At 67.2% G+C, this 57,299-nt stretch carries 50 protein-coding genes (2 of these 50 cut by a window edge); 15 read left to right on the top strand and 35 right to left on the bottom strand.

Features of this window, described 5'->3' with window-relative positions; genetic code table 11:
* Together folC and LA521A_RS05120 are read right to left on the bottom strand one after the other, a co-directional pair.
* Positions 1–1,053, bottom strand: partial view of a bifunctional tetrahydrofolate synthase/dihydrofolate synthase gene (gene folC / locus LA521A_RS05125; protein ID WP_281781253.1) — the 5' portion only. The gene continues 252 nt to the left of window position 1, outside the view; 1,053 of the gene's 1,305 nt are visible here — the first part of the coding sequence; it begins with the start codon at positions 1,051–1,053; the stop codon falls past the left edge of the window.
* Positions 1,054–1,198: 145 nt separating this feature from the next.
* Positions 1,199–1,840 carry a histidine phosphatase family protein gene (locus tag LA521A_RS05120; RefSeq protein ID WP_281781252.1) on the bottom strand — a complete coding sequence of 214 codons (642 nt, stop codon included), beginning with the start codon at positions 1,838–1,840 and terminating at the stop codon, positions 1,199–1,201.
* Between the two features lie 154 nt (positions 1,841–1,994).
* Between LA521A_RS05120 and LA521A_RS05115 the strand changes: the two genes are divergently transcribed.
* Positions 1,995–2,393, top strand: coding sequence for a DUF3224 domain-containing protein (locus tag LA521A_RS05115; protein WP_281781251.1), 399 nt, complete (start codon positions 1,995–1,997; stop codon positions 2,391–2,393).
* A 241-nt stretch (positions 2,394–2,634) separates the two neighbouring features.
* On the opposite strand, the gene LA521A_RS05110 is transcribed toward LA521A_RS05115, so the two are convergent.
* Positions 2,635–4,731, bottom strand: coding sequence for a S46 family peptidase (locus tag LA521A_RS05110; protein WP_281782021.1), 2,097 nt, complete (start codon positions 4,729–4,731; stop codon positions 2,635–2,637).
* Between the two features lie 233 nt (positions 4,732–4,964).
* Positions 4,965–7,130 carry a S46 family peptidase gene (locus LA521A_RS05105; RefSeq protein ID WP_425494569.1) on the bottom strand — a complete coding sequence of 722 codons (2,166 nt, stop codon included), beginning with the start codon at positions 7,128–7,130 and terminating at the stop codon, positions 4,965–4,967.
* Between the two features lie 144 nt (positions 7,131–7,274).
* Here LA521A_RS05105 and tdh point away from each other — a divergent pair, with 144 nt between their 5' ends.
* Together tdh and kbl are read left to right on the top strand one after the other, a co-directional pair.
* Positions 7,275–8,309 carry an L-threonine 3-dehydrogenase gene (tdh, locus tag LA521A_RS05100; RefSeq protein ID WP_281781250.1) on the top strand — a complete coding sequence of 345 codons (1,035 nt, stop codon included), beginning with the start codon at positions 7,275–7,277 and terminating at the stop codon, positions 8,307–8,309.
* 11 nt (positions 8,310–8,320) lie between these two features.
* Positions 8,321–9,514, top strand: coding sequence for a glycine C-acetyltransferase (kbl, locus tag LA521A_RS05095; protein ID WP_281781249.1), 1,194 nt, complete (start codon positions 8,321–8,323; stop codon positions 9,512–9,514).
* Between the two features lie 92 nt (positions 9,515–9,606).
* Here kbl and LA521A_RS05090 read toward each other — a convergent pair whose 3' ends face one another.
* The 7 genes from LA521A_RS05090 to LA521A_RS05060 all read right to left on the bottom strand — a co-directional run bounded on the left by LA521A_RS05090 (position 9,607) and on the right by LA521A_RS05060 (position 17,058).
* Positions 9,607–10,047, bottom strand: a complete 441-nt coding sequence (locus LA521A_RS05090) for a hypothetical protein (RefSeq protein ID WP_281781248.1) — start codon at positions 10,045–10,047, stop codon at positions 9,607–9,609.
* A gap of 124 nt (positions 10,048–10,171) precedes the next feature.
* Positions 10,172–10,972, bottom strand: a complete 801-nt coding sequence (locus LA521A_RS05085) for a pseudouridine synthase (RefSeq protein WP_425494568.1) — start codon at positions 10,970–10,972, stop codon at positions 10,172–10,174.
* Positions 10,969–11,472 carry a hypothetical protein gene (locus LA521A_RS05080; RefSeq protein WP_425494582.1) on the bottom strand — a complete coding sequence of 168 codons (504 nt, stop codon included), beginning with the start codon at positions 11,470–11,472 and terminating at the stop codon, positions 10,969–10,971. Before LA521A_RS05080 ends, LA521A_RS05085 begins: the two co-directional genes overlap by 4 nt.
* A 164-nt stretch (positions 11,473–11,636) precedes the next feature.
* Positions 11,637–12,722 (bottom strand): OmpA family protein, encoded by a 1,086-nt coding sequence (locus LA521A_RS05075; RefSeq protein ID WP_281781247.1) that lies wholly within the window; start codon positions 12,720–12,722, stop codon positions 11,637–11,639.
* Positions 12,723–12,965: 243 nt separating this feature from the next.
* Positions 12,966–14,048 carry an OmpA family protein gene (locus LA521A_RS05070; RefSeq protein WP_281781246.1) on the bottom strand — a complete coding sequence of 361 codons (1,083 nt, stop codon included), beginning with the start codon at positions 14,046–14,048 and terminating at the stop codon, positions 12,966–12,968.
* Positions 14,049–14,312: 264 nt separating this feature from the next.
* On the bottom strand, positions 14,313–15,410 hold the full coding sequence (locus tag LA521A_RS05065; protein WP_281781245.1) for an OmpA family protein: 1,098 nt from the start codon (positions 15,408–15,410) through the stop codon (positions 14,313–14,315).
* 184 nt (positions 15,411–15,594) lie between these two features.
* Positions 15,595–17,058: a bifunctional 2-methylcitrate dehydratase/aconitate hydratase gene (locus LA521A_RS05060; protein WP_281781244.1), complete on the bottom strand. Its 1,464-nt coding sequence runs from the start codon at positions 17,056–17,058 to the stop codon at positions 15,595–15,597.
* A 145-nt stretch (positions 17,059–17,203) separates the two neighbouring features.
* Here LA521A_RS05060 and LA521A_RS05055 point away from each other — a divergent pair, with 145 nt between their 5' ends.
* Positions 17,204–17,995: a DODA-type extradiol aromatic ring-opening family dioxygenase gene (locus LA521A_RS05055; RefSeq protein ID WP_281781243.1), complete on the top strand. Its 792-nt coding sequence runs from the start codon at positions 17,204–17,206 to the stop codon at positions 17,993–17,995.
* A 78-nt stretch (positions 17,996–18,073) separates the two neighbouring features.
* Here LA521A_RS05055 and LA521A_RS05050 read toward each other — a convergent pair whose 3' ends face one another.
* Positions 18,074–18,976: a LysR family transcriptional regulator gene (locus LA521A_RS05050; protein ID WP_281781242.1), complete on the bottom strand. Its 903-nt coding sequence runs from the start codon at positions 18,974–18,976 to the stop codon at positions 18,074–18,076.
* Positions 18,977–19,091: 115 nt separating this feature from the next.
* Here LA521A_RS05050 and LA521A_RS05045 point away from each other — a divergent pair, with 115 nt between their 5' ends.
* From LA521A_RS05045 to LA521A_RS05035, 3 genes are all read left to right on the top strand, one after another.
* Positions 19,092–20,336 carry an MFS transporter gene (locus tag LA521A_RS05045; protein WP_281781241.1) on the top strand — a complete coding sequence of 415 codons (1,245 nt, stop codon included), beginning with the start codon at positions 19,092–19,094 and terminating at the stop codon, positions 20,334–20,336.
* A 119-nt stretch (positions 20,337–20,455) separates the two neighbouring features.
* Positions 20,456–21,481 (top strand): aldo/keto reductase, encoded by a 1,026-nt coding sequence (locus LA521A_RS05040; RefSeq protein WP_281781240.1) that lies wholly within the window; start codon positions 20,456–20,458, stop codon positions 21,479–21,481.
* A gap of 29 nt (positions 21,482–21,510) precedes the next feature.
* The gene (locus tag LA521A_RS05035) at positions 21,511–22,530 is read left to right on the top strand and encodes a zinc-binding alcohol dehydrogenase family protein (protein WP_281781239.1); all 1,020 of its coding nucleotides are present in this window, start codon (positions 21,511–21,513) and stop codon (positions 22,528–22,530) included.
* Positions 22,531–22,709: 179 nt separating this feature from the next.
* Here LA521A_RS05035 and LA521A_RS05030 read toward each other — a convergent pair whose 3' ends face one another.
* From LA521A_RS05030 to LA521A_RS05015, 4 genes are read right to left on the bottom strand one after another with little or no spacing between them, the layout of a single operon-like run.
* Positions 22,710–23,489, bottom strand: coding sequence for a fructosamine kinase family protein (locus LA521A_RS05030; RefSeq protein ID WP_281781238.1), 780 nt, complete (start codon positions 23,487–23,489; stop codon positions 22,710–22,712).
* A 10-nt stretch (positions 23,490–23,499) separates the two neighbouring features.
* Positions 23,500–26,307, bottom strand: coding sequence for an AAA family ATPase (locus LA521A_RS05025; RefSeq protein WP_281781237.1), 2,808 nt, complete (start codon positions 26,305–26,307; stop codon positions 23,500–23,502).
* Entirely contained in the window at positions 26,300–27,034 is a 735-nt protein-coding gene (locus LA521A_RS05020; RefSeq protein WP_281781236.1) for a hypothetical protein, read from the bottom strand. The genes LA521A_RS05025 and LA521A_RS05020 overlap by 8 nt, the downstream gene beginning before the upstream one ends.
* On the bottom strand, positions 27,031–28,563 hold the full coding sequence (locus LA521A_RS05015) for a hypothetical protein (protein ID WP_281781235.1): 1,533 nt from the start codon (positions 28,561–28,563) through the stop codon (positions 27,031–27,033). Before LA521A_RS05015 ends, LA521A_RS05020 begins: the two co-directional genes overlap by 4 nt.
* A gap of 191 nt (positions 28,564–28,754) precedes the next feature.
* Between LA521A_RS05015 and LA521A_RS05010 the strand changes: the two genes are divergently transcribed.
* The 4 genes from LA521A_RS05010 to LA521A_RS04995 all read left to right on the top strand — a co-directional run bounded on the left by LA521A_RS05010 (position 28,755) and on the right by LA521A_RS04995 (position 33,165).
* Positions 28,755–29,105: a hypothetical protein gene (locus LA521A_RS05010; RefSeq protein WP_281781234.1), complete on the top strand. Its 351-nt coding sequence runs from the start codon at positions 28,755–28,757 to the stop codon at positions 29,103–29,105.
* A gap of 319 nt (positions 29,106–29,424) precedes the next feature.
* Positions 29,425–31,500 carry an NADPH-dependent 2,4-dienoyl-CoA reductase gene (locus LA521A_RS05005; protein ID WP_281781233.1) on the top strand — a complete coding sequence of 692 codons (2,076 nt, stop codon included), beginning with the start codon at positions 29,425–29,427 and terminating at the stop codon, positions 31,498–31,500.
* A gap of 460 nt (positions 31,501–31,960) precedes the next feature.
* Positions 31,961–32,419, top strand: coding sequence for a cell wall hydrolase (locus tag LA521A_RS05000; RefSeq protein WP_115843805.1), 459 nt, complete (start codon positions 31,961–31,963; stop codon positions 32,417–32,419).
* Positions 32,420–32,553: 134 nt separating this feature from the next.
* Positions 32,554–33,165, top strand: coding sequence for a glutathione S-transferase N-terminal domain-containing protein (locus LA521A_RS04995; RefSeq protein ID WP_281781232.1), 612 nt, complete (start codon positions 32,554–32,556; stop codon positions 33,163–33,165).
* 69 nt (positions 33,166–33,234) lie between these two features.
* Here the strand turns inward: LA521A_RS04995 and LA521A_RS04990 are convergent, their stop codons facing one another.
* Positions 33,235–33,786: a hypothetical protein gene (locus tag LA521A_RS04990; RefSeq protein ID WP_281781231.1), complete on the bottom strand. Its 552-nt coding sequence runs from the start codon at positions 33,784–33,786 to the stop codon at positions 33,235–33,237.
* 377 nt (positions 33,787–34,163) lie between these two features.
* On the opposite strand from LA521A_RS04990, the gene LA521A_RS04985 reads away from it, so the two are divergent.
* Positions 34,164–36,767 carry a TonB-dependent receptor plug domain-containing protein gene (locus LA521A_RS04985; RefSeq protein WP_281781230.1) on the top strand — a complete coding sequence of 868 codons (2,604 nt, stop codon included), beginning with the start codon at positions 34,164–34,166 and terminating at the stop codon, positions 36,765–36,767.
* A gap of 69 nt (positions 36,768–36,836) precedes the next feature.
* Here LA521A_RS04985 and LA521A_RS04980 read toward each other — a convergent pair whose 3' ends face one another.
* The 7 genes from LA521A_RS04980 to LA521A_RS04950 form a co-directional block, all read right to left on the bottom strand.
* The gene (locus tag LA521A_RS04980) at positions 36,837–37,364 is read right to left on the bottom strand and encodes a gluconokinase (protein ID WP_281781229.1); all 528 of its coding nucleotides are present in this window, start codon (positions 37,362–37,364) and stop codon (positions 36,837–36,839) included.
* A 92-nt stretch (positions 37,365–37,456) separates the two neighbouring features.
* Positions 37,457–38,608 (bottom strand): bifunctional 2-methylcitrate synthase/citrate synthase, encoded by a 1,152-nt coding sequence (prpC, locus tag LA521A_RS04975; RefSeq protein WP_281781228.1) that lies wholly within the window; start codon positions 38,606–38,608, stop codon positions 37,457–37,459.
* Between the two features lie 247 nt (positions 38,609–38,855).
* Positions 38,856–39,743: a methylisocitrate lyase gene (prpB, locus tag LA521A_RS04970; RefSeq protein ID WP_281781227.1), complete on the bottom strand. Its 888-nt coding sequence runs from the start codon at positions 39,741–39,743 to the stop codon at positions 38,856–38,858.
* A gap of 515 nt (positions 39,744–40,258) precedes the next feature.
* The gene (gene prpE, locus LA521A_RS04965) at positions 40,259–42,151 is read right to left on the bottom strand and encodes a propionate--CoA ligase (protein WP_281781226.1); all 1,893 of its coding nucleotides are present in this window, start codon (positions 42,149–42,151) and stop codon (positions 40,259–40,261) included.
* 142 nt (positions 42,152–42,293) lie between these two features.
* Entirely contained in the window at positions 42,294–43,277 is a 984-nt protein-coding gene (locus LA521A_RS04960; protein WP_281781225.1) for a malate dehydrogenase, read from the bottom strand.
* A 109-nt stretch (positions 43,278–43,386) separates the two neighbouring features.
* Positions 43,387–44,592 (bottom strand): pyridoxal phosphate-dependent aminotransferase, encoded by a 1,206-nt coding sequence (locus LA521A_RS04955; RefSeq protein WP_281781224.1) that lies wholly within the window; start codon positions 44,590–44,592, stop codon positions 43,387–43,389.
* 311 nt (positions 44,593–44,903) lie between these two features.
* Positions 44,904–45,401: a peptidylprolyl isomerase gene (locus LA521A_RS04950; protein WP_281781223.1), complete on the bottom strand. Its 498-nt coding sequence runs from the start codon at positions 45,399–45,401 to the stop codon at positions 44,904–44,906.
* 204 nt (positions 45,402–45,605) lie between these two features.
* On the opposite strand from LA521A_RS04950, the gene typA reads away from it, so the two are divergent.
* From typA to LA521A_RS04935, 3 genes are all read left to right on the top strand, one after another.
* The gene (typA, locus tag LA521A_RS04945; protein WP_281781222.1) at positions 45,606–47,435 is read left to right on the top strand and encodes a translational GTPase TypA; all 1,830 of its coding nucleotides are present in this window, start codon (positions 45,606–45,608) and stop codon (positions 47,433–47,435) included.
* A 32-nt stretch (positions 47,436–47,467) separates the two neighbouring features.
* Positions 47,468–47,935 (top strand): DUF2127 domain-containing protein, encoded by a 468-nt coding sequence (locus LA521A_RS04940; RefSeq protein WP_281781221.1) that lies wholly within the window; start codon positions 47,468–47,470, stop codon positions 47,933–47,935.
* 62 nt (positions 47,936–47,997) lie between these two features.
* Positions 47,998–49,653, top strand: a complete 1,656-nt coding sequence (locus LA521A_RS04935) for an amidase (protein ID WP_281781220.1) — start codon at positions 47,998–48,000, stop codon at positions 49,651–49,653.
* A gap of 64 nt (positions 49,654–49,717) precedes the next feature.
* Here the strand turns inward: LA521A_RS04935 and LA521A_RS04930 are convergent, their stop codons facing one another.
* The 11 genes from LA521A_RS04930 to rpsE form a co-directional block, all read right to left on the bottom strand.
* Positions 49,718–51,106, bottom strand: a complete 1,389-nt coding sequence (locus LA521A_RS04930) for a class II 3-deoxy-7-phosphoheptulonate synthase (RefSeq protein WP_281781219.1) — start codon at positions 51,104–51,106, stop codon at positions 49,718–49,720.
* Positions 51,107–51,223: 117 nt separating this feature from the next.
* A complete protein-coding gene (locus tag LA521A_RS04925; protein WP_281781218.1) occupies positions 51,224–51,727 on the bottom strand; it encodes a disulfide bond formation protein B in 504 nt (167 codons plus the stop codon).
* Between the two features lie 205 nt (positions 51,728–51,932).
* Complete coding sequence (gene rplQ, locus LA521A_RS04920) at positions 51,933–52,307, bottom strand: 50S ribosomal protein L17 (protein WP_115843833.1); 375 nt, start codon at positions 52,305–52,307, stop codon at positions 51,933–51,935.
* Positions 52,308–52,588: 281 nt separating this feature from the next.
* Positions 52,589–53,587 (bottom strand): DNA-directed RNA polymerase subunit alpha, encoded by a 999-nt coding sequence (locus LA521A_RS04915; protein ID WP_206859811.1) that lies wholly within the window; start codon positions 53,585–53,587, stop codon positions 52,589–52,591.
* Between the two features lie 19 nt (positions 53,588–53,606).
* Complete coding sequence (gene rpsD / locus LA521A_RS04910) at positions 53,607–54,236, bottom strand: 30S ribosomal protein S4 (protein WP_115843837.1); 630 nt, start codon at positions 54,234–54,236, stop codon at positions 53,607–53,609.
* A gap of 14 nt (positions 54,237–54,250) precedes the next feature.
* The gene (rpsK, locus tag LA521A_RS04905) at positions 54,251–54,643 is read right to left on the bottom strand and encodes a 30S ribosomal protein S11 (RefSeq protein WP_115843839.1); all 393 of its coding nucleotides are present in this window, start codon (positions 54,641–54,643) and stop codon (positions 54,251–54,253) included.
* 11 nt (positions 54,644–54,654) lie between these two features.
* Positions 54,655–55,011 carry a 30S ribosomal protein S13 gene (rpsM, locus tag LA521A_RS04900; RefSeq protein ID WP_281781217.1) on the bottom strand — a complete coding sequence of 119 codons (357 nt, stop codon included), beginning with the start codon at positions 55,009–55,011 and terminating at the stop codon, positions 54,655–54,657.
* Between the two features lie 232 nt (positions 55,012–55,243).
* Positions 55,244–56,608, bottom strand: coding sequence for a preprotein translocase subunit SecY (gene secY / locus LA521A_RS04895; protein ID WP_281781216.1), 1,365 nt, complete (start codon positions 56,606–56,608; stop codon positions 55,244–55,246).
* Between the two features lie 7 nt (positions 56,609–56,615).
* Complete coding sequence (gene rplO / locus LA521A_RS04890; protein WP_281782018.1) at positions 56,616–57,059, bottom strand: 50S ribosomal protein L15; 444 nt, start codon at positions 57,057–57,059, stop codon at positions 56,616–56,618.
* Positions 57,059–57,259 carry a 50S ribosomal protein L30 gene (gene rpmD / locus LA521A_RS04885; RefSeq protein WP_216959647.1) on the bottom strand — a complete coding sequence of 67 codons (201 nt, stop codon included), beginning with the start codon at positions 57,257–57,259 and terminating at the stop codon, positions 57,059–57,061. Before rpmD ends, rplO begins: the two co-directional genes overlap by 1 nt.
* Positions 57,252–57,299, bottom strand: the final stretch of a protein-coding gene (rpsE, locus tag LA521A_RS04880; protein WP_281782017.1) for a 30S ribosomal protein S5. Its footprint extends 495 nt past the window's final position; 48 of the gene's 543 nt are visible here — the last part of the coding sequence; its start codon lies beyond the right edge, outside the window; the stop codon is at positions 57,252–57,254. The genes rpmD and rpsE overlap by 8 nt, the downstream gene beginning before the upstream one ends.

The raw sequence follows: 57,299 nt of genomic DNA, 5'->3' as shown, positions 1-57,299 counted from the left end.
CACGCCGGCGACGTCCTTGTCCGACAGCGCGGCGTAGACGGCGATCACGCGGCCCGGCGTGGGGGCGGCACGCAGCCAGTCGGCCAGCGCGCGCGCGGCCTGCGGGTTGTGGCCGACGTCGACGACGACCTCCACGCCGTCGCGCTCGAACCGCTGCAGCCGCCCGCCGACGTGCGCGTTCGCGATGCCGTCCGCATACGCGTGCTGCGGCAGCGGCTTCGGCCGCGTCTTCAGCGACCGCAGCGCGGCGATGGCGACCGCCGCATTGCGCAGCTGCACGGGCGCGGCGAGCTGCGGCACCGGAAGCTCGAGGCGTTTGCCGATCTCGCGCCATTGCCAGCGCGACGGCTGCGCGTTGCCGCCGGCATCGAGCGACGGCGGCAGCGGCTTGAAAAAGAAGTCGTTCGCGATGCGCCACGTCGGCGCGCCGATGCGATACGCGTGCCCGAGCACGCTCGACGGCGGATCGTCGTCGCCCAGCACCAGCGGCTTCCACGCGCGCGCGATGCCGACCTTCTCGGCGCCGATCTGCTCGCGGTCGTCGCCGAGGTAATCCTGGTGGTCCAGGTCCACCGTGGTGATCACCGCGACGTCGGCATCGACGAGGTTGGTCGCATCCAGCCGCCCGCCGAGGCCCACCTCGAGGATCGCCAGGTCGAGCCCGGCGCGTTCGAACCGCCACAGCGCGGCGAGCGTGCCGTACTCGAAGTACGTCAGCGGCGTGTCGCCGCGCGCGGCTTCGATCGCTTCGAACGCTTCGATCAGCGCGTCGTCGGGCGCGTCGGCGCCGTCGATGCGCACGCGCTCGTTGTAGGCCAGCAGGTGCGGCGAGGTGTACGCGCCCACCTTCCAGCCCGCCGCGCGCGCGATGGATTCGATGAAGGCGACCGTGGAGCCCTTGCCGTTCGTCCCGCCGACGGTGATCACCGCCTTGCCGGGCGGGCCGAGTTTCAGCGCCTGCGCGACGACGCGGATGCGGTCGAGCCCCATGTCGATGGACCGGGGATGGATGCGTTCGATGGTTTGGAGCCAGTCGGCGAGCGTGCGGGTCATTTGCGCATTATCGCCGGGGACCCGCCGTTGTAGCTTCTGTGGCCCGGGTAAGGCCGAAGGCCGCACCCGGGTTGCGCACGTCCGTAGCCCCGCCCCGGCTGCGCTTCGCTTACCCGGGCTACAAGGGCCGCGCTACCGCCGCCCTTTACAGCGCCCGATGCACCGCTTCGCCGAAGAACGCCGTGTGGTGGCTGCAGTCGTTCAGGCGCACCACGTCGAGGTGGTCGACGTCGGGGCCTTCAAGCAGGTTGATCGTCGTCGGCGCCTGGCGGAACGTCCACAGTTTCGCGAACGGAATGCCGAGCACGTGGCACAGCAGCACGCGGTTCACCGCATCGTGCGCCACGACCAGCAGCGTGTCGCCCGGACCGAGCCCATCGGCGGCGCGCGCGAACGCGGGCCACGCGCGATCGAACACGTGCTGCAGCGATTCGCCTTCCGGCATCAGCACTTCGTGCGGAGTGTCCCGCCAGGCCTGCAGGCGATCGGGGTCGCGCTCGCGGATTTCGCTGGCGAGCAGGCCTTCCCACGTACCGTGCGCGATTTCCATCAGGCCCGGATCGAGCGTCAGCGGCAGGTCGCGATCGCCGAGCGCGAACTCGGCCGTCTGGCGCGCACGGCCGAGCGGCGATGCCACGGCGCGGGTGATGTCCACCTCGCGCAGGCGCTCGCCCAGCGCGCGCGCCTGCCCGATGCCGACCTCGGACAACGGAATGTCTTCCTGGCCCTGGTAACGGCCTTCGGCGTTCCAGGGCGTTTCGCCGTGACGAGCGAGCAGAATGCGCATGTGTCGGATCCGTGGGGCGGCCGACGAATACGTCGCGCCGCGGGTGACGAAGTGGAGGCCAGCCTAGCAAAAGCGCCGGCCCGCACAACGGTTGCACTGGCAACCGCCGCGCGCCTGCGGGACCATGCGCGCTTCACCCAAGGAAGCGACAGCGATGGCACAGGTCAAGGGCGAGTTCGATGTGAAGCGCACGCCGGAAGGCGGATTCGATCTGGGCGGCGGCGCCGTCGCGGGGCATTTCCGTTTCGACAAGCAGTTCCACGGCGCGCTGGATGCGACCGGCATCGTGCACATGCTTGCGGTCGGAACGCAGGTCGACGGCTCGGCGGCCTACGTCGCGGTCGAACGCATCGACGGCACGCTCGACGGACTGCGCGGCGCGTTCCTCACCCAGCACAGCGGCACGCTGGATCGCGGCGCGCCGACGCTGTCGCTCAACGTCGTGCCGGACTCGGGCACCGGCGAACTGGAAGGCCTGCGCGGACGGATGCAGATCGACATCGTCGAGGGCAAGCACTACTACACGTTCGATTACGAGATCGCGGAAGGTTGAGCGGGTCGGTGCTGCGCGCTCCACGGCGCAGCAGAGCGCCACACCGTCATCCCGGCGAAGGCCGGGATCCAGGCCCATTACGCATCAGCCACTCCGCCATCACCGGCGCACGCCGACGACTGTTGATCCACCCGTCTTTACGGACGCCGTGACAGCCTGGATCCCGGCCTTCGCCGGGATGACGTAGTGGCCGGGAAGCCGGGGGCTCCAGCGCCGGGTTCCGGTGCCGTTCTGCGCGCCCTTACTTCCCCGCCTTCTCCGGCACGCCCATTTCCGCCAGCAGCTGCGGCGCCGGGAAGACCTCCTGCATGATCCAGCGCATGTAGCGCTGGTCGACCGCAATCATGCGCGTCATGGCCGGATCGAACACCCAGTTGCTGCTCACCGATTCCCAGTTGCCGTCGAACGCGAGGCCGACGAGCTTGCCGCGTGCGTCGAGCACGGGCGAGCCGGAATTGCCGCCGGTGATGTCGAGGTCCGACAGGAAGTTCACCGGCACGGTCTTGAGCTTGCGATCGGCCAGGCCGCCGTAGTTCTTCGCGGCGATCGCATCGAGCAGCGGCTGCGGCGCGTTGAAGGGTTCCTTGCCGGTGGCCTTCGCCGCGACTTCCTCCAGCCGCGTGAACGGCACCTGCTTGGTGCCATCGGTCTTCGTGCAGCCCATGACGTTGCCGAAGGTGATGCGCAGCGACGAGTTGGCGTCGGGATACACCGACTGCCCCTTGCTCTTCTTGTAGTCGGCTACGGCCTGCAGGTACACGGGACGCGCAACCAGCGCATCGCCGGCGCGCGCCTTGCCTTCCTCTTCCAGCTGCAGCACGGTCGGCATGATTGCCACGGCGAACTGCACCGCGGGATCCTTGCTCTTCTCGAACGCGGCCTTGTCGGCGTTCATGAGCGAAACGCGTTGATCGGTGCTGCCGAGCTTCGTCTTCGCCAACTTGTCGAGCGCCGTCTGGATTGCCTTCTCGTCGCTGCCGCCGAGCCACTTGTCCAGCGCCGGCACGCGCTGCGACGCGGGCAACTTGAGGTACTCGCGCAGCCAGTACGCCTGCAGTTCGCGATCCATCGCCGGCACGTAGCGGCGTTCCATCTGGCGCATCGCGCCTTCGATCGTCGGGCGGTCGCGTTCCTGGTAACCCTGCTCGCGATCGGTGTCGGGTTTGGCGCGTTCGAGCGCGAAACGGTACAGCTGCGTCGCCGCGCCCAGCGTGCCGGTGCTGCGCAGCTGGCCGAAGACAAGATCGCGTTCGCGATGCGTGCGCGCGGCTTCGTCCAGCGACACGAGCCTGGTGTGCGCGGCGATGGCGGCTTCGCCCTCCGGGCCCTGCCCGCGCAGCCATTCCAGCACCGCCGCTTCCTCGGCCTGCTTCTTCTGGGCGGCGCCAATGCGCTTGAAGCCTTCGAGCTGGCCATCGTAGTTCTTCATCACGTTCTGCCAGCCGCGGATCGTGCTGGCGTAACGCACCGCGATGTCGGGATTCTTGCTGCCTTCGCGCTGCACGAGGGCGACCAGACGCTTGTAATGCTCGCCGATGGTCGGGTACGTCCAGTTCGCGGTCTCGTCGAATTCCTCGGCGAGCGCGTAACGCGCGGTGCGGCCGGGGTATCCGGCGACCATCACGAAATCGCGCTCGCCCAGCGGCTTGTCCGCCAGCTGAAGATGATGCCTGGGCTGGTACGGCACGTTGTCGGTGGAGTACGCGGCGGGCTTTCCGTCCTTGCCGACGTAGGCGCGATAGAACGAGAAGTCGCCGGTATGGCGCGGCCACATCCAGTTGTCCACTTCGCCGCCGTAGTTGCCGATGCTGCCGGGCGGTGCATAGACCAGGCGCACGTCGCGGATTTCGAGGTTGCGGAACAGGCGGTATTCGTTGCCGCCGGAAAAGCTGTAAAGACGGCAGCGGAAACCGGCCTCGCGTTCGCACGAGGCGACCAGCTGCTTCTCGATCTTCTCCAGCGCATGCGTACGGCCGAGCGCGTCGGGCGCAGCGGCGATCGCGTCCTTCACCTGTTTCGTGACGTCCTGGATCGTGTCCAGCGCATAGATGCGCGCGTTGGGACCGGCGGACACTTCCTGCGCCTGCGTGGCGGCGTTGAAGCCGTCCTGCATGAGGTTCTTTTCGGGCGTGGAGTTGAGCTGGATCGCGCCGTACGCGCAGTGATGGTTCGTCACCACCAGGCCCTGCGGCGAGACGAAGCTCGCCGTGCAGCCGCCGAGCGAGACGACCGCGGCCATCGGATCGCCGGTGAGGTTGGCCAACTGCGACGGATTGAGCTTCAGTCCGGCCTTCTTCAGCGGACCGGCGATCTCCGGCAGCTGCTGCGGAACCCACATGCCTTCCGCTGCCTGCGCCCCGTCGCCCGCGAGCATCGCGCCCACCCCACATCCGATCGCAACCGCCAACCCCGCAAGACGCATGCGCCACTCCTGTCCAATGCCTGAAGCCCGAGTCTAGCCCGCGTTCGCGAACCACTGCCATGCTGCGGTGCGGCGCGATCTGGCGGCTCGCGATGCACGATGCCCATTCATGCCGCAACGAACCGCCCGCATCGGCAAAACGCGTGCGATCACTCCGCCGGCAGGTTCATTTCCTTCAGCAGGTGCGGCGCCGGATACACCTTCGCCATCAGCCAGCGCAGGTAGCGCATGTCGACGTGGATCGCGCGCTTGAAGCGCGGGTCGTACATCCAGCTGGCGCTGACCGCCTCCCAGTTGCTGTCGAAGTTCAGACCGATGAGCTTTCCCTGCGCATCGAGTACGGGCGAACCCGAATTGCCGCCGGTGGTGTCCAGGTTGGTGAGCAGGTTCACCGTCTGCGTGCCCAGGCTCGGTTCGGCGGTGGTGCCGAAATCGCCCTTGGCGATCGCATCGAGGAGCGGCTTGGGCGCGTCGAACGGTTCCTCGCCGGTGTGCTTCTCGACGATGCCCTGCACGGTGGTGAGCGGGCGGTAGTGCACGCCGTCGCGCGGATCCATCGCGCTGATGCGGCCGTAGCTCACGCGCAAAGTGGAATTCGCATCCGGATACACGGCGCGTCCCTGCGATTGGCGGAAGGCGATCAACGCGCGCATGTAGGCCGGACGCAGGCGCAGCAGTTCGCCGGCGCTGGCCTTGGCTTCCTCGTCCAGGCGCAGCAACGCGGGCATCAGCGCAGCGGCGGCTTTCAGCAACGTGTCCTTCGATGCGGCGAGCGTCGCGGCATCGGCCTGCATCGCGGCAAGGCGCGTGGCCTCATCACCCAGCTGGGTGCCGGCGTACATCGCATCGAGCTTCTGCTTCAGCTGCGCCGGCGTCGTGCCGAACACCGCATCGAACTGCGCGATGCGCTGCGCAGCCGGAAGCGCCTGGTATTGCGTGAGCAGCTCGGTGAGCAGCGCCTTCTCCACCTGCGGCGCGTAACGGCGCTGCGCCTGCTTGAGCTGGCCGGTGATCAGCACTTCATCGCGCTGCTGGTAGCCGGTTTCGCGCTGCGCATCGGGCCTGGTGCGTTCGTTCGCAAGACGCTGCACGGTGATCGCCGCACGCAGCAGCTGCGTCTGCGACTGGATCACGCCGATGAGCTGGTCGCGTTCGCGGGTGGCGACGCCGGCGTCGAGCACCGCCTGCGCGGCGGCGATGTCGGCACGCGTGGCGGCGGCGCCTGGCTGCTTGTCCAGCCAGGCGAACATCGCCGCTTCGTCGTCGCGACGCACGCGCGTGGCGTCGCTTCGACGCAGGCCGTCGAGTTCGCCCTGCGCGCGCTTGAGGTTGTTCTTCAGGCCGCGCACCTGCGATGCGTAGGCGACGCGCGCGGCCTCGTCCTTCGCCGCGGTGCCTTCGATCACGTCGATCATCTTCTGGTACAGCGCCACGCGCGAGGGCAGCTGCCACTCGATCTGGTTGGCGAATTCCGACGCCATGCGATGACGGAACGTCACGCCCGGGTAACCGGCGAGCATCGCGAAGTCGCCTTCCTTCACGTTGCGCGTGGACACCTGCAGGTGCGCCGGCGGCACGTAGGGCACGTTGTCGGGCGAGTAGTCGGCGGGCTTTCCGTCGCGGCCGACGTACGCGCGCAGCAGCGTGAAATCGCCGGCGTGGCGCGGCCACATGAAGTTGTCGACCTCGCCGCCGTAGTTGCCGATGGCGTTCGGCGGCGCGTAGACCAGGCGCACGTCGCGCAGTTCGAGCTGGCGCACCAGGTAGAAGTCGGTGCCGTAGTACATGTTGGCGACGCTGCAACGCGTGCCGGGCTCGCGCTCGCATTCGGCGACGGCCGCCTTGGTCGCCGCATCGACCGCATCGAAGTACGCGCGCCCCTGCTTGCCGGCCGCGCCGGCGAGGATGCGGTCGGTGATGCGGTCGAAACCGGTGGTCACCAGCACGCGGTAATCGGGATTGGCCGGCAGTTCGGCGGCGCGGTCTGCGGCGATGTAGCCGTCCTGGATCAGGTCGCGCCCCGGCTTGGCGTTGTACTGGATCACGCCGAACGCGACGTGGTGGTTGGTCAGCACCAGGCCGTCCTTCGAGACGAACGCGCCGCTGGCGCCGCCGACCTTCACCACGGCGTTCATCGGCGGTTTCGCGAGTTCAGCCAGGTCGCGGGCGTCGCCCTTGAAGCCGGCCGCCTTGAGCTGCGCGGCGATGTCCGGCAGCTGCGAGGGCATCCACATGCCTTCGTCGGCATGGGCCACGGGGTTCAGGCCCAGGGCCAGCGGGATCGAAACGGACAGGCTCAACAGACGGCGGCGCATGGTCGGGGTCGGGCTCTTGGCGGCTCTGGGAGCCGGCGACGATAGGCGAAGCCGGCGTCCTGCGGCAAACCCGCGGACCGGTCAAGGTCCGGCCGCCGCGTATAATTCGCCCTTCTTTACCGCCAGTCCGCGGACGAATCCCACATGACGCAAACGATGAAGGCGCTGGTGAAGCGCGAAGCCGGCAAGGGCATCTGGATGGAAGAAGTGCCCGTCCCCACGCCCGGCCCGAACGAGGTGCTGATCAAGCTGGAGAAGACCGCGATCTGCGGCACCGATCTGCACATCTACCTGTGGGACGAATGGAGCCAGCGCACGATCAAGCCCGGCCTGGTGATCGGCCATGAATTCGTTGGCCGCGTGGTTGAAGTCGGCGCCGGCGTCACCGGTTACACGATCGGCCAGCGCGTCTCGGCCGAAGGCCACATCGTCTGCGGCCACTGCCGCAATTGCCGCGCCGGCCGCCAGCACCTGTGCCCCAACACGACCGGCATCGGCGTGAACCGCAACGGCGCGTTCGCCGAATACATCGTGATGCCGGCCAGCAACCTGTGGCCGATCCCGGACCAGATCCCGTCCGAACTGGCCGCGTTCTTCGATCCCTACGGCAACGCCGCGCACTGCGCGCTGGAATTCGACGTCGTCGGCGAGGACGTGCTGATCACCGGCGCGGGCCCGATCGGCATCATCGCCGCGGGCATCTGCAAGCACATCGGCGCGCGCAACGTGGTCGTCACCGACGTCAACGATTTCCGCCTGAAGCTGGCCGCCGACATGGGCGCCACGCGCGTGGTGAACGTCGCCAACACCTCGCTCAAGGACGTGATGGCCGACCTGCACATGGAAGGCTTCGACGTGGGCCTGGAGATGAGCGGCAACCCGCGCGCGTTCAACGACATGCTCGACTGCATGTACCACGGCGGCAAGATCGCGATGCTCGGCATCATGCCCAAGGGCGCGGGCGCCGACTGGGACAAGATCATCTTCAAGGGTCTCACCATCCACGGCATCTACGGCCGGAAGATGTACGAGACCTGGTACAAGATGACGCAGCTGGTGCTCAGCGGTTTCCCGCTCGGCAAGGTGCTCACCCACCAGCTCCCCGTCGACGAATTCCAGAAGGGTTTCGACCTGATGGAAGCGGGCAAGGCCGGCAAGGTCGTGCTGAGCTGGAACTGAGTGGAGCGCACATGAGCCTGACGCAACGCTACGAGCGCACGCTCGAGGAAATCCGCGACGCCGGCCTGTTCAAGTCCGAGCGCGTCATCACCTCGCCGCAGTCGGCGGAGATCACCCTCGCCGACGGCCGCACGGTGCTGAATTTCTGCGCCAACAACTACCTCGGGCTGGCCGATCATCCCGACGTCATCGCCGCGGCGAAGGACGCGCTGGACACGCACGGCTTCGGCATGGCGTCGGTGCGTTTCATCTGCGGCACGCAGGACCTGCACAAGAAGCTGGAAAAGACCATCGCGGACTTCTTCGGCACACAAGACACGATCCTCTACGCCGCGTGCTTCGACGCGAACGGCGGCCTGTTCGAGCCGCTGCTCGACGAGAAGGACGCGATCATCTCCGACGCGCTCAACCACGCCTCGATCATCGACGGCGTGCGCCTGTGCAAGGCCAAGCGTTACCGCTACGCCAACTGCGACATGGCCGACCTGGAGAAACAGCTCCAGCAGGCGAAAGCCGACGGCGCGCGCACGATCATGATCACCACCGACGGCGTGTTCTCGATGGACGGTTTCATCGCGCCGCTGGACGAGATCACGCGTCTGGCGAAGCAGTACGGCGCGCTGGTGCACATCGACGAATGCCACGCGACCGGTTTCCTCGGCGCGAACGGCCGCGGTTCGGCCGAAGTGAAGGGCGTGATGGAGAAGATCGACATCTTCACCGGCACGCTCGGCAAGGCGATGGGCGGCGCGCTCGGCGGTTTCACGACCGCGAAGAAGGAAGTGATCGAACTGCTGCGCCAGCGTTCGCGTCCGTACCTGTTCTCCAACTCGCTGCCGCCGCATGTCGTGGCCGCGGGCATCAAGGCGTTCGAGATGCTGTCCTCGGCGGGCGAACTGCGTGAGCGGCTGGCGCAGAACACCGCGTACTTCCGCGAGCAGATGACGCAAGCCGGTTTCGACATCAAGCCGGGCGTGCATCCGATCGCGCCGGTGATGCTGTACGACGCACCGTTGGCGCAGAAGTTCGCCGCACGACTGCTGGAGGAAGGCATCTACGCGATCGGCTTCTTCTTCCCGGTCGTGCCGCAGGGGCAGGCGCGTATCCGCACGCAGATGTCGGCGGCGCACACGCGCGAGCATCTGGATCGCGCCATCGCGGCGTTCGTCAAGATCGGCCGCGAGCTGGGCGTGATCAAAGCCTGATCCGTTCGCGATTGCGCATGGAAAGTCGTGCAAAGAAAAAGGCCGGTCGATGACCGGCCTTTTTTCTTGTGCGTCGAGTGCGACGCGGAGGCTTACTTCGCCTTCGCTTCCGCCGCGACTTCCTTGCCCGCCGGAGCGGCGCCTGCCGCCGCAGCGCCGCCGCCGTTGCCCTTGGCCACGCGGAAACCGCGCGACTTCATCCAGGCGTCGAATTCGTCGGCCGTCATCTTCTTGCCGTTCTGGTGCATGTTGAAGCGGTACGGCGTGTTGTCGAACTGGGTCTTCGGCTTGTAGGTGTTCGGATCCAGGTTCGCCGTTTCTTCCTTGGCCGGCTCGGCGGCCTTCGGCTCTTCGGCCTTCGCGGCCGGCTTCTTCTTGCCAGCGAACGCGACGGTCTGCGCCGCATCGAAGCGCACCACCGAATGCTCCGCGCCCTGCGAGCGCGCGCCTTCCACCTTCAGCTGCGAACCACTGTGCGCCGACGCCGCGGCGGACACGAGGAGCATCGAAACCGCCATCAGTACCTTGTTCATTTCTGGTTATCCCCCACGACGAAGTTCGCGGAAGTGTAGGCCCGAACAAGGGGGTGTACGCAAGCGGAATCGTCGGAAAAACAGTGATTTCCCCCACATTCCTGCGTTGCTGCGCCAACCGGCGTCACCGCGCGTGCACGTGCACATTGCTGAATAGCGCTTCAGCCTCGATAGAGGTGAGTTCGCGCCACTGCCCTTTCGGCAATTCGCCGAGCGCGAGCGCGCCGATCGCCACGCGCACCAGGCGCAGCACGGCGATGTCGACCGCGCCGAGCAATCGGCGGATCTGGCGATTGCGGCCTTCGTCGAGCACGATCTCAAGCCACGCGTTGCGCTCGCCGCTGCGCAGCAGTCGCACCGATGCGGCGTGAAGGCGCTCGCCCTCGACCTCCACGCCGTCCACCAGCGTCGCGAGCACGCGCTCGTCGGGCACGGTGTCGACCTGCACGTGATAGGTCTTCGCCGGTCCGGTCTGCGGATCGGTGATGCCGGCGGCCCATGCGGGATCGTTGGTGAACAGCAGCAGTCCTTCGCTCGCCTTGTCCAGGCGGCCCACCGGCGCGAGCCACGGCAATCCGGCGCCATCGAAACAGCGATACACGGTGTCGCGCCCGCGCTCGTCCTGCGTGCTCGTGACGAGTCCGCGCGGCTTGTTGAGCATCAGGTACAGGCGCGGCGCGGCGTCGATCGCACGGCCGTCGACGAGGATGCGCGGTGAGCCATCGCGACGTATCGGGAATTCCGGATCGCGAACGATGCGTCCGTCGACTTCGACGCGGCCTTCCTGGATCCAGCGCGCGGCTTCCGTGCGCGAGCAAACGCCCTGCTTCGACAGCACGCGCGCCAGGCCGTGCCGCGGCGCGTTCGACGTGGGCGGCTTACGGCTGTCGTGCGATCGGCCTTTCGCCGGCGCGCGAGGCTTCACTTCTTTTCGGGTTCGGTCTTCGGCGCCTCGGCCGCGGGCGGCGGGGTCGCGACCGGCTTGGCCTTCACCACGCGCACGCCCTTGGCCTTCATCCACGCGTCGAATTCCTCGGCCGTCATGCGCTTGCCGTTCTGGTTCATGTTGAAGCGCCACGGCGTGTTGTCGAACTGCGTCTTGGGCTTGTAGGCCGCCGGATCGTCGGGGCTCGGAATCGCCGAGCCCGTGGCGGGCAGCGCCTTGGCGACCTGGCAACCTTCCACGCGCAGGCGGAACAGCACCTGGTCCACGGCGAGGGATTCATCGAACGCCTGCGACAGCACGCCGGTCGGCGCGCCGAGCTGATGACTCGGTGCGACGAGTTCGGGTGCGATTGGCGCCACCACCGTCGGCCGGATCGGCAGCGCCTTCGGCGCAGTCATCGGGCCGCATTGCGCGCCCTGCGCCTGGGCAACGCCGGCAAGCAGCAGGCAGGACAGACCGATCAGTGCGCGCATGGCGATTTCCTCGATTCGCGGGGCGTGCGCAGTGTACGCCGGTGCACGTTCGAGCGGCCGTGAATGCGCGCCCGGCTGCGCATGCATCGAGCGAAACCCCACAACGACGAAGCCCGGCACGTGGCCGGGCTTCGAAGGTTCGCGCGAGGTCATCGCGCGTACGAACGTCCTCAGTTCTGGACGTTCAACTCGGTGCGGCGGTTGGTTTCGCTCTTGCACGCCGGGAAGGCCTGGCCCTTGTCTTCCAGCGGACGGCTTTCGCCGTAGCCGATCGGACCGGCCAGGCGCGAGGCGCTGACGCCGTGCGAGGTCAGGTAGTCGTACACGGCGCGTGCGCGACGCTCGGACAGCTTCTGGTTGTAGCCGTCCTTGCCGCACTGGTCGGTGTGGCCGGCGACTTCGACGTTGAGTTCCGGATGACGCTTCAGGATCTCGGCGGCTTCGGCCAGGATCGAGACCGCGTCAGCGCGCAGCGTCGACTTGTCGAAGTTGAAGTTCACGCCGCGCAGATCGATCGACACGTTCACGGCGCAGCCGTTCGGGCCGATGGTCTGGCCGGCGACCGAGTTCGGGCACTGGTCGTCGCAGTTGTTGACGCCGTCGCCGTCGTCGTCGCGATCGGCGCAGGTGGGCGAGACTTCCGGCGCCACCACGGCAGCCGCGGTCGGTGCGCCCAGCGGGATCACGACGCCGACCGAGGCGAGCACGTCGCCGAACCAGTCTTCGTTGCGCGCATGGACGCTGCCGTCGTCGAAGTCGGCGCGGTAGGCCAGTTCGGTGCGGATCGCGGCGCGCTTGCCGGCCAGGGCGCTCTGCAGGCCGATGCCGACCTTCGCGGCGAGGTTGCCTTCCTCACGCTGGCCCGGCGAGTTGATGGCCGGGAACGCGTCGAACTCTTCTTCCGAACGCTGGTAGCCCAGGCCCATCAGCAGGTACGGCGCCCAGTTGCGGCCCTCGACGTTGAAGTAGCGGCGCGCATCCAGCGAGATGCCGTACTGCGACCAGTTCATGTCCTGGTTGCTGTCGAAATTCGGGTTCTGGTAGTTGAGCTCGCCGTCGAGCGACCAGTTCTCATTGAGGAACTTGCCTACGCCCAGCATGCCGAACGGCGCGTTGCGGGTGCCGCGATCGTTGTCCTGGATGTTCATGCCGGCCGAACCGGTCAGGTACCAGCGGTCGTCGGAAACCTGTGCGTTGGCCACCTGGGCGAACGTCAGGCCGGCCAGGAGGGCGGTGCTGAGCAGATGAATCTTCAAGGGTCACTCCTTACGCGGATGAAAGACACGGTTCCTCCGGCGGCTGCGATCGGCGATGTCGGCGACGTGTTTCGACGTCGTGGTCATGGCGGGCTGCCGGAAGGCGCAGGAATGATAAGAAGTCGTTAGCTGGCCGTATCCGAGAAAAGTTCTGCGCGGAAAGTTCTTAAAAGACGAAGCCCGGCGCGAGGCCGGGCTTCGAAGGTGTTGCGTGCGGAGAACTCCGCGTACGTCGCGCGTCCGTCAGTTCTGGACGTTGAGCTCGGTACGGCGGTTGATCTCGCTCTTGCAGCCCGGGAACGCCTGGCCCTTGTCTTCCAGCGGACGGCTTTCGCCGTAGCCGATCGGACCCTGCAGGCGCGAAGCGTCCACGCCGTTGCTGGTCAGGTAGTCGTACACCGCGGTGGCGCGGCGCTCGGACAGCTTCTGGTTGTACGCATCCTTGCCGCACTGGTCGGTGTGACCGGCGACTTCGACGCGCAGTTCCGGATAACGCTTCAGGATCTCGGTGGCTTCCGACAGGATCGAGATCGCGTCAGGACGCAGCGTCGCCTTGTCGAAGTCGAAGTTGACGCCCTTCAGGTCGATCGAGACCGGCACCGGGCAGCCGTCCGGACCGATGGTCTGGCCGGCCTGCGAATCCGGGCACTTGTCGTCGCAGTTGTTGACGCCGTCGCCGTCGTCGTCGAGGTCGGCGCAGCTCGGCGCAACCGGGGCCGGCGGAGCGGCAACGGTCGGGGCGCCCAGCGGGATCACGACGCCGACCGAAGCCAGCACGTCGCCGAACCAGTCTTCGCTCGGAGCCGAGATGCTGCCGTCGTCGAAGTCGGCGCGGTAGGCCAGTTCGGTGCGGATGGCGGCGCGCTTGCCGGCCAGGGCGCTCTGGATGCCCACGCCGACCTTGGCGGCCAGGTTGCCTTCCTCACGCTGGCCCGGCGAGTTCACGCTCGGGAACGCGTCGAACTCTTCTTCCGAGCGCTGGTAGCCCAGGCCCATCAGCAGGTACGGCGCCCAATTGCGGCCTTCGGCGGTGAAGTGACGACGCAGGTCGAGCGAGACGCCGTACTGGCTCCAGTTCAGGTCCTGGTTCGCGTCGTTGTTCGGGTTCTGGTAGTTCAGCTCACCATCGAGCGACCAGTTCTGGTTCAGGAACTTGCCGACGCCCAGCGCACCGAACGGCGCGTTGCGGGTGCCGCGGTCGTTGTCCTGGATGTTCATGCCGGCCGAACCGGTCAGGTACCAGCGGTCATCGAATTCCTGCGCACCGGCGACCTGGGCAAAAGCCAGACCAGCCAACAGCGCAGTGCTCAACAAACGGATCTTCATCTGTCACTCCTTGGATCAGTAAGGAAACGGTTTGGGGGGGAACACGTCGTTACTGCAGGCGGCGCACACCCAGGCAGGACCTGAACGGGGACCAGAGAGGGTCAGCACCGCGGGTCACTGACTCGGAAATGATACACCTGTCAAAATGATTGTTAATACTAGTTAACGTAATTTGCCAAGAATGGCCGGTAAATAAACGAAGCCCGGCGACTGCCGGGCTTCGTCTTGGTACCGCGGGAGCCTTCCCGTGTACCGGCTGATCCGTCAGTTCTGGACGTTCAGCTCGGTACGGCGGTTGATCTCGCTCTTGCAGCCCGGGAACGCCTGGCCCTTGTCTTCCAGCGGACGGCTCTCGCCGTAGCCGATCGGACCCTGCAGGCGCGAGGCATCCACGCCGTTGCTGGTCAGGTAGTCGTACACCGCGGTGGCGCGGCGCTCGGACAGCTTCTGGTTGTAGTCGTCCTTGCCGCACTGGTCGGTGTGGCCGGCGACTTCGACGCGCAGTTCCGGATAGCGCTTCAGGATCTCGGTGGCTTCCGACAGGATCGAGATCGCGTCAGGACGCAGGTTCGACTTGTCGAAGTCGAAGTTGACGCCCTTCAGGTCGATCGACACCGGCACCGGGCAGCCGTCCGGACCGATGGTCTGGCCGGCCTGCGAATCCGGGCACTTGTCGTCGCAGTTGTTGACGCCGTCGCCGTCGTCGTCGAGGTCGGCGCAGCTCGGCGCGGCCGGAGCCGGCGGCGGCGGAACGACCGGAGCGCCCAGCGGGATCACGACGCCGACCGACGCCAGCAGATCGCCGTACCAGCTCTCATCGCGAAGCGCGCCCGGGCCTGCGTCCGGCGCGCTGTCGTCGAAGTCGGCGCGATACGCCAGCTCGGTGCGGATGGCGGCACGCTTGCCGGCCAGCGCGCTCTGGATACCGACGCCCACTTTCGCCGCGACGTTGCCTTCCTTGCGCTCGCCAGGCGAGTTCGGATCCGGGAAGCGATCGAACTCCTCTTCCGATTCCTGGTAGCCCAGGCCCATCAGGATGTAGGGCGCCCAGTTGCGGCCTTCGGCGTTGAAGTAACGACGCGCGTCGAACGAGATGCCGTACTGCGACCAGTTGAGATCCTGGTTGTCGTCGAAGTTCGGATTCTGGTAGTTCAGCTCGCCGTCGAGCGACCAGTTGTCGTTGAGGAACTTGCCGACGCCGAGCGCGCCGAACGGCGCATTGCGGGTGCCGCGATCGTTGTCCTGGATGTTCATGCCGGCCGAGCCGGTGATGTACCAGCGATCGTCGGCGACCTGGGCGTTGGCGACCTGGGCCAGGCTCAGACCACCCATCAGGGCGGCGCAGAGGAGTTTCTTATTCATGTATCCAGCTCCTTGATCTGAGAAATCGGGAACAGCGTCTGCGTGGTCCACCGGTTCCATGGGGGACGGCCGCCCTAACGACGCCATCGACGCGGAGGTTAAGTTTGCCTATGTGAAAGCGGTGTTAACGGTGAAATAACAAACGCATAAGTTCCCGCACGCATTCCAGGCGCTACAAAAAGGTTCATTTCTTGAACAACAACATGAACTGCGTAATCGGCATCGCATCGAATCCGCCAGGCGAGGACGCCAGCGTCATCAACGTACGGGCTTGGATTTCAGGCAGTTTCGACGCGATCGCGCTTTCGAACTTCTTCATCAGCACAGGCATCGCCTCCGCGCGCCGTCGCCGGTGGCCGATCGGATAATCGATCGAAACCTTCGGCGTGGATGCACCGTCGTTGAAGAACACCTGCACGGAATTGCCGATATACCGTTTGTCGGGATCGAAGTACTCCTGGGTAAACCGGGGGTTTTCCATCACCGTCGTGCGCGCGCGCAGCAGGTCGATGCGCGGATCGGCAGCCACGGCGTCGGTATAGTCCTGCGCGGTCAAACGGCCAAACAGCAGCGGCACGGCCACCATGTACTGGATGCAGTGGTCCCGGTCGGCGTAGTTGGCCAGGGGGCCGGTCTTGTCGATGATCCGCAGCCCGGCCTGCTGGGTTTCGATGACGATCCGCGCGATCGATTCCACGCCGTCGCGCGCGATCCTCGGCGCGACCAGCGGGTGCAGCTGCATCGCGCACTCCACCGCGGTCTGCGCATGGAACTCGGCGGGGAAGCTGATCTTGAACAGCACGTTCTCCATCACGTAACTGCCGAAGTCGCGTTCGAACTCGAACGGTTTGCCGTCGAAGGCGACGTCGTAGAAACCCCAGGTCGGCGCGGTCAGCGCGCTCGGATAGCCGACCACGCCCTTGATCGCGTTCAACGCATGGATCACCGCGCGCCGGCACGCATCGCCGGCGGCCCAGCTTTTCCGCGGTCCGGTGTTGGGCGCGTGGCGATACGCGCGCAACGCGCCGTTGTCGATCCAGCTGTGCGAGATCGCGGTGACGACCTGATCCCGGCTTCCGCCGAACATCGCCGTCGCGACGGCCGTCGACGCGAGGCGCACGAGGATCACGTGATCCAGTCCCACGCGGTTGAACGCATTCTTCAATGCATAGCAGCCCTGGATTTCGTGCGCCTTGATCGCCCAGCCGAGCACGTCGCGCATCGTCATCGGTGCCCTGCCCTGCGCCATCGCCTGCTGGCCCAGGTAATCGGCGACGGCCAGGATCGTGCCGAGGTTGTCGGACGGATGGCCCCATTCGGCGGCGAGCCAGGTGTCGTTGAAATCGAGCCAGCGGATCTGCGTGCCGATGTTGTATGCGGCCTGCGCGGGATCCAGTTCGTGCGAGGTGAACGGCACGCGCGCGCCGCCGGGGAGTTCCGCGCCCGGAACCAGCGGGCCGAGATGCTTCACGCACTCGGGGTGGTCCATCGCCAGCGCGGCGCAGGCGAGCGAATCGAGCAGCATGAAGCGCGCGGTCTCGAACGCTTCACGCGAGCCCACGTCCGTCTGTGCGACGTAATCGGCGACCTGCGTCATCGCCGCATCCGGTGGCGGACGAACGGCGGAGCGGACCTGGGCGTAGCTCATGGCACGACTCGTCGGGAACCCGCGGGAGGGGTCATGGTGGTCCAGCGAGCGCCCGCCCGCCGTGAACACCTCCCACGCATGCGCGGAACGCATCGGACCGGCCACCGCGCTTGGAAAACGGCGTGGACGGGCTCAAGTTTCCGGTATGGACGTTCCCATCCGTTTGCCCAGCCTCTTCCTGTCCCACGGCTCGCCGATGCTGGCCGTGCAGGATTCGCCCGCCGGCCGCTTCCTCGACGGCCTCGGCCAGCAGCTTCCATGGCCCAAGGCGATCGTCGTGGCCTCCGCGCATTTCACGACCGGCCAGCCGATGGTCGGCAGCCACGCGCAGCCGGAGACCGTGCACGACTTCGGCGGCTTTCCCGCGCAGCTGTACGCGCTGCGTTATCCCGCGCCGGGCGCACCGGATCTCGCGACCGGGATCGCGCAACGCTTGAACGACGCCGGCGTGCCCACGCGCATCCGCGAGCAGCACGGGCTCGACCACGGCGTGTGGGTGCCGCTGCGGCGCATGTACCCGCAGGCCGACATTCCGGTGGTGCCGTTGTCGGTGATGCCGCATGGCGACGCCGCGCAACACGTCGCGATCGGGCGCGCGCTCGCGCCGCTACGCGACGAAGGCGTGCTGGTGATCGGCTCCGGCGGCTTCGTGCACAACCTCGGCGAACTCGACTGGCGCCACGCCGATGCGCCGCTCACGCCGTGGGCCGCGGAGTTCGCGCAGTGGATGCGCGAGAAGCTGCAAGCGCGCGACATCGACGCGCTCATCGAATGGGAATCGCGCGCGCCGCACGCACGACGTGCGCATCCGACGGTGGAACACCTGATGCCGTTGTTCGTCGCACTCGGCGCCGGCGGCGATGCGGCTTCGGTGCGGACGCTGCATCGGTCGCATGAGTTCGGATCGCTCGCGCTGGATGCGTTCGCGTTCGATTGAGCCGCTTTTGCTGTGGCCGGCTCCCGGGTGCGCTTCGCTTACCCGGGCTACAACGTCTGCATTTCGATCGTGAAGAACTCAACTCCAGGGCGGATTCGCGAATTTCTCCGCCAGGAAGTCCACGAACGCGCGCACGCGCGGCGGCACGAGCCGCCGCTGCGGCATCACCGCGTAGATGCCGCTTTCGGCGATGGGGTAATCCGCCAGCACCTGCACGAGGCGGCCCTCGCGCAGGTCGCGCACGACGTGCCAGTCCGAATGCACGGCGATGCCCATTCCCGCGACCACCGCATCGCGCACGATCTCGCCGTAGTTGGTTTCCATGCGTCCGCGCACGCGCACCGCGGTCTCGCCGCCCGCGCCGTCGCCGAAACGCCACACGTCCTGCCGTCCCTGGCTGCCGACCAGCAGCACGCATTCGTGTCCGGTCAGGTCCTGCGGCGTGCGCGGCGTGCCGTGCCGACGCAGATAGTCGGGCGATGCACACAACACGCGCTGGTTCACCGCGAGTTTGCGCGCGACCAGCGACGAGTCGTCCAGCGCGCCGATGCGGATCGCCAGGTCGAATCCCGCGCTGACCAGATCGACCATCTGGTCGGTGAGGTTGATGCTCAGCTTCACGCGCGGATGCAGCGCGAGAAACTGCGGCAGCAGCGGCGACAGGTATTGCCGCCCGAACGACGCCGACGCGGTGACGCGCAAGGTGCCGCTGATTTCCGCGCCTGCCTGGCGCAGGCCGCCGGTCAGCGCTTCGAGGTCTTCGACCAGCGGCCGCCCCTGCTCGGCGAGCGCGGCGCCTTCCGGCGTGGCGTGCAGGCGGCGCGTGGTGCGATGGAGCAGGCGCACGCCGAGATCGCGCTCCAGCCGCTTCAGGCGCTGGCTGGCGACCGCGACCGACAGATCGAGGCTGCGCGCGGCGGCGCTGATCGAGCCCAGGTCGAGCACGCGCAGGAACAGGGCGATGTCGCCAATGCGGTCCACGGCGGGTCTCCTTCGGGATTATCAACGGTTCGTTGAAACTGATTAGTCATCCTGCCGGTTCTCGCAGAAGATTCAAGCGCCTAGGCTGCCGTCCTTTCCCCCGGACCTTGCCGTCGTGGCCTCCACTCCCCTCCCCGCTTCTCCCGCCGCGTCCAGCGGCCGCCTGCCGGTGGCGCTCTACGCGCTCACCGCCGGCTCGTTCGGCATCGGCTGCGCCGAGTTCGTGATCATGGGCCTGCTGCTGCAGGTCGCCGCCGATCTGCAGGTCTCGATCGCCGCCGCCGGCATGCTCGTCTCCGGCTACGCGCTGGGCGTGTTCGCCGGCGCGCCGATCCTCACCCTGCTGACGCGCCGCATGCCGCGCAAGGCCGTGCTGCTCGCGCTGATGGGCATCTACACCGTCGGCAACATCGCCTGCGCGCTCGCGCCGGACTACACGACGCTGATGATCGCCCGCGTGGTCACCTCGCTCACGCACGGCACGTTCTTCGGCGTCGGCGCGGTCGTCGCGACCGGCCTGGTGCCGGCCGAACGCAAGGCCTCCGCCATCTCGATCATGTTCTCCGGCCTGACGCTCGCGACGCTGCTGGGCATGCCGGCCGGCGCGTGGCTCGGCCTGCACTTGGGCTGGCGTTCGACGTTCTGGGCGATGGCCCTGGTCGGCGTCGTGTCGCTGGCGGTGATCGCGCTGCTGGTGCCGCGCAGCCGCGACACGAGCGAACCCGCCCCGCTGCGCGAGGAACTGGCGACCATCGCGCGGCCGCAGGTGCTGCTCGGCCTGCTGATGACGATGCTCGGCTTCGCCGGCGTGTTCGTGGTGATCACCTACGTGCAGCCGCTGCTGACCTCGCTCACCGGCTTCTCCGACGCCGCGGTGTCGCCGATCCTGCTGGTGTTCGGCGCAGGCATGGTCGTGGGTAACCTGCTCGGCGGCCGACTCGCCGACCGCCGCGCCACGCCCGCGCTGCTGGGCACGCTGTTCGCGCTCGCCGCGGTGCTGGCGCTGATGAGCTTCGTGCTGCACAGCCAGGTGCTGATGGTCGCCTTCGTCGGCCTGCTCGGCATCGCCGCATTCGCCACCGTGTCGCCGCTGCAGTTGCGCGTGCTGGGTTTCGCGGAAGGCGCGGGCCAGAACCTCGCCTCCAGCTTCAACATCGCGGCGTTCAACCTCGGCAATGCGACCGGCGCCTGGCTCGGCGGCATGGTCATCGAACGCGGTCCGGGACTGGCCGCGGTCACCTGGGTCGCCGCGCTGGTGACCGTCGCCGGCCTGCTCGTCGCGCTGTGGAGCGTGCGGATCGAGCGCCGCGGTGCACGCACCGAGGCCCTGCCGCGCGACTGCGCCGCCGAAGCGGCGTGACACACCGGGTTCACTGAAACGCATCAATCGCGGTGGCACGCTCGAACGCCGCCGCCTGCTTCCCTCACCCCACCCTCTTCCCCGCACGGAAGAGGCCTCAAGAAGAAGAGGATTCCACGATGGACTTCCGTTATCTCGGCAATTCCGGTTTGCGCGTTCCCGCGCTGAGCTTCGGCACGGGCACGTTCGGCGGCAAAGGGCAGCTGTTCGGTTCCTGGGGTAATACCGATGTCGCCGAAGCGTCGCGACTGATCGACATCTGCCTCGACGCGGGCCTGAACCTGTTCGACAGCGCTGACGTGTACTCCGGCGGCATGGCCGAAAGCATTCTCGGCGAAGCGATCAAGGGCCGCCGCGACAAGGTGCTGATCTCGACCAAGGCCACGTTCCGCTTCGACGAGAACGATCCCAACGCGGTCGGTTCGTCGCGCTTCCACCTGCTGCGCACGATCGACGCACAGCTCAAGCGCCTGGGCACCGATTACATCGACCTGTTCCAGCTGCACGGCTTCGATGCGAAGACGCCGGTCGAGGAAACGCTGCGCACGCTGGACGACCTCGTGCGCGCCGGCAAGATCCGATACCTCGGCGTGTCGAACTTCTCCGGCTGGCACCTGATGAAGTCGCTGTCCACGGCCGACCGCTACGGCTGGACGCGCTACGTCGCCAACCAGGCGTACTACTCGCTGATCGGGCGCGACTACGAGTGGGAGCAGATGCCGCTCGGCCTCGACCAGGGCGTGGGCGGCGTGATCTGGAGTCCGCTCGGCTGGGGCCGTCTGACCGGCAAGATCCGTCGCAACCAGCCGCGTCCGGAAGTGAGCCGACTGCCGGGCAGTTCCGACTTCGGCCCGCCGGTGGACGAAGAACTGCTGTATCGCGTCGTCGACGCGCTGGACGACATCGCCGCGGAAACCGGCAAGACCGTGCCGCAGATCGCGCTGAACTGGCTGCTGCAGCGCCCGACCGTTTCGACGATCGTCATCGGCGCGCGCAACGAGGAACAGTTGAAGCAGAACCTCGGCGCGGTGGGCTGGAATCTCACGCCCGAGCAGGTCGCGAAGCTCGATGCAGCGAGCGCGGTGACGCCGGCGTACCCGTACTGGCACCAGCGCACGTTCGAACGCAATCCGTCGCCGGTGTGACGCGTCCCCTTCCACCTCCAGGAAAGCCCATGAAAGCCGTCGCCCTCACGCGTTACCTCCCCATCGACGACCCGCAGTCGCTCGTCGATGTCGAACTGCCCGACCCCGCCGCGCCGACCGGCTTCGACGTGCTCGTGCGCGTCGACGCCGTATCGGTGAATCCGGTCGACACGAAAGTGCGCGCGCCCAAACCGCAGGTCGAAACGCAGCCGAAGGTGCTCGGTTACGACGCAGCTGGCATCGTCGAAGCCGTCGGCGACAAGGCGAGCGGCTTCAAGCCCGGCGATCGCGTGTATTACGCCGGCGACATCACGCGCCCGGGCAGCAACGCGCAGCTGCAGCTGGTCGATTCGCGCATCGTTGCGATCGCACCGAAGACGCTCGACGCCGCGCAGGCCGCCGCATTGCCGCTCACCGCGCTGACCGCGTGGGAGCTGCTGTTCCAGCGCATGCCGTTCGACAGCGAGCACGGCGGCAAGGGCAAGTCGCTGCTGATCATCGCCGGCGCCGGTGGCGTCGGTTCCATCGCGATCCAGCTCGCGCGTCGCGCCGGCTTCACCGTGATCGCCACCGCATCGCGCGAAGACACCATCGCGTGGTGCCGCGAACTCGGCGCGCATCACGTCATCGATCATCGCAAGCCGCTGCATCCGCAGCTGAAGGCGCTGGGTTTCCAGACCGTCGACGCCGCGCTGAACCTGTACGACACGAACCATTATTGGGACGAACTCGGCGAGATCCTTGCACCGCAAGGCCATGTCGGCTTGATCGTCGAACCGAAGGAGCCGGTGCGCCTGGGCGATCCGTACAAGTTCAAGTGCATCGGCATCCACTGGGAAATGATGTTCGGCCGTCCGCGCTTCCAGACGCCCGACATGGACGAACAGGGCCGCATCCTCGCGCGCGTCGCCGCGCTGATCGATTCGGGCGAACTGCGCGGAACGCATCGCGACACGTTGTCGCCGATCAACGCGCAGAACCTGCGTGAGGCGCATCGTCGGCTGGAGTCGGGCGCGACGATCGGGAAGCTGGTGCTGTCGGGGTGGTAGTGGCCTGACCGCGCGTCGCGCGTAACTGCGGACGCTCTTGTAGCCCGGGTAAGCGAAGCGCACCCGGGTTGGAGAAGGGGTCGCGTCCCGGGTGCGCTTCGCTTACCCGGGCTACAGAAGCGCGGCGCTTTTGAAGAGCTCACGGGAAAGCGTGGAAAAGCGGCGGGAGATCGCAACGATTACCCGAATCGTTCCAACACCTCACGCACACCCGCACGATAACTTCCACCGAACAGATTCAGATGATTGAGAAGGTGGTAGAGGTTGTAGACCGGCGCGCGTTCGCGCCAGTCGCTCGCCACGACCGCATGCGCGCCGTACGCGCGCCAGAACGCGTCGGGTGGCGAGCCGAACAGCGTCAGCATCGCGAGCTCCGACTCGGGCCATCCGTAGTGCACCGCACCCGCATCGATCAGCGCGGGCGAACCGTCGGCACAGCAATGCAGATTGCCCATCCACAGATCGCCGTGCAGCAGCGACGCCCGCTGCGGCGGGATCAGTTCGCGCAGTCGCGAACACACGCGCTCCACCGCATCGACGTCATCGCTGGGCAGATGCCCGCCATCCAGCGCGCGCCGCGCCTGCGGCAGCAGGCGATGCTCGGCGAAGAACGCCCAGCCGTCGTCCGTCCATGCGTTCGACTGCGGCGTGGGGCCGCAATAACCGTCGCGCTTGAAACCAAAGCGCGCATTGCGCAGCGCATGCTGCGCGGCCAGGCCTTCGCCGGCGATCGTCCAGAAGCGTTCCTTCTGCACGCCTTCGCCGAGATCCTCCAGCACCAGCCGCTCGGGTTCCAGCGCGAGCACACGCGGGACACGCATTGCACCGGCGGCGGCGAGCGTCGCCAGTCCCGTCGCCTCGGCGGTGAAGAAATCCGCGGGCGCGCCGGGCCAGCGCTTCACGACCACCGCGAGGTTGCGGTACGTCGTGCGTTCGATCTGCTGGCGGCCCGCGCTCATGCGCGCGACGTCACGCGGCCTGCGCGTCGTCGCGACGATCGCGCTTGAGCACCGCCACCGGCTCGGCCCACGCATTGCCGCCGCGGCGCTTGCTCGTCGCCAGCACCAGGTCGGACGGCTCGAACACGTTGAGGTTGTGCGTGATCGGCGTGGTCAGGATGTACTGCGCGTCGGTCGAGCGCAGGAAGCGGCCGACCTTCTCGATGTTGAACACGTCCAGGTGCGCGAACGGTTCGTCGATGAACACGAAACCGCCCGGCTGGTCCTCGTCGCGCAGCAGGCCGACGAGCAGCAGCAACGACTTCATCACCTGCTGGCCGCCCGACGCCTCGCCGTCGTCCAGGCCGATCCAGCCCTTGCGGTCGAAGTCGAACTTCACGGTCAACCCGGCCTGTGCGAGCGCGACGTCCTCGTTCACCAGTTCGGGCATCTCGACGTCCACGCCGATGCCGGCGAGTTCGCCCAGTGCCGCGAGGTTCTTCTTGTAGCGACGCACCGTCGCGCGCAGCACGTTGATGTATGCGCCGCGCGCTTCTTCGGTGATGCGACGCGCGCGATGCAGGTGCGCCTCGCGCTTGCCGATGGTCGATTCCAGCCCGTCGTGATCGGCGGCGAACTTGTCACGAAGCGCGATGCAGCCGTCGTCCTCGATGTATCCGCCGCGTTGCAGGCGTTCGTCGATGCGTTCGAGTTCGCGACGCACCGCGCCGGCGCTTTCGTACTCCTCGCGCGCCTGGTGCAACGCGTCGGCGCTGCGCCACGCGGCCGGCATCAACGCGCGCTTGCGACGGAACTCGACGATGCGCGCCACCAGCTGCTGGCGTTCCTGCGCGATCTGCTGCGCGCGTTCGCGCACTTCATTCTCCAGCGAACGGATCTCGCCCGCGCGCGTGGCGTCGGCGATGCTCTCGGCCTTGTCTTCGGCTTCCAGGCCGTCCAGTCGCGAACGCGCATCCGACAGCGCGATCGCCGCCTGCTGCGCGGCCTGCGCCATCGCGGGCAGGCGTTCGGCGGCGTCGGCGAATTCCGCCGCGCGCGTCACCAGTTCCTGTCCGGCATCCAGGCCCAGCAGTCGCGCCTGTTCGGCGTCGACACGCTTGCCCAGCTCGCTCAGTTCGTCTTCGCGGGCGTGCGCACGCTGCTGGATCTCGATCTGTTCGGCGCGCAATTCGTCCAGACGCGCCTGTCGCGCGCCCGTGCCGAAATGCGGCGCGCCACCGCCGATATGGCGACCGCCGCGATGTTCGCGCAGGTAGCCCTTCAGCGTGATCCAGTCCTGTCCCTTCGGCAGGCGACGGCCGTCCTCGATGTCCTCGACGCGCTGGATCTTGTCGAGCTGCCTGGGCAACCACGCGGGCGGCTCGGCGGAGAACTTCACCACTTCCAGCAGCGAGCCCTTCGTCGCCTTTTCCACCGGCGTGCGGTTGGATACGACGAAGTGGCGGTACTGCATCTTCTCGCCGAGCTTCCACGCCGCGCCTTCATCGCGCGGGTTTTCCAGCACGATGAGATGGCGATATGGCGCGAGCACGGCTTCGACGGCGACCGACCACTTCGGATCGACGATGTCGACCAGCTCGGTGAGCACGCGATGTTCGATGCCCGCGTTGTCGAGCGCGGTGCGGAAATCGCGCTCGAACGGCTCGACGATGCGGCCGCCGCCGCTGAGCGCGGCAACCTGCGCGGCGATTTCACCGGTGCGATTGCGATCGCGCTCGGCTTCCAGCTTGAGTTCGGCCTGACGGCGACGGCCTTCCTCGACGCGGCGGCTGAGCGCCTCCACGTCGACGGCACCGCGCTGCGCCTGCACGCGCGCGAGTTCGTCGCGACGACGCACGAGCATCTCGGCATCGCGTGCGTGATCGCGCGCGGTGGTGAATTCGGTTTCGCAGGCACGCACATCGGCGCGTGCGCGCTCGATCGCCGCGCGCAGGTCGTCGCGCTGGCCCACGGCGTTGTGCTCGCGCGTGCGCAGGTTTTCGAACACGCGCTCGCGTTCGCGCAGCGCGCGGCGCAGGCCGGTGAGGCGCGGACGCGCGCCTTCCAGCGTCGCGCGCAGGTCGGCCAGTTCGATCTTCGGCGCGATTTCCGCCTGCAGTCGCTGACGCTGGTTGCGCAGCGCCTGGCCCTCCTCGAACGAACGCACGTCCACGCGGGCGGATTCGAGCTTGAAATGCAGCTCGCCCAGGCCGTGGCGCAGCTGCTCGATTTCCTTCTCGACGTCCATCTGTTCGGACTTGGCGCGCTGGTAATCGTCCAGCACGGCCTTGTCCTCGAACACGTCGAACACCAGCTGCAGCAATTCGCGCGGCGAAAGCTGGCACAGCTTGTCGGTCGCGCCCTGCTCCAGCGTGAGCACGCGGCAGATGGCGCGCGTGAGGCCGGCCCCGGCGAGGCGCACGCGGTAATCGCGCACGCCGAGCCATTCGCCGCCCTGCTCGATCTGTTCGACCGGCACGTCGCCGGCGAGGATCTGGTAATCGCGCGACCAGTCGCCGCCGCGCTTGCGGATGCGGCATGCAAGCGTGACGGTCTCGTCCTTGATCGGGAAGAACGGGCGGCCGCCGCGGCGGTCCGGGCGATTGCTCACCACCGCGCGCAGCCATGCCTGGCCCTTGCCGTTGTGGCGCAGGTAGGTCTTGTAGTCGCGCGCGGTCTCGCGGTCTTCGATCGCAAGCAGCGTACGAAGCGCGTCGAGCAGCGTCGTCTTGCCCGAACCGTTCGGACCGACGACGGTGATGACCGAGGCGTCGAGCGGCAGCTGGAAACGCTGCCAGTAATCCCAGTGCACGACTTCCAGGCTGCGGAACTCAAACATCGGCCTGCGCCTCTTCGGTGGTTTCGTTCTCGTCGATCGCGTCGTACGCGTCGTACGCGTCGTCGTCGATGCGGTCGGCGTTCGCCGCCTGCGTCGCACGCGCCTGCTCGACGACGAACGACAGCGCGCCGTCCATCACGCGGCTGGCGATGCGTTCGTAGTCGAAGGCGAGATCAAGCAGCGGGCCTTCGGCGATGCGCTCCTTGCGTCGCACGATGAACCCATGGCGCTGCAATGCGCCCAGCGACAGATTGATGCGGAACTTGCCGCCGAGCTTGTCGCCGAAGTCGGCGATGAGCGTGCGTTCGTTGATCGGTTCGACCATGTCCTGCCCGACCGGCACTGGCTTGAGTTCGGCGAACATCTGCTCCTGGTCCTGCTGGCGCTCGCTTTCCTGCCGCGCGATCTGGCGCTGGCGTTTGGGCAGCACCAGCAGCGACCACAGCACGACCAGCAGCGCGAGCGCATCGCGGTCCAGTTGCAGGTTGCTCGCGGCCCATGCGCGTGCGCTGCCGAAGACGTCGTTCTCCTGCGAGCGCGCCACGCCGACGGCGACGTGCGCGGCGAAGGGATGCTCGAGCAGGCGCAGGCCGGCGCCGGCGAGGCGACGATCGAGTTCGTCGCGCAGCTCGGCGTCGACCAGGACCTGGCGCACCGCATGGTCGTCGCGCGGCAGCCAGCGCTCGGCGAGCAGGCGGGCGATGAGGGTGGCGGTGGGGTCGCTCATTGGGATTCCGTGGGTGTTGCGGTTTTCTTCTTGCGCTTGGGTTTGGCCGTCTCCGCTTGCTCGTCATCCCGGCGAAGGCCGGGATCCAGGCTGACGACATCGGACGTCGCGGACGATTCAGGCGCTACGGGCCTGGGTCCCGGCTTTCGCCGGGATGACGGTTTTTTGATCCTCGGCGCCGCGCCGCGCCCCTCTTCGACGATGCCTTCGTTGTTCGCGTCGGACTCGACGTCGCGCGACTGCGCCTCGACGTCGTCATCCGCCTTCGCCGTCAACCACGCCCGGCTCATGTACGCCACGCCCGCGCGATTGACCGGTTCGAACTGCGTGCCGACCTTCCAGCGCAGGGGCAGCTGCGCGATCGACGCGCTGACGCCGTTGCGATTCTCCGCGCCCGGGTCGCCGATCAACCCCAGCAGCGACAACCGGTACGCACTGACCGCGAAGCCGTCCTGCGGCACCCAGTCCGACAGCGCGGTGTCGGCATCGCGTTCCAGCGACGCCAGCTGCGACAGCCACTGCTCGGCGTGCACGTAATCCTGTTCGGCGACGGGCGCCTGCGTGTCGTCGGGAGCGTCCTGCGCGGGCGGGAGCGAGGCGTCTTCCTGCGCTTCGCGTTCGCGTTCGACCAGTTCGTATTCGGCGACGTCCAGCGCGATCGGCGCCAGCATGAAGGCCGGCGCGACCACGCGCGCGAGCACGTCGTCGGCCAGCGCGGCGAGCGCGTCGCCATCGAGCCCGCGCAGGTAACGGTTCACGTCGGAGGACGACAGACCGCTTGCGCCGATATGCACGCGATGGCGGTCGAGCTGGTTCAGCGCACGCTGGAACACCGACGCCTGGCGCAGCATCGAACTCTGCGCGCGGCCGATCTGCTGCGCGACGCGATGCGTGGCGGCGTCGAGTTCTTCGTCGGCCGCGATTTCCTTGACGATCGCGGTGCCCTTCTCCACCCATTGCCACACCTGCTGCAAGGTGCCGGCGGCGCGCTGGATGCGGTGCTCGGAGCCGCTGAGCACGGCCTGGTCGAAGTCCTCGCGGTATTCGTTGAGGCGCGAGAGCAGGTGCTGCAGGTCATCGCCGCGCACGCGCCCGACCGCCTGGCCGGCGGCGAGCTGCGCGGTGACGTAGGCCAGTTCGTCGCCTTCGCGATTGAACTGCAGCAGCAGGCCGATCGCCGACAGCGCCTGCCGCCCGACCGGGCTGATGCGATAGCGCTGCGTGTCGTTGTCCCAGCGCAGCAGGTCGTTCTCGCGCAGGCGGCCCAGGACCGTGTCGAACTTCACCGGGTCCAGGTAGGCGAAGTGGTCGCGCAGCTCCTGCGGGCTCCAGTCCGGCGCGGCGCCGCGCTCGCCGATCGCGCGCAGCACCAGCAGCCGCACCATCACGCTCTCCTCGCCGCCGTGGAACAGGGTCGAGAAGGCGCGCAGTAGGTCGCGGGCGGACAGCAGCGGATGCAGGTCGGGCAGGTCGCCCGCGACGATGCCGTCGCGGAGGTAGTCCTGCAGGGGTGCGGAAGCGTCGTCCATACCGGACCGGAAACTACGGGTGGGCCATGTTCGGCGAGGCCCGGGCCCGAGACAACTCTTGCGCTGCGGCCGCTTTTGCGCAGTGGGGACGGCGTTCGTCGGGAGGCTCGCCAGCGTCGATCCCGGGGGCGGACGTTCGTCGTATCCAGGAGGGCCGGCACCCCGCCGACCCGTCGATCAGGAGTGGACGAATGAAACGATTCCTTGCCGTGTTCCTGGGCTCCCCCGCCTCCATGGACGCCTGGAAGGCCCTGCCCGAGTCCGAACGCAACCGCCGCGAAGCCGACGGCATGAAGGCCTGGGGCGACTGGGTCCGCAAGCACGAGGCCGCGTTCGTCGACCACGGCTCCCCGCTGGGGAAGACCAAGCGCATCGCCGCCAAGGGCATCGGCGACGTGCGCAACGAGCTGGCCGCCTGGACGGTGGTCGAGGCCGAATCGCACGACGCGGCGGCCAGCATGTTCGAAGGCCATCCGCACTTCTCCATCTTCCCCGGCGATGCGGTGGAAGTGATGGAGTGCCTGCCGATGCCGGAGGGGTGAGGCGAGCCGCTACGCGGGCACTGCCGCGTGGCTTGCCGAACGCCCGGCCACAGATGGCCGGGCCGGGCGCTCCGGAGCTGACAGCGTGACGCCATGGATGGCAGTGGTGCGCTCATCGCTGAGAAGCTGCATCGGTACCTGCCACGCACCGCCACGGGCCGCCAGAGACCACGGAGTGCCCTGCCCCGGGTGCACTTCGCTTACCCGGGCTACAAAAGCAGGCGTTCGCCCACTCGTCGCGTCCGGCTTGAAGCCGCCCCGCTTTCCCGGCATCGTGCCGGCTTCCGTACGCCAGCGTACATATCGACGAATCCCGCCGATGACGGCCGCCAGCCCCCTGAGTTTCGATCCCGCCGCGACGCGCGAAATCGAACCGCACCCGCTCTACCCGCACCTCTTCGCGCCCCTGGACCTGGGCTTCTGCACGCTGCCCAACCGGGTGCTGATGGGCTCCATGCACACGGGGCTGGAGGACAAGGCGGCGGACTTCCCGAAGCTCGCCGCCTACTTCGCCGAACGCGCGGCCGGTGGCGTCGGGCTGATCGTCACCGGCGGGTTTTCGCCGAACCTCGCCGGCTGGCTCAAGCCGTTCGGCGGGACGATGCGCTTCCCCTGGGAAGTGCGCCGCCACCGGCAGGTCACCGGCGCGGTGCACGCACATGGCGGGCGCATCTGCCTGCAGATCCTCCACGCCGGCCGTTACGGCTACAGCCCGCTGCAGGTGGCGCCGAGCCGGCTCAAGGCGCCGATCAACCCGTTCACCCCGCGTGCCCTGTCGGCCGGCGGCGTGGAGCGGCAGATCCGGGCGTTCGTCCGCAGCGCCACGATGGCGCGCGAAGCCGGCTACGACGGCGTCGAGGTCATGGGCTCGGAGGGCTACCTGCTCAACCAGTTCACCGCGCCGCGCACCAACAAGCGCCGCGATGCCTGGGGCGGCGATGCCGGCAAGCGCATGCGCTTCGCGGTGGAGATCGTCCGCCGCATCCGCGAGGCCTGCGGGCCGGACTTCATCATCGTCTACCGGCTCTCGATGCTCGACCTGGTCGACGACGGCTTGGCGTGGGACGAGGTCGTGCAGCAGGCCCTCGCCATCGAGGCCGCCGGCGCGACGCTGATCAACACCGGCATCGGCTGGCACGAGGCGCGTGTGCCGACCATCGCCACGTCCGTGCCGCGCGCGGCCTTCACCGGGATCACCGCGCGCCTGAAGCCGCACGTCGGCGTGCCGCTGGTGACGACCAACCGCATCAACATGCCCGAGGTCGCCGAAGGCGTGCTCGCGCGCGGCGAGGCCGACATGGTCTCGATGGCGCGGCCGCTGCTGGCCGACCCGCAGTGGGTCAACAAGGCCCGCGAGCGTCGCGCGCTCGACATCAATACGTGTATCGCGTGCAACCAGGCGTGCCTGGACCACGTGTTCGAGAACAAGACGGCGAGCTGCCTGGTGAACCCGCGTGCCTGCGCGGAGACCGAACTCAACTACGTGCCGACGTCCGCTCCCAAGCGCATCGCCGTGGTCGGCGCCGGCCCGGCCGGGCTCGCGGCCGCGACGGTCGCCGCCGAGCGCGGACATCGCGTGACGCTGTTCGAGGCCACCGGCGAGATCGGCGGGCAGTTCAACCTCGCCAAGCGCATCCCCGGCAAGGAGGAGTTCCACGAAACGCTGCGCTACTTCGGCCGGAAGCTGGAGCAGACCGGCGTCGACGTACGCCTGGGCACGTACGCCGACGCCGCAACGCTGGCGGGCTTCGATGCCGTGGTGCTGTCGACCGGCATCCGCCCGCGCGAGGTGGACTTCCCGGGCGCGGACCACGCGAAGGTCGTCAGCTATCTCGACGTCCTCAGCGGGCGCGTCGTGCCGGGCCGGAAGGTCGCGGTGGTCGGCGCGGGCGGCATCGGGTTCGACGTGGCCGAATTCCTGGTCGAACGCGGCCCCAGCGCCGCTCTCGATCCCGCCCGCTGGCGTGCCGAATGGGGCGTCGACCTGGGCTACGACGGCAACCGCGGCGGCCTGACGGCGCCGGCGCCCGAAGCGCCCGCGCGCGAGGTCTGGCTGCTGCAGCGCTCCGCCGGCCGACCCGGCGCGCGCCTGGGCAAGACGACGGGCTGGATCCACCGCGCCACGCTCAAGGCGAAGAAGGTCCGGATGCTCGGCGGCGTGGAATACCTCGGCGTCGACGACGAGGGCTTCCACGTGCGCGTGGATGGCAGCGAGCAGGTGCTGGACGTGGACCACGTGGTGATCTGCGCCGGCCAGGAGCCCTTCAAACCGCTGGCGGCGGAACTGGCGACGCTGGGCGCGACGGTGCACGTGATCGGCGGTGCGGACGTCGCCGCGGAGCTGGACGCGAAGCGCGCCATCGCCCAGGGAAGCCGCATCGCGGCCGCTTTGTGACGAAATGCGCAGCCCTTGCGGGATAAGGGCTGCAGGGGTGTTGCGGGCCTCCTGACGCAGCCCGCTTCCACTCTCGCCCTGGCCTCCCCGCTTCGAAGCTGAACAGGCGTTCGGGAATTTGGTGGCCGGAAGGTGCGGCCGAATCCCGTTTCGATACAAAGAGTTGCGATCGGCCGGAGGAATTTCCAGCCGGATCGCAGAGGCCCGGTCAAGCCCCCTGTATTCACCCGGTGTTTATCTTGGCGCCGCTACCTTGCGCCAACTTTTTCGGCCACCCCTCTTGGTGGCGACCCTCGCCGGCCGCGCATCCCAGCTTTCGCGCGGATTTGGTGAATGGGCAAAAGCGCGCCGCAGAGTGCGCTGCCCTCCCCAGTACGCCATGCCGGTTCGTGCCGTGGCCCGCCTCCTTCCTGGAAGCGGCCACGAAGCGGACGGGCGCAACGGAGCAAGGAGTTATTAGATGAAACTGGCTTGGATCCTGTGGCTGGCCTCCGTGCTTCCGCCACAAACCGCCGACTCGCTGTGCCTGAGCACCACCGTCTACCTGGAAGCGCGCGACCAGTCGGTCCGCGGCCAGAAGGCGGTCGCCGAGGTCGCCCTGCGTCGCCGCGACAGCGGGCTGTGGGGCAACACCGTCTGCGACGTGGTGACCGCGCGCAAGCAGTTCGCCCCCACCCTGGTGTCGCCGGGCACGCGCCTGAGCAACACCGACGCCTGGGCCGAGGCCGTCACCATCGCCCTCGACGCCGAACGCAACTGGGCGCTGCCGCCCGGCGAGCGCAAGGAAATCGTGCCCGGCGCGAGCCACTTCGCCGCGCACGCGATCGCCAGCCCGTCGTGGCGCACCGCGTACCAGGTGGCGACGATCGGCGACCACACCTTCTATAAGGTGCAATCGCTCAAGCCGCGTCGCTCCTGACGCGGCTTAAGCGCACGCCCGCGACTATTTCGCGCGTGCGCCCCGGACAATGATCTGTTGCATGCGGCGGCGTTGAGCCGCCCTCGCCGCGTCGGCGATAGTGTCGGGATCCGCTGTCCCACGAAGGATTCCGCATGAAGCTCTACACCAAGCCCGGCGCGTGCTCGACCGCCGACCACATCGCGCTGCAGTGGACGGGCCAGCCGTTCCAGCTGGAGATCCTCGACAAGGATTCGATGAAGGCGCCCGCCTTCCTCGCGATCAATCCGGCCGGCGCCGTGCCGGCGGTGGTCGACGGCGATTTCGTGCTGACGCAGAACGCCGCGATCATGGGCTACATCGCCGACTCCTTCCCCGAGGCCGGCCTCGCCGGCGACGGCAGCCCGCGCCAGCGCGCCGAGGCCGCCCGCTGGCTGGCGTTCGTCAACTCCGACCTGCATCCGGCCTTCAAGCCGCTGTTCGGCCCGGGCGCCTTCATCGGCGACGAGAGCCAGTACGAGGCCGTGAAGGTCGCCGCCCGCAAGCGCCTGCGTGCCCTGTTCGAGACGGCCGACCGCCAGCTCGCGGGCAAGCAGTGGATCGCCGGCTTCCGCAGCTACGCCGACCCGTACCTCTACATCACGCTGCGCTGGGCGCAGGGCCTGGGCATCGACCTGACGGGCCTGGACCACCTGGCCGCGTTCAAGGCCCGCATGGAAGCCGACCCGGCGGTGCAAAAGGCACTGAAGATCGAAGGCCTCGCGTAAACGACGCGACGGCACGAACGCACGAAGGCGGCTCCGGCCGCCTTCGTGCTTCTGGGAACGCGGGCCGCCTCAGGCTTGCGCGAGCGTCCGGAAGCGGCGCTCCATCTCGGCGGCGAAGGCCGAGTCGCGCGCCTTCGACAACGCCGTGCTGAAGTCCGGCAGCAATGCGACCAGCTCACCCACGTCGGTGCAGCGCTCGACCTTCAACTGAAGGAAGTAACCGCGCAGGCCCAGGTGCTCGCGCACGGTGTCCGACATCAATGTGTACAGCGCCGAATAGCCCGACGCCGCGGCGGACGATACGGCAGCCGCGGGCGCCCCGAAGACCGGCACGTTGCCTTCCGTCGGCGGTGCGGGTGCGGGACGCGCGGAATCGCGGATCGTCGCGGCGGCAGCGGCGGCGAGGCTTTGCGGGACGGCGATCAGCCCCAGCGTTTCCAGCTGCTGGAGCGCATCGTCCGGCGATTTCAGCCCGGCCATCACGCCGCGCAGCTGCGCGACGTTGCGCTGCCCGTCCACCATCAGCAGGATCGACCGCAGCCCGTTGGGCAGCTTCAGCGCGCGACTGAGGATCTCGTCGCGGCCGGCTTCGGTCTTGTTCGGCACTTCGTCGTCGCGCATGGTTCCCCCCGGACCATTGGCTGCGAAAGCCGCCCGACTATGCCACGGTTGCCGGCGGCCTGCGCGGACGGCGGTCAAGGCTACAGAGCGCCGCGACTTTGCCGATCTTGGCGCCAAGGCGGGTCGCGCCGGCTGCCGTGCGGCGTTCGACATCGACCGGACCACACCGCGCGCATCGCGCCTTCGCGCACGATCGACTGCAAATCACGCGACATCACGCAACACACATCGTGTCGGTGCGCATGCGATGCGCGCTGCGTTCTTTCCGATACGACTGTCGCCATGACGTTCCTTCATTTCGGGCGTCGAAAGGCGCGTGCCCTACTGTGCCGCCCTCACACCACGTTTCCCGCATGCGCAACGTCGCACCTCTGGCCATGGCGATCGCCCTGGCACTCGCTCCAGCAATCCTCTTCGCGCAGACCACCGACAACGGCAAGACGCTCGACGCCGTGGTCGTCACCGGTTCCAACATCAAGCGCACCGACGCCGAAGGGCCGAGCCCGGTGCAGGTGATCGATCGCGTGCAGTTGGAACAGTCCGGCAAGCAGACCGTCGCCGACGTGCTGCGTTCGATCTCCGCCAACACCGGCAACGCGTACAACGAGACGTACAACAACGGATGGGCGTCGGGCGCGGCGGGCATCGGCCTGCGCGGCCTGTCGCAGAAGAACACGCTGGTGCTGCTCAACGGCAGACGCCTCGCGAACTACGGCTTTCCGCAGGGCGGGCTGTCGGACACCTTCGTCAACCTCAACGCGCTGCCGCTGGTCGCGGTGGAACGCATCGAAGTGCTGAAGGACGGCGCGTCGGCCGTGTACGGCTCCGACGCGGTCGCCGGCGTGGTCAACATCATCACGCGCCAGAACGCGAGCGGACTGGAGATCGGCGCCGACGTCGGCACCTCCACCGAAGGCGGTGCGGACCAGCATCACGTCACGCTCGTCGGCGGCACGGGCGATCTCGACGCGGATCGCTACAACGTGCTGTACAGCTTCGAGTACTTCAAGCGCGATCGCCTCGACCAGGACGAACGCGACCTGACGAAGTCGGGCATCTACAGCGACCAGCCCGGCGGCCGATGGAACGGCTGGTCGGCGAAGGGCGCACGTCTGCTCGGCGCGAACGGCGCATCGATCCCGTTGCTCGACGCCAACGGCAACTGCCCGGACGGCACGGTGCTCACCGCCAGCGCGCCGATCGACGGCCGCGCCGGCAACACCTGCGCGTTCAACCTCGCGCCGTACACGACGCTGATCCCCGGCACCGAGCGCTACCAGGCGTACGTCGCCGGCACGTACCGCATCACCGACGACGTCGAGGCGTTCGGCGAAGCGCTTTACAGCTACATCCGCGGCGATTCGATCTTCGGCTCCAGCCCGTACTTCACGCTGGAAAGCGGCCGCTTCGCGCTCAACGCCGACTCCGGCCTGGCCGAACCGGTCCCGGCCGTGCTGCCCGCCGGCAATCCGTACAACCCGACGGGCGTCGATACGCCGATCGAATACACGTTCTTCAACCTCGGCCAGTCCAACAAGATCAACACTTCGCGTTTCTACCGCGTGCTCGGCGGCGTGCGCGGCCGCACCGAACGCTGGGATTGGGAAACCGGCGTGTTCACCTCGCGCAGCACCGAGCGCGAGACCGTCACCGCCGGTTTCGCGAACCGCTTCGGCCTTGCCGCGGCGCTGCGGGATGGCACCTACAACCTGCTCGACCCGTCGGCTACGCCGCAGTCGGTGCTCGACTCGATCAACCTGAGCACGGTGCGTCCGGCCGAATCCGAGCTCAACGGCGTGGACTTCAAGTTCAGCGGCAACCTCTTCGACCTGCCGGCCGGCAGCGTCGGCTTCGCCGCGGGGGCGGAATGGCGACAGGAGAAGCTGCAGTCGACCAATCCGTGGCAGATCGACGCGGGACTTCAGATCCGTCCTGCGATCGCGGAAGTCGACGGCAAGCGCGACGTGAGCGCGTTGTACGCCGAGTTCAACGTGCCCGTCGCGACCGGTCTGGAATTGCAACTGGCCGGACGCGGCGACTATTACAGCGACTTCGGCGATGCGTTCTCGCCCAAGGCAAGCTTGCGCTGGCAACCGCTGGACTGGCTGCTCGTGCGCGCCGCGGCGTCGCGCGGTTTCCGCGCGCCGTCGCTGTCGGAGAACGCGAACAGCACCAACATCTCGTACGGCGCCGTCGTCGATCCCTACGATCCCGACCTGCCGAACTCCACGCAGCGCCCGACGTTCTTCACCGTCGGCAACAGCGACCTGGATCCGGAACGCACGCGCAGCTACAACCTCGGCTTCGTGGTGTCGCCGCTGGCCGACACCAGCATCAGCGTCGACTACTACCGCATCAAGCTCGACAACCTGATCGGCACCAGCAACACCACCGCCATCGTCAATCGCAACGATCCAGCCGACGTGATCCGCGACGCCGACGGCAAGCTCGTCGCGATCTACAACCGCTACCAGAACCTGAGCGAGCTTCAGACCAGCGGCTTCGATGTCGAACTGAGCCACCGCTGGCGCACGGCGTCGGCAGGCGACTTCAACCTGTCGAGCGTGTACACGCACGTGCTGGAGTACAAGCGACCGGCGACCGTCGGCGGCCCCAGCGTGGACTACGCGGGCAGCAACCTCGGCCCCGCGCTGCCGCGCAACAAGGCGACGACGACGCTGGGCTGGGATGTCGGCGAGGTGAGCACCAGCCTCACCTGGTACTACACCGGCGGCTACGACCAGCGCACCGTCACCGGCGCGAACATCCCGACGCGCGTCGACGCAGGCAACCAGTTCGACCTGTACTTCGGTTACAAGGGCTTCGAAGGCTGGACGCTGTTCGCGAAGGTGCAGAACGTGTTCGACGAGGAGCCGCCGTACGATCCGGCCGGTTTCGCCGGCCTGCGCGTGCCGTACGAGATCACGCAGTACGACCTGCGCGGCCGTTACGTGACGGTGGGTTTCGACTACAGGTTCTGACGCATCGCGCCGGTCGCGCAGCGACGCCCGCATCGTGCACGCGATGCGGGCGTTCTTGTGCGGCGGTTCCTACCGCGATTCCAGCGCCGCGATCACGCGCTCGAGCACCTGCGCGGGCGAGCCGTCGGTCTGCACGGCGATCACGTCGGGCTCGAAGGTCGGGATCTGCAACGCCTCGAACTGGCTCGCCAGCAAGGTGGCGGACATGAAATGGTCGGTGCGCGCGGCCAGTCGCGCCGCGATGGCCGCGGGCGCCGCATGCAGGAAGACGAAGCGGATCGCAACGCCGCTGTCGCGCAGGCGTTGCCGATGCACCGCGCGCAGTCCGGAGAACGCCAGCACCGTCGACCTGCCCCGCTCCGCATGACGTTGCAGTTCGCGCGCAAGCGCGGCGACCCAGGGTTCGCGTTGTTCGTCGGTGAGCGCGATGCCGGCCTGCATCTGCGCGCGTGCGTCGATCGAATGAAAATCGTCGGCGTCGAGGAAGTCGTAGTCGTAATGCCCGGCGAGCCCGAGCGCGACCGTCGTCTTGCCGCTGCCGGACACGCCGGTGACGACGATGGCGTTCGGTTCGACGCGGGCGGGCTCATTGCGCATGCGTCGAGCTTAGTACGGAACCTGCCACGATAAGGAAAAAGGCCGCGCGATGCGCGGCCTTTCCGGTGCTGCGTGACGCTGCGGTCAGACACTCAGCGCTGGTCGATCGCCACGTACTCGCGATCTTCGGGACCGGTGTAGTTCGCGCTCGGGCGGATGATCTTGCCGTCCTCGCGCTGCTCGATCACGTGCGCGCTCCAGCCGGTGGTACGCGCGATGACGAACAGCGGCGTGAACATCGGCGTCGGGATGCCCATCATGTGATAGGCCGACGCGCTGTACCAGTCGAGGTTCGGGAACATCTTCTTGGTGTCCATCATCAGGTTCTCGATGCGCTCGGACACGTCGAACAGCGTCTTGTTGCCGCCGTCGTCGCAAAGCTTGCGCGAGAGTTCCTTGATGATCGGGTTGCGCGGATCGCCGATGGTGTACACCGGGTGGCCGAAGCCGATGATGATTTCCTTCCTCTCCATGCGCGCGCGGACGTCGGCCTCGGCGTCGTCGGCCGAACCGTAGCGCGCGATGATGTCCATCGCCACTTCGTTCGCGCCGCCGTGCTTGGGGCCGCGCAGCGCGCCGATCGCGCCGGTGATGCACGAATGCAGGTCCGAACCGGTGCCGGCAATCACGCGCGCGGTGAAGGTGGACGCGTTGAATTCGTGTTCGGCGTACAGGATCAGCGACTTGTCGAGCGAGTCCGCGTGCAGCTGCGAGGGCTCTTCGCCGTGCAGCAGGTGCAGGAAGTGCGCGGCGACCGAATCGTCATCGGTTTCCACGTCGATGCGACGGCCGTTGCGGGTGAAGTGCCACCAGTACAGCAGCATCGAGCCGAAGCTGGCGATGAGCTTGTCGGCGATGTCGCGCGCTTCCGACGCCGGATGACCCTCCCGCTCCGGCAGCACGGTGCCGAGCACGGAGCAGCCGGTGCGAAGCACGTCCATCGGATGCGCGTTGGCGGGCACCAGTTCCAGCGCTTCGGACACGATCGCCGGCAGGCCGCGCAGGCGCTTGAGCTTGGCCTTGTACTGCTTCAGCTGCGAGGCGGTCGGCAGCGCGCCGTGCACGAGCAGGTGCGCGACTTCCTCGAAGGTCGACTTCGTCGCCAGGTCGTGGATGTCGTAGCCGCGGTAATGCAGGTCGTTGCCGCTGCGGCCGACGGTGCACAGCGCGGTGTTGCCCGCGGCGGTGCCGCTCAGCGCGACGGATTTCTTGGCCTTGGGCAGGACCTGGGTGGTGTCGGTCATCGGGTTTCTCCTCGTGCGTGGTGCGGCCGGCATGTCCGGTCGGACCGGGGTGCGACGTTGACAGGATCAGAGGGTGACAGCGGGGATCGATTCGAACAAAGCCAGCCTGCGACGAACCGGTCGCAGCCGACCGTGGTGGGCCGGATCGCGCCCGCCACGGTCGCAGGGCGGACGGACGCGCCGGCGGAGATGGGGACAGGGGGACTCACGTCGAAGGCCCTGTACGCTCCGTCGGCCGACCCTTTCCTTACTTCTTGCCGCTGGCGAACAGCGCGTCGAGCTTGTCCTCGTAGGCGTGGTAGCCCAGGAAGTCGTACAGCTGCGCGCGCGTCTGGAGCGTGTCGACGATGTTCTTCTGCGTGCCGTCGCGGCGCACGGTCTCGTAGAAGTTCAGCGCCGCCTTGTTCATCGCGCGATACGCGCCGCAGCAGTACAGCGCGATGTCGACGTTCGCATCGCGCAGCTCGTCGGTGGTGAAGAACGGCGTGGAGCCGAACTCGGTCAGGTTCGCCAGGATCGGCACCTTCACCGCGGCCTTGAACTTGCGGTAATCGTCGAGCGAATTCATCGCTTCGGGGAAGATCATGTCGGCGCCGGCTTCGACGTACGCGACGGCGCGCTCGATGGCGGCGTCCAGGCCTTCGGTCGCGGCGGCATCGGTGCGCGCCATGATCACGAAGCCCGCGTCGGTGCGGGCGTCGACGGCGGCCTTCACGCGGTCGACCATCTCCTCCTTCGGCACGACTTCCTTGCCAGGACGATGGCCGCAACGCTTCTGCCCGACCTGATCCTCCATGTGCACGGCGGCCACGCCGACGTTGATGAAGGAGCGGATCGTGCGCGCGATGTTGAACGCGCCGCCCCAGCCGGTGTCGATGTCGACCAGCAGCGGCATCTGGGTGGCATCCACGATCCGGCGGGCGTCGGTGAGGACGTCCTCCATCGTGCTGATGCCCAGGTCCGGCATGCCCAGCGAGTTGGCGGCGACGCCGCCGCCGGACAGGTAAAGCGCCTTGTAGCCGGTGCGCTTGGCCATCAGGCCGGCGTAGGCGGTGATGGCGCCCATCACCTGCAAGGGGGTTTCTTCGGAGAGCGCGGCGCGGAAACGGGCGCCGGCGGAGTTCGACTGGTTCATGGCGTCTCCTGGTGAGACGGACATTTTAGCCGACGGGGCGTGGCGGCCGGTTTGCCCTGCGCCTTCATCCCGTTGAAGCGGCGGCTTTCAGCCCCTCTCCCCTCGGGAGAGGGGTTGGGGTGAGGGGCAACGAAGGGGCGGCGTTGAAGGGCCGATGCGGGGCAGCGCTTCGCTGTTGCGTTTCGGAGATCAAGATGGGTTCCAGCTTTCGCTGGAATGACGGCATCAGGGCTGATGGGCTATGGGCCTGGGTCCCGGCCTTCGCCGGGATGACGATCAGGTGGTTAGCCCCTCTCCCCTCGGGAGAGGGGTTGGGGTGAGGGGCGACGAAGCGACGGCGTTGAAGGGCCGATGCGGGGCAGCGCTCCGCTGTTGCGTTTTGGAGATCAACATGGGCTCCAGCTTTCGCTGGAATGACGGCATCGGCGCTGATGGGCTACGGGCCTGGGTCCCGGCCTTCGCCGGGATGACGGCCAAGGCGCGGCACGTTAACAAGCGCGCGCGGGGACCTGCCCTCACCCACCCGCATCCGCTCCGCGCTCCAGCGCGCGCTTCACTTCCTCCAGCGCGCCCGGATCGTCCAGGGTCGACAGATCGCCCGGGTCGCGGCTTTCTGCCAGCGCCTGCAGGGAGCGCCGCAACAACTTGCCCGAACGCGTCTTCGGCAGCGCATTCACCACGTACACGCGTGCGGGTTTCGCGACGCCACCCAGCTGCTCGACCACGCGCTGCTGCATGCCGGCAGCCGCGTCGGACGCCGACTCGTCCTGCCGCTTGAGCGTCGCGAACACCACCGGCACCTGGCCTTTCAATTCGTCGTGCACGCCGATCACCGCCGCTTCGGCGACACTGGGATGCGTCGAACAGGACTCCTCGATCTCGCGCGTACCCAGGCGATGGCCGGCGACGTTGATGACGTCGTCCGTGCGGCCGAGGATGAACGTGTAGCCGTCCTCGTCGCGGATCGCCCAGTCCAGCGAGCTGTAAAGCAGTTCCTTGAAGTGGCTGAAATAGCTCGAGAGGAAGCGCGCGTCGTCGTTCCACACCGTCGTCAGGCAGCCCGGGGGCAGCGGCGGTTCGATCACCAGCACGCCCTTGGTTCCGGCCGGCACGTCTTCGCCGGTGACGTCGTCGATCACGCGCAGCCGGTAGCCCGGCGTCGGCAGGCCGGGCGAGCCGAACTTCACCGGTTTCAGGTCCAGGCCCGGCATCAGCGACAGCACCGGCCAGCCGGTTTCGGTCTGCCAGTAGTTGTCGATGATGGTCTTGCCGATGCCGTCGGTGATCCACTGCGCCGTCGGTTCGTCCAGCGGTTCGCCGGCGAGGAACAACCACTGCAGCTTCGACAGGTCGTGTTTCTTCAGGAACGAAGCGTCCTGCTTCTTCAGCACGCGGATGCCGGTGGGCGAGGAAAACATCGTGCGAACGCCGTACTGCTCGCAGATGCGCCACCACACGCCGGGATCGGGATTCGTCGGCAGGCCTTCGTACAGCACCGACGTCGCGCCGGCGATCAGCGGGCCATACACGTTGTAGGAGTGCCCCACCGCCCAGCCGACATCGGACGTGGAAAACATCACCTGCCCTGCGCGCACGTCGTAGATCGACCACATCGACAGCGCGAGCGCCACGGCATAACCGCCGACGTCGCGCTGCACGCCCTTGGGCTTTCCCGTGGTGCCGGAGGTGTAGAGCAGATAGCTCGGCTCGTTCGATTCGAGCCATTCGACGTCGACTTCCGCGCCGTCGTACTGCGCGCGCAGCGGTGCGTAATGTTCATCGCGCCCTTCGACCACGGCGTGACCGGGATCGAGTCCGCGCTCGACGATCAGCACCTTCGGCGGCGGCGATTTCGCGGCACTGCATGCGGCGTCGACGAGCGGCTTGTAGGGAATCACCTTGCCGCCGCGCATGCCGGCATCGGCGCAGATCAGCAGCTTCGGCGTGGCGTCGTCGATGCGCAGCGCAAGGTTGTGCGCGGCGAATCCGCCGAACACCACCGAATGCACCGCGCCGATGCGCGCGCAGGCGAGCATCGCGAACACCGCCTCGGCCATGTTCGGCATGTAGATGACGACGCGATCGCCGCGCCCGACGCCGAGCGCACGGAGGATGGCAGCGAAAGTATTCACTTCGCGATGCAGCTGGCGGTAGGTGATCTCGCGCGTGACGTCGGTTTCGCTGGAAATCGCAACGAGCGCGAGCTGGTCGGCACGCTCGGCCAGATGGCGATCGACGGCGTTGAAACATAGGTTGGTCTCGCCGCCGGCGAACCACTTGCGGAACGGCGGGTTCGAGTAATCGAGGATCGTTTCCGGCGCCTTGTTCCAGTGGATCGCCCTCGCCTGCTCGCCCCAGAACTCCTCGGGTTGCTCGATGGAGCGGCGATGGAAGTCTTCGTACTTCATGGCGATGCCTCCGACGACGATGTGTCGAGGCTAGCGCCGCGCAGGGAAGGAGCGCGTTACGACCTTGGTCGAAACCGCACGCCCGAAACGCAACGGGGCGGCCCTGAGGCCGCCCCGCGGTGCAACACGACTGCGCGATGGATCAGAGCAGGTGCGCGACGCCCGAACGCTCTTCTTCCAGCTCGGCCAGCGTCTTGTCGATGGCCTTCTGGCTGAAGTCGTCGACCGGCAGGTCGCGCACCATCGTGTACTCGCCGTTCTCGGTCGTCACGGCGAAGCCGAACATCACGTCCTTCGGGATGCCGTAGCTGCCGTCGGACGGGATGCCCATCGTCACCCACTTGCCGTTGCTGCCCAGCACCCAGTCGCGGACGTGGTCGATGGCGGCATTGGCGGCCGAGGCCGCCGACGAGAGGCCGCGCGCTTCGATGATCGCCGCGCCGCGCTTGCCGACCTTCGGGATGAACTCGTTCGCGTTCCAGTCGGCGTCGTTGATCTTGTCCTTCAGCGACTGGCCGTTGACGGTGGCGAAGCGGTAATCCGGGTACATGGTCGGGCTGTGGTTGCCCCACACGACCAGCTTCTCGATATCGCCGACGGCGACGCCGGCCTTGTTCGCCAACTGCGACAGCGCGCGGTTGTGGTCCAGGCGCAGCATCGCGGTGAAGTTCTTCGCCGGCAGGTCCGGCGCCGACTTCATGGCGATGTAGGCATTGGTGTTGGCCGGGTTGCCGACGACAAGCACCTTCACGTTGCGCGAGGCGACCTTGTTCAGCGCGGCGCCCTGGGCGGTGAAGATCTTCGCGTTCTCCAGCAGCAGGTCCTTGCGCTCCATGCCCGGGCCGCGCGGACGCGCGCCGACGAGCAGGGCGATGTCGGCGTCCTTGAACGCGACTTCGGCGTCATCGGTGCCGACCATGCCGACCAGCAGCGGGAACGCGCAGTCTTCCAGCTCCATCATCACGCCCTTGAGCGCGGCCTGGGCCTTCTCCATCGGCAGCTCGAGCATCTGCAGGATGACGGGCTGGTCCTTGCCGAGCATTTCGCCGGAAGCGATGCGGAACAGCAGCGAGTAGCCGATCTGGCCGGCAGCACCGGTGACGGCAACGCGGACGGGGGTTTTCATGGTGGAACTCCGAGAATGGGGAATCGAAAATCGGGAATCGTCAAACACGCCGGGTGACCGGGAACGGGGCGGGCTCTTTCGATTCCCGATTCCCTATTCCCGATTCCCGTCACTGCAGTTCGGCAAAGAACTCCTGGAACCGCTGCAGGCCCGGAGCGAGCTGCGGCGTCGGGCAGGTGTAGCTGATACGCAGCGCGCGCGGCTCGCCGAAGGCCGAGCCCGGCACGCAGGCCACGCCCTTGGTTTCCAGCAGCGCGTTGCAGACATCGACATCGTTGTTGATCTTGATGCCGCTGGGGCCGTGCGTCTTGCCGAAGGCGACGCTGATGTCGGGGAACACGTAGAACGCGCCCTGCGGACGCGGGCAGACCACGCCGGGAATGGCGTTCATCACCGCCATCACCTGGTCACGCTTGGCCTGGAATTCCTCGCACTTCTGCGTGGGGACGTCCTGCGGGCCGTTGAGCGCGGCGACGGCAGCGGCGTTGACCACTTCCGGCACGTTGGTGATGTGGTTGGAGTTCATCGTCACCAGCGCCTGCGCGACGACTTCCGGACCGGCCATGAAACCCACGCGCCAACCCGGCATGCCATAGGTCTTCGACAGCGAGTCGAGGAAGATCACGCGATCGCGCAGCTCGGGGCGCGAATGCACGAAGTTGTGGTAGCCGATGCCGTCGAACACCATGCGGTTGTAGATGTCGTCGGTGATGATCCAGGTGTCCGGATACTTCGCGACGATGTCGGCGAGCGCGTCGATCTCTTCCTTCGTGTACACCATGCCCGTCGGGTTGGACGGGTTGTTGAACAGGAAGACCTTCGGCTTCTTCGCCAGCGCGGCGTCGAGCTGCTCGGGCTTGAGCTTGTAGTTCTGCTCCGGCGGGCACGGCAGCAGGTCGATCTTCGCGCCGACGATCTCGGCGATGTCGAGGTAGCTGGTCCAGTACGGCGTCGGGAAGGCGATGGTGTCGCCTTCGTCGAGCAGCGCTTCGGCGAGGTTGTAGATGACGTGCTTGGCGCCGATGCCGGTGGCGCAGTTGACGCGGCCGTAACCGGTCAGGCCGATCTTCGCCATGTGCTCGACGAAGGCGTCCAGCAGCGCGTCGGGACCGCGGTTGCTGCCGTACTGGCCGCTGTCTTTCGACAGCGCCTCGCGGGCGGCGGCGTAGACGTGCTCGCCGGGCAGGAAGTTGGGAACACCGATCGAGAAGCTGATGATGTCGCGGCCTTCGGCCTTTAGCCGCTTGGCCTTCTCGGCAACCTGCATGATCGCGCTGGGCTTGGCGCGACCGATGCGCCGGGCAAGCTGGGGCATCGCGGAACCTCGTGGGAGTCGGATGTGGGGTTGCGCTCGCGGTCGGATCGGTCCGCTGGTCGGCGCAGGAAACACGCCGCGAACGTCGGCCATCGAGCCTTTGGATGTTAACACGCGGGGCCCGCGTGCCTGCCGGCTGCGGATGCGAAAACGCCCGCCTCGGCAAGCCGGGGCGGGCGTTCGATTCATGACGCCGGAACCAGTCCAAGCCCCTTTAGTAAAGGGGCTGCGCGGCAGCGCGGGGATTTGGAAGCCGTGCCGCGGGCCCAAGGTTCGTGCAGCGAACTTTGGGGGTAACCGGCTTCAGCTGGTTACCGCGCGTCGAGCGTCTTGTTCCATTCGGCCACGCGGTCGGCCTTCGCGGCGAGCACGCCGGCGGCGTCGCCTTCGATCTTCACCGACTTGATCGTGTCGCCCTGCTTCACGCTGTCGACGATCTGCTGGCCTTCCAGCACCTTGCCGAACACCGTGTGCTTGCCGTCCAGCCACGGGCACGGGACGTGGGTGATGAAGAACTGGCTGCCGTTGGTGCCCGGGCCGGCGTTGGCCATCGACAGCACGCCGCGCTCGTGGCTCAGGCCGTTGCGCGTTTCATCCTCGAAACGGTAGCCCGGGCCGCCGGTGCCGGTGCCCTGCGGGCAACCGCCCTGGATCATGAAATCGTTGATGACGCGGTGGAAGCTCAGCCCGTCGTAGAAGCCGCGCTGGGCGAGGTTGACGAAGTTGGCGACGGTCAGGGGCGCCTTGTCGGCGGCCAGTTCCACGCGGATCGGGCCGCGCTCGGTGTCGAAGGTGGCGATGAGGCTCATGAATCCGTCTCCTGGACGTTTCGGGGGAAATTTGGGGATGGAACGCAAACAACCGCTTCGCCGTTCAGATGGCGGCGCCGGGACCCCTTCACAAGGGGCGCCAGACCGCTCGCCGGCCGGTTGGCTGAACAAGCAACGGCAAAGTTTGACAGGTATAATATTCGGCTACCCCTCGCTCGAGCGCCGGTCTGCCGGCCTGTCCGCATGTCCATCGAACGCCTGCGCAATATCGCCATCGTCGCCCACGTCGACCATGGCAAGACCACCCTCGTCGACTGCCTCCTGAAGCAGTCCGGCACCCTTTCCGAGCGTACCGTGCTCGCCGAGCGCGCGATGGACAGCAACGACCAGGAAAAGGAACGTGGCATCACGATCCTCGCCAAGAACACGGCGATCACCTGGCAGGGCAACCGCATCAACATCGTCGACACCCCGGGCCACGCCGACTTCGGCGGCGAGGTCGAGCGCGTGCTGTCGATGGTCGACTCGGTGCTGATCCTCGTCGACGCGATGGACGGCCCGATGCCGCAGACGCGCTTCGTGACGCAGAAGGCGTTCGCGATGGGCTTCAAGCCGATCGTCGTGGTCAACAAGATCGACCGTCCGGGCGCGCGTCCGGACTGGGTCATCGACCAGGTGTTCGATCTGTTCGACAAGCTCGGCGCCACCAACGAGCAGCTCGACTTCCCGATCGTGTACGCCTCGGCGCTGCACGGCTACGCCAGCCTCGACGACGCGGCGCGCTCGGGCGACATGACCCCGCTGTACGAAGCGATCATGAAGCACGTCGCGCCGCCGCAGGTGGACGAGGAAGGCCCCTTCCAGATGCGCATCAGCCAGCTGGACTACAGCAACTTCGTCGGCCTGATCGGCATCGGCCGCATCCAGCGCGGCAAGGTCAGGAAGAACATGCCGGTGAGCGTGGTCGGCCGCGACGGCAAGAAGCGCCAGGGCAAGATCGTGCAGGTGCTGGGTTTCATGGGCCTGGAGCGCATCGAGACCGAAGAGGCCGGCGCCGGCGACATCGTCGCCATCGCGGGCATCACCGATCTGTCGATCTCCGACACCGTGTGCGCGCTCGACGCGCCCGAAGCGCTGCCTGCGCTGACGGTCGACGAGCCGACCATCAGCATGACCTTCCAGGTGAACAACTCGCCGTTCGCCGGCCACAAGGATTTCAGCGGCGGCAAGTTCCTCACCAGCCGCCAGCTGCGCGAGCGCCTTGAGCGCGAGATGCTGCACAACGTCGCGCTGAAGGTCGAGGAAGGCTCCGATCCGGACAAGTTCCTGGTGTCGGGCCGTGGCGAGCTGCACCTGTCGGTACTGATCGAGAACATGCGCCGCGAAGGCTTCGAGCTGGCCGTGTCGCGTCCGGAAGTGATCATCAAGGAAATCGACGGCCAGCTGATGGAGCCGATCGAGCAGCTGGTGGTCGACATCGAAGAGCAGCACCAGGGCGGCGTCATGGAGAAGCTCGGCATCCGCAAGGGCCAGCTGAAGAACATGGAGCCGGACGGCAAGGGTCGCGTGCGCCTGGACTACATGATCCCGGCGCGTGGTCTGATCGGGTTCCAGAACGAGTTCCGCACCCTGACGCAGGGCTCGGGTCTGCTGTTCCACGTGTTCGACCATTACGGTCCGAAGGAAACCGGCGCGATCGCCAAGCGCCTCAACGGCGTGATGATCGCCAACGCCCCGGGCGTCACCCCCGCCTACGCGCTGGGCCCGCTGGAAGAGCGTGGCCGCCTGTTCGCCGCCGAAGGCGACAACGTGTACGAAGGCCAGCTGGTCGGCATCCATTCCAAGGACAACGACCTCACCGTCAACGCGATCAAGACCAAGCCGCTGACCAACATGCGCGCTTCGGGCAAGGACGACGCGATCAAGCTGACGCCGGCGATCAAGTACTCGCTGGAGCAGGCGCTGGACTTCATCGAAGACGACGAGCTGGTCGAAGTCACGCCGAAGGAAATCCGCCTGCGCAAGAAGCAGCTGACCGAAAGCGATCGCAAGCGCGCCTCGCGAGCTGCCTGAACCAACGGGGCGTCGCCGTGTCTGACGAGGGCATGACCGACGCCCATTACAACCCGGATCCGCATGCGCATCCGGGTTTGCATCTCATCGCGATCTTCGAGGCCGGCAAGGGCCTGCTGGCCTTTGCCGCCGCCTTCGGCCTGGAACTGCTCGGGCCCGAACCGCTCCTGCGCTGGCTGCGCGAGCTGACGCTGCGATTCCAGATCAGCACCGAACACGGTGCGCTGGCGTGGCTGTCCAATGCGATCAATCCCGACAGCGTGCACCTTGCCGCGGCGCTCATCTTCGCCTACGGCGTGCTGCGCATGGTCGAAGCCTGGGGCCTGTGGCGCGTGAAGGTCTGGGCCTCGTGGCTGGGTTGCCTCAGCGCCGCGATCTACCTCCCGCTCGATCTCTACGCCCTCTTCCGCCATCCGGGCTGGATGTCCGTCGCCGTGCTGGCGGTCAATTTGATCGTCGTCGCAGTGCTGGCACGCGACATCCGCAAGCGTCGCGACTGAGGCGCCCGCGCCAACCTGAATGACGTATCCTCCGGTCAGCCACCTGCGACCGGGGAATCGCAATGCGCTCTTTGATCGTCAAGACGTTGCCGCTGGCGACGCTGCTCGCGCTGCTGCCTGCCTGCCACCGTGCCGATGCGCCCGGAACCGCCCGGGCCAGCGACACCACTGCCTCCGCAAAACCTGCCGCGCCTGCGGCCGCGCCGAGGGACGGCTTCGCATTCGCGGAGGTGGGCATCGACGAGCTGCAGGCACGCATGGGTCGCGGCGAACTCACCAGCCATGCGCTCACGCAGGCCTACCTCGATCGCATCGCCGCGATCGACGACGCCGGCCCCACGCTCAATGCGGTGATCGAACTCAATCCGGCCGCGCTGAAGGAAGCCGACGCACTCGACGCCGAGCGCAAGGCCGGGCGCGTGCGCGGCCCGCTGCACGGCGTGCCGGTGCTGCTGAAGGACAACATCGACGCCACGCCGATGGCCAACTCCGCCGGCTCGCTCGCGCTCGCCTCGCACCATCCGCGCACCGACGCCTTCGTCGTCGCCCGCCTGCGCGAGGCCGGCGCGGTGATCCTGGGCAAGACGAACCTCAGCGAATGGGCGAACTTCCGCTCGTCGCGTTCGAGCTCCGGCTGGAGCGCGCGCGGCGGACAAACGCGCAATCCCTACGCGCTGGATCGCTCGCCCTGCGGCTCCAGTTCGGGCAGCGGCGCAGCGGTGGCGGCAAGCCTCGCGGCCGCCGCCGTCGGCACCGAAACCGACGGCAGCATCGTGTGTCCGTCCTCGGTCGCGGGCCTGGTGGGCATCAAGCCGACCGTGGGACTGGTGAGCCGCAGCGGCATCATCCCGATCTCGCACAGCCAGGACACGGCCGGGCCGATGGCGCGCAGCGTCGCCGATGCGGCGATCCTGCTGTCGGCGATGGTCGGTCGCGACGAAACGGACGCGGCAACGTCCGAAAGCACCGGCCGCGCGATCTTCGACTACCACGCGCGCCTCAATCGCGACGGACTGCGCGGCGCGCGCATCGGCGTGCTGCGCAAGTCGATGGGCTTCCATCCGGCCGCCGACGCCGCGCTGGAGCGCAGCCTGGAGGCGATGCGGCAGGCTGGCGCCGAAATCGTCGACGTCGAGCTGCCGACCGCCGGGCAATGGAACGATGCGGAAATGGACGTGCTGCTGTACGAGTTCAAGCACGGCTTGAACGGCTATCTGTCGCGCAGCGGTGCGCCGGTGAATTCGCTCGCGGCGTTGATCGAATACAACCGCAGGAACGCGCAGACCGAGATGCCGTTCTTCGCGCAGGAGTTGTTCGAGCGCGCGCAGGCAAAGGGCACGCTGGACGAGATGGCCTACATCGACGCGCGCAGCAAGGCGCGACGACTGGCCGGCGCGGAAGGTCTTGAAGCCGTGCTGTCGGCCTCGACACTCGATGCGATCGTCGCGCCCGCCACGGCGCCGGCCTGGTTGATCGACCCGGTCAACGGCGATCACTTCCTTGGCGAAGGCTATGGCGCCGCGGCGGTCGCGGGCACGCCGAGCATCACGGTGCCGATGGGCGATTACTTCGGGCTGCCGATGGGCATCGTCTTCATGGGTGCCGCGTGGAGCGAGCCGCGGCTGATCGAGCTTGCCTACGCGTTCGAGCAGAAAACGAAGGCGCGCAAGGCGCCGCAGTTCCTCGCGACGGCGCCGCTGCGCACCACGAAGGGCTGACGTCCGCCCTAACGAAAAGGCCTCTGCGCGAACGCAGAGGCCTTCAAGCCATCGACTGTAGCTCTCAGGCCGGTGCGGCGATCTGCGCCTGCTTGCGCACGATCAGCATCGCGATCTCCAGCGCCTGTTCGTAGTTCAGGCGCGGATCGACCGTCGACTTGTACGCGCGTTCCAGATCGCTCTCGGTCAGCTCGCGCGCGCCACCCAGGCACTCGGTGACGTCTTCGCCGGTGAGTTCCAGATGCGCGCCGCCCAGGCGCGTGCCCGCGGCGGCATGCAGCTCGAATGCCTGCTCCAGCTCGCTGCGGATGTTGCGGAAACGGCGCGTCTTGTAGCCGTTGCTCGTGCTTTCCGTGTTGCCATGCATCGGATCGCAGACCCACAACACACGGCGACCGTCGCGACGCACGGCGTCGAGCAGCGGTGGCAGCTTCTCGGCAATGCCGGTCGCGCCCATGCGATGGATGAAGGTCAAACGGCCCGGTTCGTCTTCGGGGTTGAGCAGGTCGATCGTGCGCAACAGCTGGTCGGGCGTGACGGACGGACCGACCTTCAACGCGATGGGGTTGCGGATGCCGCGGAAGTACTCCGCGTGTGCGCCATCGACCTGCGCGGTACGCATGCCGATCCACGGATAGTGCGTGCTGAGGTTGAACCAGCCCCAGTGGCGCGGCACCTGGCGCGTCAGCGACTCTTCGTACGGCAGCAGCAGCGCTTCGTGCGAGGTGTAGAAGTCGACGCGGTTGAGGTTGTGGACCTCGCTGCCGGACAGCGTCTCCATGAAGCGCACGGCGTCGCCGATGGCCGTGACCATGCGGCGGTATTCGTCGGCGAGCGGCGAATGGCCGACCCAGCTCAGGTTCCAGTATTCGGGGTGATGCAGGTCGGCGAAGCCGCCGTCGATCAGCGCCCGGACGAAGTTCATCGTCATCGCCGAGCGGGCGTGGGCCTTGATCATGCGGCGCGGATCGGGCGTGCGCGACTCGGGCGTGAACTCCGGAGCGTTGACCATGTCGCCGCGGTAGCTGGGCAGCGTGACGTCGCCGATCGTCTCGCTGTCGGCCGAACGCGGCTTCGCGTACTGGCCCGCGAAACGACCGACGCGCACGACCGGCTTGCGCAGGCCGTGCACCAGCACCAAGCTCATCTGCAGCAGGACCTTGAGCCGGTTCGAGATGACGTCGGAACGGCAGCCGTCGAACGTCTCTGCGCAATCGCCGCCCTGCAGCAGGAACCGCTTGCCTTCCTGCGCTTCGGCGAGCTGCTGCTTGAGCGACAGGATCTCCCACGACGTCACCAGCGGCGGCAACGTGCGCAGCTCGGCGAGCGCATCGTCGAGCGCCTGCGCGTCGGGATACTGGGGCAACTGCATCGCGGTGCGGTTGCGCCAGGACTGGGGCGACCAGTCGGCGGGCAGGTTCACGGCGCGGAGGGTGCGGTCGGACGTAGGCATGACACGATGCTGCAATGCGGCGAACCACTATGGGCGCTCGTCGGGCGGGCTGCAACCGTTACAGCGGCAACCTAGCCGGGCGCCCCTCACGGGTCCGGGATATCGGGTAGAACGCGCTCAGCCGCGGCGAAAGGCCGCGACCCCCGCCCACAGTGCGAGCAGCACGAACCAGATCAGGCTCCACCACGGCATCGAGAGGCCCAGGAAGGTCCAATCGATATCGCCGCAGTTGCCGGTAGCCGTCATCACCTTGCGCACGACATCCCACGTCGACATGGTTTCGCGCATGAACGACAGCGGCGCGCCGCACGAAGCGAAACCCGGAGGCTGCATCTGCACCCACACGTGTCGGCCGGCGATCGCGATGCCGGCAATGGCGGCGATCAGCGCGCCGATGCCGTAGCCCACGCGCGCGCCACGGCTCCTCGGGCCGTGCAACGCACCCAGCAGGAAGACGATACCCAGCGCCGCGAATGCGAAGCGCTGGAAGATGCAGAGGTTGCACGGCTCCAGGCCATCGTGCAGCTGCAGGTAGATCGCGTAGGCCAGCAAGCCCGCGCACGCGAGGAAGCCGAGGAAGAACTGCAGGCGGAACGAGCCGCGCTTCGGATGAGTCGTCATGGCCGGAGAGCTTAACCGCCCTTCCCGCCCAAGTGCACGACCGCCGCACGGCTGCCCGCACGCGATGCACGTTTCGCCGCAGATGCGATGCGTCGAACGCTCTGGACCGTATCCGCCTCGCGGGAACCGCAAAAACAAAACCCCGGCCTGGGCCGGGGTTTTGCGGGATCGTTCGTTTGCGACCGGGGTCGCTCACGCCGGCGGATTACTCCGCAGCGGCTTCCGGACGATCGACGAGTTCGACGTACGCCATCGGCGCATTGTCGCCAGCGCGGAAACCGCACTTGAGGATGCGCAGGTAACCACCCGGACGCGCCTGGTAACGCGGGCCGAGCGTGGTGAACAGGGTGCCCACGGCTTCCTTGTCGCGCAGGCGCGAGAAAGCGAGGCGGCGGTTGGCGACGCCGTCGACCTTGGCGAGCGTGATGAGCGGCTCGGCAACGCGACGAAGTTCCTTCGCCTTGGGCAGCGTGGTGCGGATGATGCCGTGCTTGATCAGCGACGCGGCCATGTTGGTGAACATCGCATCGCGATGGGCGCTGGTACGGCTGAACTTACGGCCGGCTTTCTGGTGGCGCATGGTGGTGATTCCTGTTGAATGTTGAAACGCTGGAGTTCGCTGTCGCCTTCGTGGCGTTGTTACCTGGACTGCGGATGGTCCGAACCGGCGCTCCGTTGCCGGCTATGCCGCGGGGCTTGGGCCCTGTCGGCAGAACGCGGCGCTTCTTCTCAGAAGCGCCGCGCTTGTTGCTTTGCTGCTGCCATCCATGGCGCTACGTGGGCGACTCCGGAGAGCCCGGCCCGGGCTTCCTGCCCGGGCGTTCGCATCGGCGCGCGGCAGTGCCGCGCAAGCGCCGATGCTTACCCCATCATCCCGTGGGATGCGATGCCGGCCGGCGGCCAGTTCTCGAGCTTCATGCCGAGCGAAAGACCGCGCTGGGCGAGGACTTCCTTGATCTCGGTGAGCGACTTCTTGCCGAGGTTCGGGGTCTTGAGCAGCTCGACTTCGGTCTTCTGGATCAGATCGCCGACGTAGTAGATGCTCTCGGCCTTGAGGCAGTTGGCCGAACGCACCGTCAGCTCGAGGTCGTCGATCGGCCGCAGCAGGATCGGGTCGATGCCGCTGGTGGCCGGCTTCGCCGCACCGCGGTCGCGATGGGTGAAGTCGCCGAACACCGACAGCTGGTCGGTCAGGATGTCGGCCGCGGTGCGGACGGCTTCCTCGGCGTCGATCGTGCCGTTGGTCTCGATGTCGAGGACCAGCTTGTCCAGGTCGGTACGCTGTTCGACGCGGGCCGCTTCGACGGCGTACGCGACGCGGCGGACCGGCGAGAAGCTGGCATCCAGCATCAGGCGACCGATGGCGCGGGTTTCCTCATCCGGACGACGACGCGCGGCAGCCGGCTGGTAGCCGAAGCCGCGTTCGATCTTCAGACGCATGTTGAGCGCGGTGTCCTTGGTCAGGTGCGCGATCACATGATCCGTGTTGAGGATCTCGACGTTGTGGTCCGTCTTGATGTCACCGGCGGTGACGATGCCGGGACCCTGCTTGGCTAGCGACAGCGTCGCCGACTCGCCGGTGTGCATGCGGATCGCCACGTCCTTGAGGTTCAGGAGAACCTCAAGCACGTCTTCCTGCAGGCCTTCGACCGTGGTGTACTCGTGCAGCACGCCATCGATCTCGACTTCCGTGATAGCGAAGCCCGGAATCGACGACAGCAGCACGCGGCGCAGCGCATTGCCGAGCGTATGGCCGTAGCCACGCTCCAGCGGTTCGATCACGACCTTGGCACGGTTGCCCGTAAGGCGCTCGATCTGGGGGCCGCGCGGGCGCAGCACCTGGTTTGCGGTAACCGTCATGTGTTGGCGTCTCCTGGGATTACTTCGAGTACAGCTCGACGATCAGCGCTTCGTTGATGTCGGCCGGCAGGTCGGCACGATCCGGAACGGCCTTGAACACGCCAGAGAACTTCTTGCTGTCGACTTCAACCCACGACGGCGAGAGGTCCATCTGCGATGCGACGGTCAGGGATTCCTGCACGCGCAGCTGCTTCTGGGCGCGCTCGGCCAGCGCGATCGCGTCGCCAGCCTTGACCTGGTACGACGGCAGGTTGACCGGCTTGCCGTTGACCGTGACGCCGCGGTGCGAGACCAGCTGGCGGGCGGCCGGACGGGTCACCGCGAAGCCCATGCGGTAGACGACGTTGTCCAGGCGGGTCTCGAGGAGCTGCAGCAGGTTTTCACCCGTGTTGCCCTTCTTCGTCGAGGCCTTCTTGTAGTAGTTGCGGAACTGACGCTCCAGCAGACCGTAGATACGCTTGACCTTCTGCTTCTCGCGCAGCTGGGTGGCGTAGTCCGACAGCTTGCCCTTGCGGGCGGTCGGGCCGTGCTGGCCGGGCTTCTGCTCGAGCTTGCACTTGGAGTCGAGGGCGCGAGCCGACGACTTCAGGCCAAGGTCAGCGCCTTCGCGACGGGCGAGCTTACAGGTGGGACCAATATAACGAGCCATGTTCTTTCAGCTCCTCAGACGCGACGCTTCTTCGGCGGACGGCACCCGTTGTGCGGGATCGGCGTCACGTCGATGATGTTGATGATCTTGTACCCGACGTTGTTCAACGAACGAACGGCGGATTCACGGCCCGGACCCGGGCCCTTGATGCGGACTTCCAGCGACTTCACGCCGTAGTCCAGTGCGGCACGACCCGCCTTTTCGGCGGCGACCTGAGCTGCGAACGGAGTCGACTTGCGCGAGCCGCGGAAACCCGCGCCGCCCGAGGTCGCCCACGACAGCGCATTGCCCTGGCGGTCGGTGATCGTGACGATGGTGTTGTTGAAAGAAGCGTGGACGTGGGCGATGCCGTCGGTGACGACTCGCTTGATCTTCTTCTTGGTCTTGGTAGCAGCCGGCTTAGCCATGGTCTAAGTCCTTACTTCTTGATGGCCTTGCGCGGACCCTTGCGGGTACGAGCATTGGTACGGGTGCGCTGGCCACGCAGCGGCAGGCCGCGACGGTGACGCAGGCCGCGGTAGCAGGCCAGGTCCATCAGGCGCTTGATCGCGATGCCGACTTCGCGGCGGAGGTCACCCTCAACCACGTACTTGCCGACCTCGGCGCGCAGGCGCTCGACTTCGGGCTCGGACAGATCACGGATCTTGGTCGTCGACGTAACGCCGGCGGCCTGGCAGACCTTCTTCGAACGGGTACGGCCAATGCCGTAAATGCTTTGCAGGCCGACCCAGACATGCTTCTGGGCAGGCAGATTGACGCCCGCAATACGCGCCATAACGCGATCTCCAAACTGATGGCGGCCAGGACGGATTAATCCCGGCGGAGTGAACTGGAAATTTTAACAAGGTCTCGGGTTAATAGGAAGCCCTGCCGCATCCCGGGGACGCGGCAGTGCCCGGCATGGGGAGTGTGCCCATGCTCCGGCGACGAAACCGGACTGGTCGAACAACGCGGCTAGCCGCCCTGCCCGACCCCGCGCGCTACTCTGGCGCGCGAAAGGTCCGGGATCACCCGCGCGCGAGACCGCCGCGCGAGCCGCCCTTCAAGTTCGCCTTCTTCAGCAGGCTCTCGTACTGATGCGACATCAGATGAGCCTGGATCTGGGCGATGAAATCCATGACCACCACGACCACGATCAGCAGCGAGGTGCCGCCGAAGTAGAACGAGGTGCCCAGTTCGGTGCGCATGACCTCCGGCAGGAGGCATACCAGCACCAGGTAGATCGCGCCGGCCGCCGTCAGGCGGGTGAGGACGCCATCGATATAGTCGGCGGTGGCCTTGCCCGGACGGATACCCGGAATCAGCGCGCCCGACTTCTTCAGATTATCGGCCGTTTCCTGCGAGTTGAACACCAGCGCCGTGTAGAAGAACGCGAAACCGATGATCAGACCTGCGTACAGGATCATGTGGAGCGGCTCGCCCGGGTTCAGCCACTGGCTGACACGGTGCAGGAACGACCCCGAATTGCCCTGGCTGAACCAGTTGGCCGCCGTCGCCGGGAACATCACGATGCTCGAGGCGAAGATCGCCGGGATCACGCCCGCCATGTTGAGCTTGAGCGGGAGGAACGACGACTGGTTCATGTACGCGCTACGGCCACCCTGACGCCGGGCGTAATTGACCGTGATGCGACGCTGGCCGCGCTCGACGAACACGACGAAGAACGTGAAGCCCAGGACGATCGCCACCACCACGATGGCCACGAGCGCGCTCATGTCCCCGTTGCGGATCTGCTCGAACATGCCGAACACCGCCGCCGGAAGGCCCGCCACGATGCCCGCGAAGATGATCAGCGAGACGCCGTTGCCGATGCCGCGCTCCGTCACCTGCTCGCCCAGCCACATCAGGAACATGGTGCCCGCCGTGAGGGCGATCACCGCGGTCAGGATGAAGCCCGGACCCGGGTTGTAGACCACCGCGATGCCCTGGCTCGCGCCACCGGCCTGAAGCGCGGTCGCGATGCCCCAGGCCTGGAACACGGCCAGCGGGATCGCACCCATGCGCGACCACTGGTTGATCTTGCGACGACCCGACTCGCCTTCCTTCTGGATGGCCTTCAGGCTCGGCACGATCTGCACCAGAAGCTGCACGATGATCGACGCGGAGATGTACGGCATCACGTTCAGCGCAAACAGGCTGAAGCGATGGAGGGCGCCACCGGAGAACATGTTGAACATGTCCACGATGGTGCCCTTCTGGGTTTCCATCAGCTGGAGCATTGCTTCCGGATTGACGCCCGGCACCGGGATGTAGCAGCCGATGCGGTAGACGATCAGGGCACCGACCACGAACAGCAGGCGCTGGCGGAGCTCGGTGAACTTACCGAGTCCGCCACCGAGGCCGGCTACCGCGTTGCTACCGCTGCGCGCCATCCGTCGATTACTCCTCGACCTTGCCGCCGGCCGCTTCGATCGCGGCCTTGGCGCCGGCCGTAGCGGCCACGCCCTTCAGCACGAACTTCTTGGTCAGTTCGCCCTTCACCACGATCTTGGCCTGCTTGGCGGTGCTCGGCACCAGCTTGGCAGCCTTCAGCGCGGCGAAATCGACGTCGCCGGCCGGCAGCTTGTCCAGCTGGTACAGCAGCACTTCGGCTGTGTCCTTGGCGATCTTGGAGCGGAAACCGATCTTCGGCAGACGGCGCTGCATCGGCATCTGACCGCCTTCGAAGCCGGCCTTGATCTTGCCCTTGCCCGAACGGGCGAACGAGCCCTTGTGGCCGCGACCAGCGGTCTTGCCCAGGCCGGAACCGATACCGCGACCGACGCGGGTGCGCTCGGTGCGGGCGCCCTCGGCGGGCTGCAGAGTGTTGAGACGCATGTTGATTACTCCTCGACGCGGACGAGGTAGTGAAGCTGATTGATCAGGCCACGCACCTGCGGGCTGTCCTTCAGTTCACGCACATCATTGAGCTTGTTCAGGCCCAGGGCACGCACCGACAAGCGGTGACGCGACTGGGTGCCACGAAGACCCTTGACCAGGCGCACCTTCACGGTGCCGCCGGCGACAGCTTCCTTCTTAGCCATTGATCAGGTCCTCCACCTTCTTGCCACGCTTCGCGGCGAT

The sequence above is a fragment of the Lysobacter auxotrophicus genome, assembly GCF_027924565.1.
Lineage (GTDB): Bacteria > Pseudomonadota > Gammaproteobacteria > Xanthomonadales > Xanthomonadaceae > Lysobacter_J > Lysobacter_J auxotrophicus.
The sequence above is the reverse complement of the archived record's forward strand: the minus strand, read 5'-3'. Positions and strand labels throughout refer to the sequence as shown.

Coding starts and splice junctions, on each gene's coding strand:
- prpC (WP_281781228.1), bottom strand. CDS start 38,608: ATGACCGACACCACCCAGGTCCTGCCCAAGGCCAAGAAATCCGTCGCG.
- rpsD (WP_115843837.1), bottom strand. CDS start 54,236: ATGGCTCGTTATATTGGTCCCACCTGTAAGCTCGCCCGTCGCGAAGGC.
- LA521A_RS05025 (WP_281781237.1), bottom strand. CDS start 26,307: ATGTTTGAGTTCCGCAGCCTGGAAGTCGTGCACTGGGATTACTGGCAG.
- secY (WP_281781216.1), bottom strand. CDS start 56,608: ATGGCGCGCAGCGGTAGCAACGCGGTAGCCGGCCTCGGTGGCGGACTC.
- LA521A_RS04930 (WP_281781219.1), bottom strand. CDS start 51,106: ATGCCTACGTCCGACCGCACCCTCCGCGCCGTGAACCTGCCCGCCGAC.
- LA521A_RS05105 (WP_425494569.1), bottom strand. CDS start 7,130: ATGCGCCGCCGTCTGTTGAGCCTGTCCGTTTCGATCCCGCTGGCCCTG.
- LA521A_RS05040 (WP_281781240.1), top strand. CDS start 20,456: ATGGACTTCCGTTATCTCGGCAATTCCGGTTTGCGCGTTCCCGCGCTG.
- LA521A_RS05020 (WP_281781236.1), bottom strand. CDS start 27,034: ATGAGCGACCCCACCGCCACCCTCATCGCCCGCCTGCTCGCCGAGCGC.
- rplQ (WP_115843833.1), bottom strand. CDS start 52,307: ATGCGCCACCAGAAAGCCGGCCGTAAGTTCAGCCGTACCAGCGCCCAT.
- LA521A_RS04960 (WP_281781225.1), bottom strand. CDS start 43,277: ATGAAAACCCCCGTCCGCGTTGCCGTCACCGGTGCTGCCGGCCAGATC.
- LA521A_RS04980 (WP_281781229.1), bottom strand. CDS start 37,364: ATGCGCAATGAGCCCGCCCGCGTCGAACCGAACGCCATCGTCGTCACC.
- LA521A_RS05060 (WP_281781244.1), bottom strand. CDS start 17,058: ATGAGCTACGCCCAGGTCCGCTCCGCCGTTCGTCCGCCACCGGATGCG.
- LA521A_RS04995 (WP_281781232.1), top strand. CDS start 32,554: ATGAAGCTCTACACCAAGCCCGGCGCGTGCTCGACCGCCGACCACATC.
- LA521A_RS04955 (WP_281781224.1), bottom strand. CDS start 44,592: ATGCCCCAGCTTGCCCGGCGCATCGGTCGCGCCAAGCCCAGCGCGATC.
- LA521A_RS04990 (WP_281781231.1), bottom strand. CDS start 33,786: ATGCGCGACGACGAAGTGCCGAACAAGACCGAAGCCGGCCGCGACGAG.
- LA521A_RS05070 (WP_281781246.1), bottom strand. CDS start 14,048: ATGAAGATCCGTTTGTTGAGCACTGCGCTGTTGGCTGGTCTGGCTTTT.
- LA521A_RS04935 (WP_281781220.1), top strand. CDS start 47,998: ATGCGCTCTTTGATCGTCAAGACGTTGCCGCTGGCGACGCTGCTCGCG.
- typA (WP_281781222.1), top strand. CDS start 45,606: ATGTCCATCGAACGCCTGCGCAATATCGCCATCGTCGCCCACGTCGAC.
- LA521A_RS05015 (WP_281781235.1), bottom strand. CDS start 28,563: ATGGACGACGCTTCCGCACCCCTGCAGGACTACCTCCGCGACGGCATC.
- LA521A_RS05110 (WP_281782021.1), bottom strand. CDS start 4,731: ATGTGGGTTCCGCAGCAGCTGCCGGAGATCGCCGGTCCGCTGAAGAAG.
- LA521A_RS04940 (WP_281781221.1), top strand. CDS start 47,468: ATGACCGACGCCCATTACAACCCGGATCCGCATGCGCATCCGGGTTTG.
- LA521A_RS04915 (WP_206859811.1), bottom strand. CDS start 53,587: ATGACGGTTACCGCAAACCAGGTGCTGCGCCCGCGCGGCCCCCAGATC.
- LA521A_RS05120 (WP_281781252.1), bottom strand. CDS start 1,840: ATGCGCATTCTGCTCGCTCGTCACGGCGAAACGCCCTGGAACGCCGAA.
- LA521A_RS05030 (WP_281781238.1), bottom strand. CDS start 23,489: ATGAGCGCGGGCCGCCAGCAGATCGAACGCACGACGTACCGCAACCTC.
- tdh (WP_281781250.1), top strand. CDS start 7,275: ATGACGCAAACGATGAAGGCGCTGGTGAAGCGCGAAGCCGGCAAGGGC.
- LA521A_RS05000 (WP_115843805.1), top strand. CDS start 31,961: ATGAAACTGGCTTGGATCCTGTGGCTGGCCTCCGTGCTTCCGCCACAA.
- LA521A_RS05055 (WP_281781243.1), top strand. CDS start 17,204: ATGGACGTTCCCATCCGTTTGCCCAGCCTCTTCCTGTCCCACGGCTCG.
- LA521A_RS05010 (WP_281781234.1), top strand. CDS start 28,755: ATGAAACGATTCCTTGCCGTGTTCCTGGGCTCCCCCGCCTCCATGGAC.
- LA521A_RS05090 (WP_281781248.1), bottom strand. CDS start 10,047: ATGAACAAGGTACTGATGGCGGTTTCGATGCTCCTCGTGTCCGCCGCG.
- LA521A_RS04950 (WP_281781223.1), bottom strand. CDS start 45,401: ATGAGCCTCATCGCCACCTTCGACACCGAGCGCGGCCCGATCCGCGTG.
- kbl (WP_281781249.1), top strand. CDS start 8,321: ATGAGCCTGACGCAACGCTACGAGCGCACGCTCGAGGAAATCCGCGAC.
- LA521A_RS05035 (WP_281781239.1), top strand. CDS start 21,511: ATGAAAGCCGTCGCCCTCACGCGTTACCTCCCCATCGACGACCCGCAG.
- LA521A_RS05115 (WP_281781251.1), top strand. CDS start 1,995: ATGGCACAGGTCAAGGGCGAGTTCGATGTGAAGCGCACGCCGGAAGGC.
- rpsM (WP_281781217.1), bottom strand. CDS start 55,011: ATGGCGCGTATTGCGGGCGTCAATCTGCCTGCCCAGAAGCATGTCTGG.
- rpmD (WP_216959647.1), bottom strand. CDS start 57,259: ATGGCTAAGAAGGAAGCTGTCGCCGGCGGCACCGTGAAGGTGCGCCTG.
- LA521A_RS04925 (WP_281781218.1), bottom strand. CDS start 51,727: ATGACGACTCATCCGAAGCGCGGCTCGTTCCGCCTGCAGTTCTTCCTC.
- LA521A_RS04985 (WP_281781230.1), top strand. CDS start 34,164: ATGGCGATCGCCCTGGCACTCGCTCCAGCAATCCTCTTCGCGCAGACC.
- prpB (WP_281781227.1), bottom strand. CDS start 39,743: ATGAACCAGTCGAACTCCGCCGGCGCCCGTTTCCGCGCCGCGCTCTCC.
- LA521A_RS05065 (WP_281781245.1), bottom strand. CDS start 15,410: ATGAATAAGAAACTCCTCTGCGCCGCCCTGATGGGTGGTCTGAGCCTG.
- LA521A_RS05005 (WP_281781233.1), top strand. CDS start 29,425: ATGACGGCCGCCAGCCCCCTGAGTTTCGATCCCGCCGCGACGCGCGAA.
- prpE (WP_281781226.1), bottom strand. CDS start 42,151: ATGAAGTACGAAGACTTCCATCGCCGCTCCATCGAGCAACCCGAGGAG.
- rpsK (WP_115843839.1), bottom strand. CDS start 54,643: ATGGCTAAGCCGGCTGCTACCAAGACCAAGAAGAAGATCAAGCGAGTC.